Source organism: Paenibacillus sp. 32352, assembly GCF_002042965.1.
In the GTDB taxonomy this organism is placed as follows: Bacteria; Bacillota; Bacilli; order Paenibacillales; family NBRC-103111; genus Paenibacillus_S; species Paenibacillus_S vulneris.
Genome location: NZ_MZNT01000013.1, coordinates 173014 through 230684, shown reverse-complemented (window position 1 = coordinate 230684; position 57671 = coordinate 173014). Strand labels below are relative to the sequence as shown.

The 57671-nt window shown below is 50.3% G+C and carries 47 protein-coding genes (2 of these 47 only partly in view); 30 read left to right on the top strand and 17 right to left on the bottom strand.

Going from position 1 to position 57671, the window contains the following annotated elements:
* Positions 1-1125 carry the 5' portion of a glycoside hydrolase family 15 protein gene (locus B1728_RS27100; RefSeq protein ID WP_179136228.1) on the bottom strand. Its footprint begins 840 nt before the window's first position, so 1125 of the gene's 1965 nt are visible here — the first part of the coding sequence; its start codon is at positions 1123-1125; its stop codon lies beyond the left edge, outside the window.
* Between the two features lie 342 nt (positions 1126-1467).
* Positions 1468-1677 carry a KTSC domain-containing protein gene (locus B1728_RS27095; RefSeq protein ID WP_079913547.1) on the bottom strand — a complete coding sequence of 70 codons (210 nt, stop codon included), beginning with the start codon at positions 1675-1677 and terminating at the stop codon, positions 1468-1470.
* Positions 1678-2127: 450 nt separating this feature from the next.
* On the opposite strand from B1728_RS27095, the gene B1728_RS27090 reads away from it, so the two are divergent.
* From B1728_RS27090 to B1728_RS27075, 4 genes are all read left to right on the top strand, one after another.
* Positions 2128-2556 carry a hypothetical protein gene (locus B1728_RS27090; RefSeq protein WP_079913546.1) on the top strand — a complete coding sequence of 143 codons (429 nt, stop codon included), beginning with the start codon at positions 2128-2130 and terminating at the stop codon, positions 2554-2556.
* A 232-nt stretch (positions 2557-2788) separates the two neighbouring features.
* Entirely contained in the window at positions 2789-3598 is an 810-nt protein-coding gene (gene sigI / locus B1728_RS27085; protein ID WP_079913545.1) for an RNA polymerase sigma factor SigI, read from the top strand.
* The gene (locus tag B1728_RS27080; protein ID WP_079913544.1) at positions 3591-5186 is read left to right on the top strand and encodes an anti-sigma-I factor RsgI family protein; all 1596 of its coding nucleotides are present in this window, start codon (positions 3591-3593) and stop codon (positions 5184-5186) included. The genes sigI and B1728_RS27080 overlap by 8 nt, the downstream gene beginning before the upstream one ends.
* Before the next feature lie 207 nt (positions 5187-5393).
* Positions 5394-6410 (top strand): aldo/keto reductase, encoded by a 1017-nt coding sequence (locus tag B1728_RS27075; protein ID WP_079913543.1) that lies wholly within the window; start codon positions 5394-5396, stop codon positions 6408-6410.
* 127 nt (positions 6411-6537) lie between these two features.
* On the opposite strand, the gene B1728_RS27070 is transcribed toward B1728_RS27075, so the two are convergent.
* Entirely contained in the window at positions 6538-7119 is a 582-nt protein-coding gene (locus B1728_RS27070; RefSeq protein WP_079913542.1) for a hypothetical protein, read from the bottom strand.
* A 217-nt stretch (positions 7120-7336) separates the two neighbouring features.
* Here B1728_RS27070 and B1728_RS27065 point away from each other — a divergent pair, with 217 nt between their 5' ends.
* The 9 genes from B1728_RS27065 (at position 7337) to B1728_RS27025 (ending at position 16522) form a co-directional block, all read left to right on the top strand.
* The gene (locus tag B1728_RS27065; RefSeq protein ID WP_079913541.1) at positions 7337-8284 is read left to right on the top strand and encodes a Gfo/Idh/MocA family protein; all 948 of its coding nucleotides are present in this window, start codon (positions 7337-7339) and stop codon (positions 8282-8284) included.
* Between the two features lie 94 nt (positions 8285-8378).
* The gene (locus B1728_RS27060; RefSeq protein WP_079913540.1) at positions 8379-10562 is read left to right on the top strand and encodes a PAS domain S-box protein; all 2184 of its coding nucleotides are present in this window, start codon (positions 8379-8381) and stop codon (positions 10560-10562) included.
* 57 nt (positions 10563-10619) lie between these two features.
* Positions 10620-11204, top strand: a complete 585-nt coding sequence (locus B1728_RS27055; protein ID WP_079913539.1) for a sulfite oxidase-like oxidoreductase — start codon at positions 10620-10622, stop codon at positions 11202-11204.
* 93 nt (positions 11205-11297) lie between these two features.
* The gene (locus tag B1728_RS27050) at positions 11298-11792 is read left to right on the top strand and encodes a DinB family protein (protein ID WP_079913538.1); all 495 of its coding nucleotides are present in this window, start codon (positions 11298-11300) and stop codon (positions 11790-11792) included.
* Positions 11793-11921: 129 nt separating this feature from the next.
* Positions 11922-12986: an ABC transporter substrate-binding protein gene (locus tag B1728_RS27045; protein WP_079913537.1), complete on the top strand. Its 1065-nt coding sequence runs from the start codon at positions 11922-11924 to the stop codon at positions 12984-12986.
* A 4-nt stretch (positions 12987-12990) separates the two neighbouring features.
* The gene (locus B1728_RS27040; RefSeq protein ID WP_079913536.1) at positions 12991-13767 is read left to right on the top strand and encodes an ABC transporter ATP-binding protein; all 777 of its coding nucleotides are present in this window, start codon (positions 12991-12993) and stop codon (positions 13765-13767) included.
* A gap of 1 nt (position 13768) precedes the next feature.
* Positions 13769-14584 (top strand): ABC transporter permease, encoded by an 816-nt coding sequence (locus tag B1728_RS27035; protein WP_079913535.1) that lies wholly within the window; start codon positions 13769-13771, stop codon positions 14582-14584.
* A 275-nt stretch (positions 14585-14859) separates the two neighbouring features.
* On the top strand, positions 14860-15303 hold the full coding sequence (locus B1728_RS27030) for a MerR family transcriptional regulator (protein ID WP_079913534.1): 444 nt from the start codon (positions 14860-14862) through the stop codon (positions 15301-15303).
* Positions 15304-15325: 22 nt separating this feature from the next.
* The gene (locus tag B1728_RS27025) at positions 15326-16522 is read left to right on the top strand and encodes an MFS transporter (RefSeq protein WP_079913533.1); all 1197 of its coding nucleotides are present in this window, start codon (positions 15326-15328) and stop codon (positions 16520-16522) included.
* A 284-nt stretch (positions 16523-16806) separates the two neighbouring features.
* On the opposite strand, the gene B1728_RS27020 is transcribed toward B1728_RS27025, so the two are convergent.
* Positions 16807-18024: an MFS transporter gene (locus B1728_RS27020; RefSeq protein ID WP_079913532.1), complete on the bottom strand. Its 1218-nt coding sequence runs from the start codon at positions 18022-18024 to the stop codon at positions 16807-16809.
* A gap of 192 nt (positions 18025-18216) precedes the next feature.
* Here B1728_RS27020 and B1728_RS27015 point away from each other — a divergent pair, with 192 nt between their 5' ends.
* Both B1728_RS27015 and B1728_RS27010 read left to right on the top strand, forming a co-directional pair.
* A complete protein-coding gene (locus B1728_RS27015) occupies positions 18217-19299 on the top strand; it encodes a Gfo/Idh/MocA family protein (RefSeq protein WP_079913531.1) in 1083 nt (360 codons plus the stop codon).
* Between the two features lie 117 nt (positions 19300-19416).
* Positions 19417-22092: a YhgE/Pip domain-containing protein gene (locus tag B1728_RS27010; RefSeq protein ID WP_079913530.1), complete on the top strand. Its 2676-nt coding sequence runs from the start codon at positions 19417-19419 to the stop codon at positions 22090-22092.
* Between the two features lie 154 nt (positions 22093-22246).
* Here the strand turns inward: B1728_RS27010 and B1728_RS27005 are convergent, their stop codons facing one another.
* On the bottom strand, positions 22247-22855 hold the full coding sequence (locus B1728_RS27005) for a transglutaminase-like domain-containing protein (RefSeq protein ID WP_079913529.1): 609 nt from the start codon (positions 22853-22855) through the stop codon (positions 22247-22249).
* A 330-nt stretch (positions 22856-23185) separates the two neighbouring features.
* On the opposite strand from B1728_RS27005, the gene speB (B1728_RS27000) reads away from it, so the two are divergent.
* The gene (gene speB, locus B1728_RS27000) at positions 23186-24163 is read left to right on the top strand and encodes an agmatinase (RefSeq protein WP_079913528.1); all 978 of its coding nucleotides are present in this window, start codon (positions 23186-23188) and stop codon (positions 24161-24163) included.
* A 148-nt stretch (positions 24164-24311) separates the two neighbouring features.
* On the opposite strand, the gene B1728_RS26995 is transcribed toward speB (B1728_RS27000), so the two are convergent.
* The gene (locus B1728_RS26995; RefSeq protein WP_079913527.1) at positions 24312-24911 is read right to left on the bottom strand and encodes an ANTAR domain-containing response regulator; all 600 of its coding nucleotides are present in this window, start codon (positions 24909-24911) and stop codon (positions 24312-24314) included.
* 339 nt (positions 24912-25250) lie between these two features.
* Here B1728_RS26995 and speB (B1728_RS26990) point away from each other — a divergent pair, with 339 nt between their 5' ends.
* From speB (B1728_RS26990) to B1728_RS26960, 7 genes are read left to right on the top strand one after another with little or no spacing between them, the layout of a single operon-like run.
* A complete protein-coding gene (gene speB / locus B1728_RS26990; protein ID WP_306293552.1) occupies positions 25251-26231 on the top strand; it encodes an agmatinase in 981 nt (326 codons plus the stop codon).
* Between the two features lie 26 nt (positions 26232-26257).
* Positions 26258-27895 (top strand): ABC transporter substrate-binding protein, encoded by a 1638-nt coding sequence (locus B1728_RS26985; protein ID WP_079913526.1) that lies wholly within the window; start codon positions 26258-26260, stop codon positions 27893-27895.
* A gap of 20 nt (positions 27896-27915) precedes the next feature.
* Complete coding sequence (locus tag B1728_RS26980; protein WP_079913525.1) at positions 27916-28890, top strand: ABC transporter ATP-binding protein; 975 nt, start codon at positions 27916-27918, stop codon at positions 28888-28890.
* Between the two features lie 43 nt (positions 28891-28933).
* On the top strand, positions 28934-29971 hold the full coding sequence (locus tag B1728_RS26975) for an ABC transporter ATP-binding protein (RefSeq protein ID WP_079913524.1): 1038 nt from the start codon (positions 28934-28936) through the stop codon (positions 29969-29971).
* Complete coding sequence (locus B1728_RS26970) at positions 29964-30914, top strand: ABC transporter permease (protein ID WP_079913523.1); 951 nt, start codon at positions 29964-29966, stop codon at positions 30912-30914. The genes B1728_RS26975 and B1728_RS26970 overlap by 8 nt, the downstream gene beginning before the upstream one ends.
* Before the next feature lie 17 nt (positions 30915-30931).
* Positions 30932-31864, top strand: a complete 933-nt coding sequence (opp4C, locus tag B1728_RS26965) for an oligopeptide ABC transporter permease (RefSeq protein WP_079913522.1) — start codon at positions 30932-30934, stop codon at positions 31862-31864.
* A gap of 53 nt (positions 31865-31917) precedes the next feature.
* Complete coding sequence (locus tag B1728_RS26960; RefSeq protein WP_079913521.1) at positions 31918-33213, top strand: MFS transporter; 1296 nt, start codon at positions 31918-31920, stop codon at positions 33211-33213.
* Positions 33214-33530: 317 nt separating this feature from the next.
* Here the strand turns inward: B1728_RS26960 and B1728_RS26955 are convergent, their stop codons facing one another.
* Positions 33531-34925 carry a sugar porter family MFS transporter gene (locus B1728_RS26955; RefSeq protein WP_483310997.1) on the bottom strand — a complete coding sequence of 465 codons (1395 nt, stop codon included), beginning with the start codon at positions 34923-34925 and terminating at the stop codon, positions 33531-33533.
* A 720-nt stretch (positions 34926-35645) separates the two neighbouring features.
* Here B1728_RS26955 and B1728_RS26950 point away from each other — a divergent pair.
* The gene (locus tag B1728_RS26950) at positions 35646-36404 is read left to right on the top strand and encodes a hypothetical protein (RefSeq protein ID WP_079913520.1); all 759 of its coding nucleotides are present in this window, start codon (positions 35646-35648) and stop codon (positions 36402-36404) included.
* Between the two features lie 208 nt (positions 36405-36612).
* Here the strand turns inward: B1728_RS26950 and B1728_RS26945 are convergent, their stop codons facing one another.
* Positions 36613-37185 (bottom strand): permease, encoded by a 573-nt coding sequence (locus B1728_RS26945; RefSeq protein ID WP_079913519.1) that lies wholly within the window; start codon positions 37183-37185, stop codon positions 36613-36615.
* Between the two features lie 108 nt (positions 37186-37293).
* On the bottom strand, positions 37294-37893 hold the full coding sequence (locus B1728_RS26940; protein ID WP_079913518.1) for a TetR/AcrR family transcriptional regulator: 600 nt from the start codon (positions 37891-37893) through the stop codon (positions 37294-37296).
* A 267-nt stretch (positions 37894-38160) separates the two neighbouring features.
* Between B1728_RS26940 and B1728_RS26935 the strand changes: the two genes are divergently transcribed.
* Both B1728_RS26935 and B1728_RS26930 read left to right on the top strand, forming a co-directional pair.
* Positions 38161-38838 (top strand): DNA-3-methyladenine glycosylase family protein, encoded by a 678-nt coding sequence (locus B1728_RS26935; RefSeq protein WP_179136227.1) that lies wholly within the window; start codon positions 38161-38163, stop codon positions 38836-38838.
* Between the two features lie 17 nt (positions 38839-38855).
* Positions 38856-39167, top strand: coding sequence for an MGMT family protein (locus tag B1728_RS26930; protein ID WP_079913516.1), 312 nt, complete (start codon positions 38856-38858; stop codon positions 39165-39167).
* A gap of 130 nt (positions 39168-39297) precedes the next feature.
* Here B1728_RS26930 and B1728_RS26925 read toward each other — a convergent pair whose 3' ends face one another.
* From B1728_RS26925 to B1728_RS26915, 3 genes are read right to left on the bottom strand one after another with little or no spacing between them, the layout of a single operon-like run.
* Positions 39298-40641 (bottom strand): AraC family transcriptional regulator, encoded by a 1344-nt coding sequence (locus B1728_RS26925; RefSeq protein WP_079913515.1) that lies wholly within the window; start codon positions 40639-40641, stop codon positions 39298-39300.
* Positions 40616-42103 (bottom strand): sensor histidine kinase, encoded by a 1488-nt coding sequence (locus B1728_RS26920; RefSeq protein ID WP_079913514.1) that lies wholly within the window; start codon positions 42101-42103, stop codon positions 40616-40618. The genes B1728_RS26925 and B1728_RS26920 overlap by 26 nt, the downstream gene beginning before the upstream one ends.
* The gene (locus B1728_RS26915) at positions 42100-43086 is read right to left on the bottom strand and encodes a substrate-binding domain-containing protein (protein ID WP_079913513.1); all 987 of its coding nucleotides are present in this window, start codon (positions 43084-43086) and stop codon (positions 42100-42102) included. Before B1728_RS26915 ends, B1728_RS26920 begins: the two co-directional genes overlap by 4 nt.
* Before the next feature lie 219 nt (positions 43087-43305).
* Between B1728_RS26915 and B1728_RS26910 the strand changes: the two genes are divergently transcribed.
* The gene (locus B1728_RS26910; protein ID WP_079913512.1) at positions 43306-45342 is read left to right on the top strand and encodes a molybdopterin-containing oxidoreductase family protein; all 2037 of its coding nucleotides are present in this window, start codon (positions 43306-43308) and stop codon (positions 45340-45342) included.
* 150 nt (positions 45343-45492) lie between these two features.
* Here B1728_RS26910 and B1728_RS26905 read toward each other — a convergent pair whose 3' ends face one another.
* Entirely contained in the window at positions 45493-46179 is a 687-nt protein-coding gene (locus B1728_RS26905) for a TetR/AcrR family transcriptional regulator (protein ID WP_079913511.1), read from the bottom strand.
* Positions 46180-46431: 252 nt separating this feature from the next.
* Between B1728_RS26905 and B1728_RS26900 the strand changes: the two genes are divergently transcribed.
* Both B1728_RS26900 and B1728_RS26895 read left to right on the top strand, forming a co-directional pair.
* Positions 46432-47196 carry an SDR family NAD(P)-dependent oxidoreductase gene (locus B1728_RS26900; protein ID WP_079913510.1) on the top strand — a complete coding sequence of 255 codons (765 nt, stop codon included), beginning with the start codon at positions 46432-46434 and terminating at the stop codon, positions 47194-47196.
* 364 nt (positions 47197-47560) lie between these two features.
* A complete protein-coding gene (locus B1728_RS26895; RefSeq protein ID WP_079913509.1) occupies positions 47561-51277 on the top strand; it encodes an immunoglobulin-like domain-containing protein in 3717 nt (1238 codons plus the stop codon).
* Between the two features lie 399 nt (positions 51278-51676).
* Here the strand turns inward: B1728_RS26895 and B1728_RS26890 are convergent, their stop codons facing one another.
* The 4 genes from B1728_RS26890 to B1728_RS26875 form a co-directional block, all read right to left on the bottom strand.
* Positions 51677-52447, bottom strand: coding sequence for a nucleotidyltransferase domain-containing protein (locus tag B1728_RS26890; protein ID WP_079913508.1), 771 nt, complete (start codon positions 52445-52447; stop codon positions 51677-51679).
* A gap of 181 nt (positions 52448-52628) precedes the next feature.
* On the bottom strand, positions 52629-53438 hold the full coding sequence (locus tag B1728_RS26885) for a VOC family protein (protein ID WP_079913507.1): 810 nt from the start codon (positions 53436-53438) through the stop codon (positions 52629-52631).
* Between the two features lie 640 nt (positions 53439-54078).
* Positions 54079-54957: an EamA family transporter RarD gene (gene rarD, locus B1728_RS26880; protein WP_079913506.1), complete on the bottom strand. Its 879-nt coding sequence runs from the start codon at positions 54955-54957 to the stop codon at positions 54079-54081.
* 598 nt (positions 54958-55555) lie between these two features.
* Positions 55556-56767 carry an MFS transporter gene (locus B1728_RS26875; protein ID WP_079913505.1) on the bottom strand — a complete coding sequence of 404 codons (1212 nt, stop codon included), beginning with the start codon at positions 56765-56767 and terminating at the stop codon, positions 55556-55558.
* A 133-nt stretch (positions 56768-56900) separates the two neighbouring features.
* Between B1728_RS26875 and B1728_RS26870 the strand changes: the two genes are divergently transcribed.
* Positions 56901-57671: the 5' portion of a LysR family transcriptional regulator gene (locus B1728_RS26870; RefSeq protein ID WP_179136226.1), read on the top strand. It continues 105 nt past the right edge of the window; the window shows 771 of its 876 coding nt (coding positions 1-771); the start codon lies at positions 56901-56903; its stop codon lies off the right edge, out of view.

Below are 57671 nucleotides of genomic sequence, written 5' to 3'. Positions count from 1 at the left end.
CTGGATCGGAAGCTGTGTCTTGCCTCCATGAATGTAAGGATGCCAGCTGGAGCCGACCGTTCCGTCCGGGTTGTATTTGTGCTGCAAATACCCCTCCGGCGACAGCACGTTGGCACAGAAATGGAAGAAGGGCGTTACCATGCCTTGATAGCCGGCCATGGACATGGCATAGGCGATTAAAGCGCCGTCACGCGGCCACATGTAGCTGTAGTGGTCCCTGTTACTCTGCATAATGTCCGAGTCATTGGCGGCGATGATCGCTCCGTTGACGTCGGTCTGCGTTCTTACGATCAGCAAGCTTTGCTTATAGAGGCGCACGACCTCCGGGCTGAGATCGCCGTAATCGCGCTCGGATTTGTTAACCCAGCGCTGCCAATACACCTTGATGCGGTCGAGCAGCTTGCCGGGATGGCTCTCCTTCACATAGGCGTCGAGCTTTTTGACCTCTTCCAGATTTTTGCCTGCCGTCATCCAGTAATACATAATTTCATCGGCATGAGGGGGCACATGGAGCCGGAAGCTGATGGTACTGTCGACGGAGCCTTGCGCAATAGCGTTGCCCATCAAGTGGCCGTCCTCGGCATCCCGCCAAGTGCCCTCGGCATTGTAAAACCGTTTGACCCCGGTAATGTACTGATAGATGCCTTCCGGACCCGTACTGCCGCTGAACATGAAATATTTATCTTTTTTATAGTGAAATACCGTATTATTGATCGGATAATAAGCGGCTGTATCGCCGACTTCGGTTTCGTTAATAACGAGGTCCTGGTTGAAAAATATACGTACCTCGCGCACTTTATCCCATTGGTTGTGAATTTGTACCCGTTTTAAATAAATGTCCTCCCTCTGATGCACCCCGTCGTTAATCAGCAAAGTAATGCCTAACCGGGCATTCTCGGCAGTGACTTCGGTGATCAGGGAATCCTCGGCATAGGCTAACCGGAATGACCAATCCGGATCATTCAACCAGGTGAAGGCTCCGTCGACCCATAGACCGATTCTGCATTGGTACCCTCCGACGTGGTTTAATTGCCCTACATAGGGATAATATAAATCTCTCATGTACGTTTGACGGTCTAAGTTGATCAAAAACTTGCCGTTTCCGATGACTAAATGTCTTGGCAATCCACCCACATCCTTTATTTATCTGGAGTGTACTTTCATCCATTAGCGTACCTTTTTCTGCCAGCGCGGTCAATCCTCGCCGGTTCCTTTTGTATGGATCCGTACATCCATCTTTTTTTCTCCATGACGGTTTCTCTATTACTCTACTATTTCCTATAATGCGGGAACTATACTTATATAAGGGGCTTAACGGGCAAAAATAAAATCTCCACCCTAAAGCGGAGACCGGAAAACCCCGAGTGAAACCAAGGGTATGTATCCCCATGCCGGATATATAAAGCCTTCGGGTCATCATCACGTACGCGGGCTTTAGCTCCCATGCATGAGATCGGTATGCGGGGATCAGACTTGCTGCGCGGTATGCGGCACCCGGGTTAACCGGACCATGAGGTCATAAGGGTTGTCGGACTGCAGCAGCTGCTGTACCTGCTCCTCGTTAACTCCAGAGCAAACCCGCGTTTGTCCCGTATGGTATTGGATGTGCATTTGCGAGGATTGATCATCGTACTGCACGAAGGCGATTTGTTTGGATCCGATCGGAATGTACTTCATGAGGCTCTCTCCCTTCGGAAATGAGAATGAAAATACCGTTGGCATAGCAACACGGAGCCGTAACAGATTACGTCGACATATTCTTACTATATGCCTTTGGACAGCAGATTAGAATGTGCAGAACCATGCTTTTACCATGACTCGGCCCGAAAAGGGGTATATTGATTGATTTACCCTAATCTATGGAAGATGAAACACAATTTCACGCCATTACAGCATGTGCAAAAGGAGGATCATCCATTCGCAGCCAGGTCCTGCGTAAAATTGGTAATATCCTCAACTGCCTTGTTCACGGAACCCGCCTGCTGTTATAATAGACGATAAGTCGTTTCTGTTTATCATGATCCCCTAAGCGAGTGACCCGTAGATGACGGGCGAATATGCTCGGTATTATTGACTACACCCTGTTCACTATTATGGATGGAAAGGGAATCTATAGGAGGCGTAGAGATGAGCTTTTGTTGTGGCGCCAGTATGATCGGAACGAAAGGAACCTTAAAACATATACGAACACAGATTCATAATGTACCCCTGTTATTTTGTCCGGTATGTCACCGGGTCGAGGTTCATTATTTGGTAGAAAGCGAGTACGATATATTAGCCGAATATGCGCATGGCGACGGAGCTCCGGAAGTAGATTTTCAAGAGTATGTCGACCATCGGAGCCAGGCGGAATTAATTGAAAACTGCGTCAATCATGAGAATGAAGATCCCTTCGAGGTCGTACGCAGTCAAATCGATATGTCTTTGGATCTGTTAATGGTGGCCAAAGCATGGGGCGATGTCGAATGGGAGGAGCAGCTTAAGCACAGGCTGAATATCCTCAGCCAGCGCAAGAGCAGATTAAATAACAAAAAATCGATGCGCGGCTTAACATAATTGGACCCGACAACGTCTCTTTTATTAGGGACGTTTTTTTGTTGCCTTTTAACCCCATGCACGGTTAATTGTTGAACCGTTTTCACCGCTAGTAAGCCAGCGATTGCGACAGCGTTATTCGACAAAGAAAGCTTGGTTCATATTACCTGTGATATAATAAATGCTGAGACACAAAACGACCCCCGTAAACAACCATGACGATAGCGAAAAAATATAGTGTGAGGTGGAACGATTGCTGCTCGTTTTATTTAAGAGATTTCTCGGAAAACGCCAGTCTCACCACCCTGAAACATCGGATTCGCAAACACCTGAGCAACTTGTGATTCGGATTCAAGAGGGTGATTTACGCCTGCGCAATCAATTTATTACGGATTACCAGCCGTATGTTGCGAAGGTAACGAGCCGTTTTTGCAAAAGGTATGTAGATCCGGCAAGAGATGATGAATTTAGTATTGCTTTGGGCGCTTTTAATGAAGCCGTTAACCAATTCTCCCCGCAGGCGGGTCGGTCTTTTCTCGGTTTTGCCGAGCAGGTCATTCGACGCCGCTTAATTGACTATGTCCGTAAGGAGCAGCGCTTCACGCAGCAGATCCCTTACAGCATGTTCGAAGTGGAGGACGAAGAGGACAACGTCGTGAACCCGGTGGAAATCCATCAGGCGATCGAGCAGTATGAGAAGCAAAAAGGAATGGAGGAGCGGCGCAGCGAAATATTGGATTTGAATCGTTGTTTGGCTGATTTTGGTATTCAATTTTCGGATTTGGTGGACGCGTCTCCGAAGCATGACGATTCCAGGCAGGCTCTGTTTGCCATTGGCAGACAGCTCTCCGAGGATTCCGAGTTGATGAGAACCATGCTCTCAAAGCGCATGCTGCCGATTAAGGAATTGCTGGACATGGTCAAGGTGTCCCGAAAAACATTGGAACGCAACCGCAAATTTATCATTGCTGTCGCTTTAATTTATAACGGGCCTTATCCATATCTTCGAGACTATCTACATATTAAAGAGGATGAACAAGAAGGGGGGGTAGCAAATGAATAAAGGCATCGTCATGGAGATGACGGGATCCAACATTATCGTTATGCGCCAGGACGGCAAATTTGATAAGATTCCCCGCAAAAACCGCAGCTGCGAGATTGGCGAGGAAATTATCTATGCCGAACCCGGCTTGAACTGGCGCAGCCCGTCCGTAGCCGGCCGGTCCGCTCTCGTTGCGGCGGTCGTGTTCTGCCTGGTCGTATTCGCCAGCTTTGCCGGCAGAATGGGCAGCTCCGAGGTCGTTGCCTATGTATCGCTGGACATCAACCCGTCCGTAGAGATGGGAATCGATGAAAAGGAACAAGTGCTTGAGCTTAGAGGGCTGAATGATGACGGCACCGAATTGATTCAAGAGGTTAGTTATAAGGGGAAAACGCTTGAGAATGTAACAGCTACCCTGCTGGACAAGGCGGAGCAGAAGGCGCTTGCCAAAGGCGAGGCGGACATTGTTATTGCCAGCTCCGTCGTTCAGGAGAAAAGTACGGTAGACGATACGAAGATTGCCGAGAAGCTCCGTCAGCAGGTTTCCGAGCATATTAAGCAAACCCATCCCGAGCAAGTAAGCTCCTATCAGGTGGAGGCTTTTGCGGCTCCGCAGGAGGTTAGGGAGGAAGCGAAGAAGAACAACGTCTCGATGGGGAAATATTCGGTTTATTTGAACGCCAAAAACAATGGTGTCGATGTGACGCTCGATGATCTGAAGAAGGAGTCGATTCATCAGATCGTAAAGAATAACCCGGATAATAAATCGGCGATCGTTCAGCCTGATAAAATGCCGACCAAGGCCGATATCAAGAAGCTGGTGGAAGAAGAAAAGTCCGGAGAGCTGGATAAGAAGCTGAAAGAGAAGAAAAAAGAACAAACCTCGAAGGATAACAACGGGAAAGGCACTACCGGCAATAACAATAGCAGCAACAAGAACGACAAGAATGACAAGAACGATAAGAATGATAAGAACAGTAAAAATGACAAGAACGACAACAAAAACGACAACAAGGATGACAACAAGAACAGTAACAAGAACGACAAGAATGACAAAAACGACAAGAATGACAAGAATGACAACAAGAACGACAAAAATGATCCGAAAAAGAACGGCTCCGGCGTAACCAACACGAATAACAATAAAAACGATGACCGGAAGGACGATAAACGGCCGGGATCGACGGCTACGCCAAAGCCTTCGTTCAAGCCGACGCCTACACCCCCAATACCGAGTATAAAGCCGGGAACGCGGATTCCCGGTACTTCCGGTTCGGGGAACGACAACAAGAATGACCCGAAAAAAGGCGACAATTCCTCCAAAGATTCGGATTCCAAGAAGGATGATCCTAAGAAGAAGGACGATGACCCGAAGAAGGCCAGCGATCCGAAAAAGGATGATTCCGGCAAGGATGACGATAATAGCAAGCGGGAGGATACAAAACGTCAAGACGATGCCAAGAAGCCTAATGACAAGCAGAGCGACAAGAAATCGGATGACGATCGCAAGAAGGAACAGGACAACAAAAAGACGGATGATAAGAAATCTGACGATTCAAAAAAAGATGATTCAACGAAGAGCGATGAGGGTAAGAATCAAAGAAGATAACATGGCAAAGAAAAGTGGCGTTAACTGCGCCAAGCAAAAGCACAGCCGCCAATGTTGGCCGCTGTGTTTTTTGCGTGAATTTTGTTGGCTCTTATGCCGGAACGACCGGGGTTATGATAAAATAGTAACTTGAATATGATCTACCAGCTTCTTACGGGAAGCTTTGTCTATACTTCTTATTTTTTCGGGATAAAGGGGAGAAAGCAGTTGAGATACAGTCCATTTGGAAAAACCGGTTTTCAGGTATCGGCATTAGGCTTCGGAGCTATGAATTTGCCTGGAGTTTCCTTGCAGCAGGCCGGAGATACGCTTAATTACGCACTGGATCACGGCATCAACTACATCGATACGGCTGCAGGGTACCGGAACAGCGAAGAGATTATCGGGGAAACGATCTCCCATCGCCGTTCGGAGTATTTTCTGGCAACCAAGACGAATAAGCGGGATTATGCCGCCGCCAAGGAAGAGATTGAGCGGAGCCTGGTCAGAATGAAGACCGATGTAATAGACTTGCTGCAAATTCACTATGTCAATTATGTAAGCGAATATAAGCAGGCCATGGAAGAGAACGGAGCCTACAAAGCAGCTTTGGAGATGAAGGAAGCGGGCAAGGTCCGCTTTATCGGCATTACGGGGCATCGGCCGGAGCTTCTGGCCAAGTGGATCAGCAAGGGAGATTTCGATCAAGTCTTGTTCCATTTGAACCTGGCTCAGCCGTTTGCCCTGAATGAGCTGATTCCTATGGCTACGCAGATGGGAATGGGCAAGGTGGCGATGAAACCGCTATCCGGCGGCTTCATACAGCCAGTGGAGAAAGCGATCCGTTATCCTTACAGCCAGAATGTCGATGTCATCATTTCAGGCATGGTTAGCGTGGATGAAGTCAAGCAAAATTTGGCTGCGATGGAGCAAGAGGTGGAAGAGGAGGAGCGCAAGGAGCTGGAGGCGCTGGCGCTTGAGCTGGGAAGCCATAATTGCCGCCGCTGCAACTACTGCTCTTGCCCGATCGGTGTTACGATTCCGGATATTATGATCTCAAGCCAGGTACGGCAAACCTTGGGCTTGCTGCCTAAGGGCAACGGTTTTTATGAGAGGCAGAAGGACAAGATTCTCTCCTGTGCCGATTATGAGCCCTGTAGGGAGAAGCCGCTCTGTGAGGAAAAGTGTCCGTACCATCTGCCGATGCAAAAGGTGGTCCAGGAAGCGGCTTCTTACTACCGTTAACATTGGATTTCATAAGACGTTACCTGCTGTGGTAACGTCCCTTCTTTATCCTTCAGAGCATATCTGATACATACATATCCCTATACAAACAAAAATGCCGCCTGTAGAGGCGGCACATACGCGGCGTTTAAGCGGAGATGCTTTTACTTTTGTTTTTGGAGGAAGATGCGGAGGCCGACATGATCGTCAATGCCGCTTCCTCTAAATCCTTCAATCGAATCACGAGACGATTGATCTCGTCGGTGGTGTAGGACAGATTCGTTGTTCGCTGCTCCAGCTGTGCAAGATCGATGCTAATCCATCCGGTCTTGCGTTTGTGTGCGGACAAATCGAATGACAGCACAGGCAGAGAGGCAACCGTTCCTTCACTTCCTTGGAATACCGAAGCGGCTTTGCTGGAGTCTTCGCTGATATCGTTCAGATGGAAGTACAGTCTCCCGGCTTTCCAGCGTACGAAGCCAGGCTGAAATGCGATGACAACCAGTGTTTCTTCTCCGCTGTCCTGCTTGTAGATCGCGAAGTTCTTGGAATGTTTCCTGCTGCGAATATATTGATGCTTCTTAATATCAGGCAAGAATAAGACGATAAATATAGGTATTGCACTTGCGGCATAAATAAGCATATCGGATTGAAATAACGCGGCCAGACCTAATAAAGCGGCAAAAAGAATGAGAAAAGTCCAAAACCATTTTATGTTTTTTTTCGACAAGTAAGCCATCCCCCAGATGGAAAGCAAAATGTTGAAGCCGATATATTCGCAATATTCCTATTCTACCATATTGTCTATAGCAAGTTAAAGGGATTTGCTATTTTGTCATGTGCCAAAAGAAGGAGTCAGCCGGATAATGAGGAACGAGAATAGGAATCATAGCCGCTTCAACATGACATACGCAGCAGAAGACCGTAAGTTTCGTTAGGAGGCCTTAATGAAAAGGATAGGTATTATTGGTCTAGGAGATATTGCGCAGAAAGTATACCTGCCGCTCCTTGGTTCGAATGAGAACGTTCACATTGTCGGCATAGCCAGCCGGACGCCGGCCACTGTGGAGAAGGTAGCGCGTCAATATCGCATAGAAGGACGCTATGATACGGTGGAGGCCCTGCTCGAAGCAGAGCCAGAGGCCGTATTCGTCCACAGCCCGACGGAAACTCACTATGATGTGGTTATGGCTTGTCTGAAGCGGCGAACGGCCGTGTATGTGGACAAGCCGCTTTCGTACGATTACCGGGAAGCGGAAGCCATGGCGAAGTACGCATTAGATCAAGGTGTACTGCTGGGCGTTGGCTTTAACCGCCGCTACGCTCCTTTATATGTCCAGGCAAAGCAATGGATGGAGGAGACGGGAGGCTTCGAGCTTTGCTCTGTTGCCAAGCACAGGACGAAGCTACAGAAGCACGGCGCCAAATATACGCTTTACGACGATCTGATCCATATGCTTGATTTGCTGCTGTGGATCGGTGGAGAACGGTATGAGGATTTGCAGTACATAGAACAGCAGGATGGTGCTGGGAGGCTGCTGTTCGGAGCGGGCAGTCTTGTGTTCCCCGGACCGGGAGCGGATCGAGCCATGAAACGAGCGGGTCAATTCAGCATGGTACGGCAGGCCGGGGCAGACTTGGAGAAGCTTGAACTGCATGGAAGCGGCCGTTCCGTCGAAGTGAAGAATATGGAATCGGCTGTTTTTTATGAGCAGCATGCTCTCCCCCGTTCGGGTGGCTTTGGCAGCTGGGAGACGATCGCGGCCCGCCGCGGCTTCGCCGGGGCAGTAGACCATTTTCTTCAGCACCTGGATGATAAGGAAGCTTGCGCGATTCGCGCCGATCGTGTCCTCCCGGTTCATCAGCTGATTGAGAGGATGACGTCGCGCTTATAACACGTGCAAGCTGGATATGGATTCGTGGATTCGATTTGTCAATGACCTGAGCAGTTACGAATGAAATGCAAAGGAGGCGTCACTATTGAGTTCAATGCATCTGGAACACCCTTCTTTTTATGAACATGCATTTTTGCTTGCTCCATTAGGTATCGCCGTTCTATCCATGGATGGTGTTTGGAATCGTGTCAACCCGGCCCTCTGCTGCATGCTCGGCTATGAAGAACAGGAATTGATAGAGAGGGATCATCGAAGCTTCATTCATTCCGATGACTGCGCTAAGGAAGAACGAGAGCTGAAGGAATTGCTAAAGGGACATACCGGCTCCGCTCACCTGGATATTCGTTATATCCATAAGACGGGGCAGGTCATATGGGCGGCGGAACAGGTAATGGTTCTTCGAAATCACGACGGGACGCCGGAGAGCCTTCTTGTTTATTTGACGGCTATCTCGGATAGAAAGCTCGAGGACAATATCTCCTCCATCCTGTTCGAGCACTCGCAGGATATTATCGTTTGTAGTACGGCGGACGGGCTATGCCTGAGCGTGTCTCCGGCTGTCCACAGCTTGCTCGGATACGAACCGGACCGGTTAATAGGCAGGCAACTAGTGGAATATTTCCATCCGGACGACGTGGCCCCTATAATGAACCGGCAGTACGGCGAGCATGACAAAATATGTGCGCGTTTTCGTCATGCGGACGGGCATTATGTCTGGATTGAAACGGCTGTTAAATTGATCCTGAATGAGGAGGGCGAAATAGATAAAATTCTCTCCATCGGAAGGGATGTGACGGAACGAATAGAGACGGAGCAGGCTCTCATCCATAGCCAAAGAAGCCTCAAGGAAGCGCAGCGAATTGCGTCTATCGGCAGCTGGGAATGGGATGTGGACAGCAAAGAGATCATATGCTCGGAGGAGCTGCTCCGCATTCATGGCATTAAGGATGGCGGCAGCATCGGAACGTATGAGCGCTTCCTGATGTATGTCCATCCGGACGATCAGCCCATGGTGGTGTCGAAAATAAGGAATGCCCTGGAGGGTCATAGCTTCAGCCTGGAATGCCGGATTCTTTTGCCGGATGAGGATGAAAAGCATGTTCATCTCCAAGGAGTTGCATTGAAGGACGAGCAGGGTCGTTTAATGAAAATCCATGGCACCGTTCAGGATATAACCGAGCATAAGAAAATGCAGCAGCTGCTGGAGGAAACGATCGACCGCTATACTTCGCTGAAGAAATACAATCCCGAGGCCATTATTGCCTTGGACAAAACGGGCTATATCGTCTCGGTCAATCCGGCCGCAGAGCAAATCACGGGTTATTCCGCACAAGAATTGAATGATTTTCATTTTACGGACCTATTCTATTACGAAGATGCCGGCCGGGCCCAGCAGTGGTTCCAACACTTTATGATAGGAGAATCGTTCGATTGCGGGGAGATGCGGCTTGTCAGCAAGGAAGGCTCCCTAGTCTATCTGCTGATAACACCGGCCCCGATCATTATTCGCCAGGCTATGGTTGGCTGCTATGTTATGGTCAAAGACATAACGGAGCAGAAGAGAAAGGATGAGCTTCTGCGCAAATCCGAGAAGCTGTCCGTTGTCGGTCAATTGGCTGCGGGGGTTGCCCACGAGATTCGCAATCCGCTTACCGCGCTGAAGGGCTTTGTGAAGCTGATGATGCATTCCGATGCGCAGTTCCCCAGATATTTGTCCATTATGAAGGAGGAGCTGGATCGCATTGAACTGATCGTAAGCGAGCTGTTGATGCTGTCGAAGCCGCAATCGCTTCAGCTGCGGAGGACCGATCTGAAGGATTTGGTAGAAGAGGTCCAGACGCTGATCGGCACACAGGCCATTATGAAAAACATTGAAATCCAGCTGGCGGCCGGACAAGGTCCCTATGCCGTGCATTGCGATCCGAATCAAATCAAGCAGGTTATCATTAACTTCCTGAAAAATGCGATCGAAGCGATGACCCGCGACGGAATCATTCATATTGTTCTTACCATTGCGGAAGATACCGGTCTTGCCATGCTGCGGATTATCGATCAGGGCTGCGGCATACCGGAGGACAAGCTGCCCCGGCTGGGCGAGCCCTTCTATACGACCAAGGAGGGCGGAACCGGGTTGGGATTGATGATAAGCCAGAAAATTATAGAGCATCATGGCGGGAAGATGTCTATTACGAGCCGGGTCAATCAAGGCACGACGGTAGAGATGAGTTTGCCCTTGTGCGACATTCCTTTGGAAGAACTGGCTTCATTGCGGCTATAATAAAGGGAGGAAGCAGAAGGCTTGCCAGCCTTATAAACCCAGAAGGAGGAAGGGAAGATGAGCGCAAATCAAGAGACGGCCACCCGGGTGCCGCCGGGACAGACGTTGACGCAAGGATTTCCGGTGCTGCATTACGGCAGCGTGCCTTATTACAACGATATGAGCCTTTGGAATTTTCGCTTGTTTGGCCTGGTGGAGGAGGAAGTGACGCTCAGCTACCAGGAGTTTATTGCACTGCCGCGGCAGGAATTCCGTAACGACATCCATTGCGTGACCACCTGGTCCAAGCTGGACAACGTATGGGAGGGGGTAGCGGTCGCCGAGGTAATGAAGCGTGTGAAGCTGAAGCCGGAGGCGAAGTATGTCATGCTGCATGCCGAGCATGGCTGGACGACGAACTTGCCGCTGGAGGACTTTCTCAAGGAGACCTCGTTATTTGCCCTGAAGCATAACGGAGAGCTCTTAACCCCGGATCACGGGTATCCGGTACGGATGGTTGTGCCGCATCTGTATTTCTGGAAAAGCGCCAAATGGCTGCGCGGCATCGAATTTATGGCGAACGATAAGCCGGGCTTTTGGGAGCGGAACGGGTATCATATGTATGGGAATCCCTGGAAAGAGCAGCGCTACGATTTCGATTAATTCTCGCAACGAGGGCCGGTTACGCCGGCTCTTTTTACGTTCGAACAGCCAAGAAAATGTAAAATTATGTAATTCACACAAGGGAGGTGCCGCATGTTCATTGCAATGACTTTAAGTTTGCTTGACCAGGAGCTGGAGAAGATCGAGAAGGCGCTGCATCGGATTTCGGATGCTCAGGTTTGGGAGAAGCGGAAAGAGGGGACTAATAGTATTGGCAATCTGTGTCTTCATCTCGCAGGCAATGAATTCCATAATATTGCAAGCAGTATCGGAGGGCTGCCTTACACCCGGGAGCGCTCCGCGGAATTCAGAGCTGAAGGAGGCTTCTCCTGCAAGGAGCTGTACGGCCGATTGAAGGAAGTTAGGGAGCAGTCGCGAAGCGTGCTCTCGGCTATATCAGAGCAGGATCTGGAACGGGAAGTGACGGTTCATTACCCGGAAGACGCGGGAATCGCTACCTATAACCGCCCCATAGGAAGGCTGCTGTACCATCTTACCGTGCATTACGGGTATCATACGGGGCAAATCGTTTATATGGCACGGCTGCTTCAAGAACAAGATAACAATATTTTGAAATGGAAGCATTAATTTGTATTGAAGGTATATTTTTAAACAATGTTCAATAAAAAAAGTGTTTTAGGCAGGATAATTGCTTTAACGCGTCGAACAGATATAAGGTTTGGCAATTGCGCATAAAAAAAATGGAGGGTAAACAGCATGAGAAAGGCATCACTTTTGGCACTAACGTTAGTAATGGGTATCGGCGCCGCACTAGCTGGCTGTGGAAAAAAAGAAGCCGCCCCAACAACTCCCGGAAGCTCCGCTGCACCGGCTAAGACAGAGACGGTTTCGATGGATATCGGCATGCTCAAGCTGACCAGCTCGGCACCTATTTTTATTGCTATGGAGAAGGGATACTTCAAGGAAGAGGGCATCGATGCGAAGCCCAAATGGTTTGACGCGGCACAACCGATTGCTGTAGCAACAGCGGGCGGAAGCGTGCAGGTTGGAGCGACCGGAATCTCCGCAAGCTTGTACAACATGGTTGCAGGCGGACAGAAGCTTGTGATCGTTGCCGATAAAGGCCGAGAGCAAAAAGGGTACTCTTCGACGGCTTTCATGGTTCCTACGGATTCCGACGTGAAATCCATTGAACAGCTGAAAGGCAAAAAAATCGGGATTACCCAAACAGGCTCCACCTATCATTACATGGTAGGACGTTTGCTTGAAAAGCATGGCTTGACGCTGAAGGACGTCGAACTCGTTCCTCTGAACAGCATTAAAGGCTTGATGGAATCGCTCAAGAGCAAGCAAGTGGATTCCGTTATGCTGAATGAGCCTAACTTGACTACCGTCGCCAAAGAAGGCTACGGCCGCGTCCTGGCACAAGTCGGGGATGAAATTGAATATCAAACCTCCGGCGTATTCTTCTCTCCTAAGCTTGCGGATAACAAAGATTTGTCCGTTCGTTTCCTGAAGGCTTATGCCAAAGCGACTCGTTACTATTATGACGCGGTATTGACTCAGAAGGACGGCAAAGTGGTTCCTGGAGCCAACTATGATGAGGTTGTTAAAATCATTGCCAAATACACGGATCAGCCAGAAGAAAATGTGAAACAGGGCTTGCCTTACATGGATCGTGACGGAAAACTTCTCGCTACCGACATCAAGACCCAAGTAGACTGGTATGCCAAAGAAAAGCTGATCGATAAAGCGATTGATCCTGCGGGTATCGTCAATACGAGCTTGCTGGATGAAGCCCTGAAGCAGCTGGGGAAATAAGGCAATGAGGATCGTAGTAGATAACGTTGAGAAGAAGTTTATCGATTCCAAGAAGCGGGAAGTAACGGCTCTCAAAAGCATTAACTTCGCCATCGAGGAGCAGGAATTTGTTGTCCTGGTCGGACCGAGCGGCTGCGGCAAATCGACGCTGCTTAACATTGTCGGGGGACTCTTGTCTCCTTCCTCAGGTGAGGTCTATTTCGAGGGCTTCGATGCGGCGAAGCCGCCGCGTCTCGGCATTGTCTTCCAGGAGATTGCTCTGTTCCCATGGCGTACCGTTTATGAGAATGTGATCTTCGGTCTGGAAGAGCAAGGGGTAAGCAAGCAGGAGCAGAAGGAAAAAGGACAGCATTATATCGATATGGTAGGGCTGACCGGCTTTGAGTCGGCGTTCCCTAAGCAGCTGTCCGGCGGTATGCGTCAGCGGGCAGGCATCGCAAGGGCGCTTGCGGTGGAGCCGGATCTTCTGTTGATGGACGAGCCGTTCTCTGCGCTGGACGCCCAAACCCGGACACTGATGCAGGAAGAGCTGCTGTCGATCTGGGACCGTACCCGATTGAGCACGCTTTATGTGACGCATAACATTCAAGAGGCCGTCTATTTGGCGGACCGGGTGATCGTATTGTCCCGCCATCCAGGGCAGATTAAAGCGCAAATCCGCATTGATCTGCCCAAAATGGGCCGTGACAAGGAGGAGCACCGCGCGGCCTTTGAGAACTATTCGAATGAAATCTGGGAGCTGATTCGGCATGACGCCCAAGAAGCTTTGAAGGAGGGATAGCATGAGTGCATCATCAAATGAAAAATCAACCGGGCAGCGCCATGTCATCCGCAACCGGGTATCCTTCCTCGAGCTGAAGGTACCGGCGTATGCCTCTGTACTCGGGATTCTGGTCATTCTGCTGCTCTGGGAGCTGGTCTGCCGGATGGGCATTATGCCTCCGTTGTTTTTGCCGGCCCCAACGGCCATTCTTTCGGCAGGCTGGGACATGCTGACGAGCGGAGAGCTGCATGAGAACCTGTGGGCCAGCTTGTACCGTATCCTTGTCGGTTACGCCATTGGCGCCGTATGCGGGATTGTGGTCGGCCTGTTATTAGGATTCTCCAAATGGGCCGATGCTATTGTCAGCCCGATCGTTTACTCGATCTATCCGATTCCTAAGATCGCTTTGCTGCCGCTGATTATTTTGTGGCTTGGGATCGGGGAAACGCCTAAATTTACGATGATTGCGCTCGGCGTATTTTTTCCTGTCGTTATTAATACGTTTTCCGGAGTTAAGAACGTCGATCCGATCTGGATCAAAGCGGCTGTTACCTTTGGTTCCAGCCATTTTAACGTGATCCGGAAGGTCATTCTTCCGGGAGCTTTGCCAATGATTTTCGCAGGGCTCAAGCTGGCTGCAGGGACCTCGCTCCTGCTGCTCGTTTCGGCGGAAATGATCGCGGCTCAGCAAGGCGTAGGATCGATGATACTCCATTACGGGAACCTGATGATTACGACGAAGCTTATGGTCGGCGTTGTCGTCCTGTCGCTGTTAGGCTTGCTATTTAACCGCGGCTTGCAATGGCTTGAAAACAAGCTGCTGCCTTGGAAATAAGCTTGGCTATAATAAGAGACCGTTAGTGAACAGGCTGGAGCTCCAGCCGATTCATTAGCGGTCTTTTTTTATATTGAAACATTTAAAAAAAGCATCGGGGCACCCCCACGCAAAGTACTAAACGATACTTTGTGGCCCCCGCATTACAGGGATATTTGTATAGGTGGTTCAGGTTCGAAGCATATTACAATCGATGTTTTGTTAAAAGTTACAGTTGACGTTAACGTTAACTTTGGAGCATAATAGAATACGACCAAAAGAGAAGGATGATTCGGATGACGGCAAAATTCAAGATCGATGACGTAGCGAAGGAATGCGGCTTGACCAAACGGACGCTTCGATATTATGAGGAGATCGGATTACTTCCTCCCCCTGAACGAAGTGAAGGCGGAATTCGTTTGTACACGCAGGAGCATATTGACCGGCTGAAAAGGCTGATTAATGCCCGTGACGTCCTGGGGTTTTCCTTGCAGGAGCTGCAGCGTTATGTAGCCTTAACAGAAGAGCTGGAATCCCACAGACAAGGATACAGGCAAATTTCCGATGACAAGGAGAAGCTGCCCAAGTTAATAGAGCTTGAGCCTGTGGTGAAGCATCAGCTGGACATTCTCGAAGAGAAGCTGCAGAAAATGACGGAAATGCGCGATGACATTCAGCATTTTCTACAACGAGTTCAGGCTGCCATAGCCAGAATGAGCGGAGAAAATGAGCAAAAATAATAAATAGGAGTTGGTCGTTACTATGGAACCTGCATCAACAGAGAAAACAGGGTTATTGAGTCAACCCAAAGCGGTATGGGCCGTAGGCTTTGCTTGTATCATCGCATTTATGGGGATCGGCCTTGTCGATCCTATTTTGCCCGCCATCGCTGAAAAAATGAATGCAACCCCAAGCCAGGTTACATTGCTTTTCACAAGCTATAACATGGTCATGGCCATTGCCATGCTGATTACAGGCGTCGTGTCGTCCAGATTGGGTACCAAATGGACTTTGCTGCTGGGGATTATCATCATCGCTATATTCGCCGCATTGGGCGGCGCTTCTAACGGCATTTGGACTCTGGTCGGGCTTCGCGGCGGCTGGGGACTCGGGAATGCGCTTTTTGTCGCTACGGCATTATCCGCCATCGTCTCCTTATCCACTGCAGGAACGGCCCAAGCCATCATTCTCTATGAAGCGGCCATTGGTCTAGGGATTTCCGTTGGTCCCTTGCTGGGCGGGGAGCTTGGCTCCATCTCCTGGCGCGGCCCGTTCTTCGGCGTTAGCGTGCTGATGGTGGTCGCTTTTGTTTTCCTTCTCATCATGATGCCAAAAACGAAGAAGCTAACGAAGGCTAAAAGCTCCTTGATGGACCCGTTCCGGGCATTGAAATACCGTGCGCTGCTGACGCTCGGACTGACTGCATTTTTGTATAACTTCGGATTTTTCACCTTGCTGGCTTATTCGCCATTCGTTATGCATCTGAAAGAACGGGGCCTGGGGTACGTCTTCCTCGGCTGGGGACTTCTTCTTGCAGCCACATCCGTATTCATGGCGCCTAAGCTTGAAAGACGATACGGCACCATCTCCTCCATGTGCATCATGCTGACCTTGTTTGCTTTAACCTTGTTTGCGATGGGGATTTGGACGTCGAGCAAAGCGATCGTCATTATCGCGGTTATCATCGCGGGCGCTTTCTTGGGGAACAACAATACGCTGATCACGACGGCGGTGATGCAGGCCGCTCCGGTCGAGCGTCCAACCGCTTCGGCGGCATACAGCTTCCTGCGTTTCCTTGGAGGAGCGATCGCTCCGTGGTTTGCAGGCAAGCTGGCCGAGTGGTATAACCCTCATGTGCCGTTCATCGTAGGCGGCTGCTTCGTGCTTATCTCTGTTCTGCTCGTATTGAGCAGCCGGAAGCATTTGTTGCATATTGATCGGGCAGAATCGTCACACTAACATAAAAAGCCGGCCTTGTTGAGGCCGGCTTTATTAATGAGAAGCCTGGTTCACTTGAAATGTTGCTACTATATTCCAGTGGGATATGCCCCTCCAGCCGCTGTTGAAACCCGTGAATCTTTGATTAAAATTAATGGTATGTTCACGGGTTTCAAAGGCGGACGTAAACTCCTTCGAGGCATACCCCACTTCCTTATATAGCAAATTTCACGAAGCTAAAGGCTTCTCATTCGCCGACCTCAAAAAAAGGTCGGCTTTTTATGTTTTACAGGGTAGGAGGAAAGCTACTTGGAAGTTTCCTTCAAAGAGGCAGGGCTGGTATGGAACGAAAATCTCGGGATTTTCAATAAGACCGCAACGAGAAGAAGCATACACCCATTGATAGCGAACACGATAGGGATCGAGGTTTGAGATGCCAGGAAGCCGCCGATCAGAGGGCCAAGCAGCAGTCCCATCTGGTTCGCCGACTGGTTCAAGCTGAACGCGCGGCTGCGGAAGCCCGGGTCTGTCATCTGCGCGATGAAGGCGTTCAAGGCAGGATAGACGGCTGCGAAGAACAGACCGTACACAAAGCGCAGCGATCCGAAGCCGATCAGATTGTGGAAGGCAATTTGCAGCAGGTTGCCTATGCCGCCGCCGAGCAGGCCGATGAACAGCACCTTCTCATACCCGAGTTTGGTTCCGAGCTTCCCCCAACGCGGTGCGGCGATCAATGTCGCGATGCCGACGGCGGAGAAAATAATGCCTGCATTCAGCGATGCAGAGGATTGGCTGGAGCCGAGCTTCAATACATAGATCGTTAATAACGGCTCCAGAATCATGATGGATGTAGACGTAATGAACACTATGAGCAGGGCCGACATTAACGGTTTGTTCGAAGCGGCCACTTTCAGATCGTTTGCAATGGAGGAACGCTTGGCATCGGTCTTGTTAAAGGAAGGCTCCTTCACCCACAGGATGGCGATGACGAACGCGATAAGCACCATCACGCCCGCGACGAAGAACGTATCGCGCGGTCCGATCAGATGACTGACGACGCCTCCGAGCAAAGGCCCCAGTATGGATGCCGTCGCGCTTGAGGTGGAAATGATGCCGAGCGCGTAACCGATATGTTTTTCCGGCGTATTGGTCGCTACCAAAGCGATGGCGGATGGAATGTAGCCGGCAAGCAGGCCTTCCATGATCCGGACAAGGATCAATTCATAAGGATTTTGCACGATATAATACAAGAAATAAGCGATGGCCAAGCAGATGCCCGCTCTCAGCATCATTGGCTTTCGGCCGTACTTGTCGGCGAGCGACCCCCAGAAGGGCGCAATCAGCGAGCTGGCTAAAAAGGTGGAGGCAAAAATGACGCCGGTCCATGCCTCGAGATGGTTGTGGACGCCCAGGTCCTCTTGCAAAAAAATGGACATGAAGGGGATGGATACCGAGTAAGCCATACTCACCAGAAAGGTGCCGATCCACAATACGAAAAGATTGCGTTTCCAGGAAAAATTCACTAAGAAGCACTCCCTCTTCACTTTTTTGTTCATCATACCATTAATAAGCGGCGGTTCCCGATAAAATCTTTTTTTTGAACGATAGAATGTAATGGGAGGCTCGTTCTGCTGAATTTACGAAAATCAGTTTCATTAAATGGAAATATGAGTTATTTTAGATGGAGATGATTGGCACAACAGGAGGGATTGATCATGGAGAAACCGGTGTCGTTCAGTATTATAGGCGGCGGAGGCTTCCGAGCGCAGTTTTATCTTCGAATTGCCCAAGCGCTTCCGGAGCGGTTCCGCGTTAGCGGTCTGGTCGTCAGGGACCCTGACAAGGGACGCAGGCTTGAGCAAGAATGGAACGTTCCTGCTTATCCGACGCTGGAGCAGCTGCTCAATAAGGAAAAGCCGGATTTTGTCGTGGTATCTGTCAGCCGGTCTGCCTGTAAGGAGTATTTGCTCCAATTGGCGGAGCTTGGCATTCCTGCGCTGTCGGAGACGCCGCCGGCTCCGGATCTCGAAGGCTTGCTCGAGCTTCATGACAAGCTCACCTTAAAGGGAGCTCGGGTTCAGGTGGCGGAGCAGTATCATTACCAGCCGGCGCATGCGGCGCGATTGGCTTTTATTCGCTCAGGGAGACTAGGGCGGGTAACGGAAGCGACCGTATCCATCTCGCATTTGTATCATGGGGTCAGCCTGATCAGGAAAATGCTGGGCGCGGGCTTTGAAGATGTAACGATTCAGGCCAAAAGGTTCGAATCCGATTGGGTGGCGGGACCGACCCGCAGCGGCCCTCCGACGGAGGAGCGATTGATTCCGCTGCAGCGCGACCTTGCTTGGCTTGATTTCGGCGGGAAGCTCGGGATCTATGATTTTACGAAGGATCAGCATCGCTCCTGGACCCGCTCGAATCATCTGTCCGTAAGGGGGCAGCGAGGGGAGATCTTCGATCACCGGATTCGCGTGCTGGCTGATTATGAGACGCCTCTGTATATGGATTTCAAACGGATTAACCGGGGAGAAGAAGAGAATCTGGAAGGCTATTTCCTGAAAGGGATTATAGCGGGAGAGCAGTGGGTTTATGACAATCCGTTTGCACCCGCAAGGCTGTACGATGACGAAATTGCTATCGCCACGTGCTTGATGCATATGGCCGATTACGCGGCGGGCGGGCCGGATTTCTACAGCTTAAGGGAAGCGTCCCAGGATCACTATTTGGGCTTAATGATCGAGCAAGCGATAGCAACAGGGCAGAGCGTAGTGGCCGAACGTCAGCCGTGGGCTCTGTAAACAGATTTGATAAAAGCCTTGCCTCCGATAAGCTTCGCTGTCCTAAGAACGGAGTATGGAATATGGCAGGTAAGGAGAAATTAAACAACAAATGACGCTCTTTTAGGTGGATGGCGAATGAAACGAATATTTCAAATATACAAGACGGATTTATGGAATGTTGCCAAAGTACCTACGGGTCTGCTGCTGATGATAGCTCTTGCGATTCTGCCCTCCGTCTATGCCTGGGTTAACCTGAAAGCGATGTGGGACCCTTACGCGAACACATCCGGCATCAAAATTGCGGTTACCAGCAAGGACGAGGGGGCGACCGTGCAGGATAAGCAGTTCAATATCGGCAACGAGGTCATCGAAAGCTTGAAGGACAATCATAAGCTGGGATGGATCTTCGTGGATGAGGAGGAGGCGATCCGCGGCGTGGAGAGGGGGACGTACTACGCCAGTCTGCTTATTCCGGCCGACTTCTCCAGGAAGATTGCGAAGGTGCTGGAAGGACAAGTGCAGAAGCCCGAGATCCAATATACGGTTAACGAAAAGATTAATGCGGTCGCCCCGAAAATTACGGAAAAAGGAGCGACCAGCGTCACCTCGCAAATCAGCGAAAATTTTATTAAAACGGTGAGCGAGACCGTTCTGACAAGAATGCAGGAGCTTGGCCTTCGATTCGAGCAGCAGCTGCCGACCATCCGTAAGATTGAGGAGCGCATCTTCGAGCTGGAAACGCGTCTTCCTGAGATTGAGGATATGGGCAACAGGGTGCTGGATATTGAACAGAAGCTGCCCGATTTTCGCGAGAAGGGGGACAAGATCGTCGAGCTGGAGCAGAAAATTCCGGAGATCGATAAAGCCGGAGCTGCGCTGCTCAGGGTGGAGGAGCAATGGCCCAAGGTCAATGAGGTGGCCAATGATGTGCTGCTCATTCAAGAGAAGCTGCCGGAGATCCAGAGGGCGGCCGACCGACTCGTCGAGCTGGACCAGAACTTTTACAAGGTCGAGGATGCGATGAATACGGCCATTAATGACGCCCGCAAGGCGGATGAGATTGTCGGCGCGGCGCTCGAATCACTGCCTAAGCTGGAAGCTATAGCGACGAATGGCGGAGCCTTCGCCGATCTGGTGAATGATTTCCTGCAAAAAAATGATGCCGCTTTTCAAGCGCTTGTACCTGTTATTAAGCAGGACTTGATCCTGCTCCAGCAAACGGCGGATGCTGTGACGCAAATCACCGGCCAGCTGCAGGATGCCAATATCGACCCTAAACCGCTGCTCGGCGTATTAAGCTTCCTGGCCGATCGGCTGAGTACGGCGGTCAAGGTACTGGATCATCAAATAGATCTGTTCACAAGGCTGAACAGCTACTTGCCGGGAGGCCCTCTCAGTAATGTCATTGATAGGCTGACGACCGTAAGGACGAATTTCAGCCAGCAGGTAGAGCTGATTAATGCCATCGTCACTTCGATTCAAAAAGGCGAGCGGCCAGCTAAAGAAATCGTCGATAATTTGAACAAGCTATCCAAGGATGCGAGCGCCGCGCTGGGAGACATTCTATCCCGGTACGATTCGGAGATTGTGCCGAATATAACGAAGGCGTTGAAGCAGCTCCAATCCGTTGCCGTCAATGCGTCGGATGTGCTGCAGACATTGAAGTCCAAGCTGCCAGATATTCAGGCGATTTTGCAGGATGCCCAAGCGGGAATCCGCTTCGCCCAGACCGAGCTGGATGCGCTGCAAAAGGATCTGCCGCAGATTCGCGCACGAATCCATGAAGCTGCGGGCACGATTCAGAGTAAAATGAATGATTTTACAGCCGCGCTTAATGAAGCGGTGCCGTTCATCCATAACGATTTGCCGAAGATCGAGCAAAAGGTTCATCAGGCGGCTGATTTTGTGAGAAATGACCTGCCTGCCCTGGAGGATGAGCTGCGCAAGCTCTCGAATTTATACCAGACGAGGTTCTCCGAGCTGGAGAGCGCGGTTCATCAAGTCGCAGGGCTCGTCAGAAACAATCTTCCGGAATTCGAAGACGCCGTCCGCAAAACGGCGGATCAAATTCGAAGGCTGGAGAGCGGCAGCAGCATCAGCGAGCTGCTCCGGTTTTTGCAAAACGATATTCAGAAGGAAAGTGATTTTCTTGCCAATCCGATTCTGATTAAGGAAGACAAGAAATATCCGATCCCGAATTACGGCTCGGCGATGTCTCCTTTTTACACGACGCTTTCCCTCTGGGTAGGCGCTATGCTGTTAGTCTCGTTAATGAGAGTGGATGTGGAAGGATCCGAAGGGGTGTACAAGAGCTATGAGGTTTATTTCGGCCGCTTGTGCATATTCCTTACGATTGGTCTGGCTCAAGCCTTGATCGTATCGCTCGGCGATTTCTTCCTGCTTGGGACTTACGTAGTGCATAAGCTATGGTTCGTCCTGTTTGCCTTCCTGATCAGCAATGTCTTTATCACCATTACCTATACGCTGGTGTCCGTATTCGGCAATATCGGCAAAGGGCTGGCGATCATCTTCCTTGTTCTGCAATTTTCAAGCTCGGGAGGGACGTTCCCTGTGAGCACGGCGGCGCCGTTTTTCCAAAGCTTGAATCCGTTCATGCCGTTTACTTATGCGGTCGGGCTTATGCGGGAGGCGGTCGGAGGCATTCTTTGGGAGGTAGCGCTTAAGGACATTTTCTTCCTGATCGTGTTCATTATCTTGTGCTACGTAGTCGCCTTGGCGTTGAAAAAGCCCTTAAGCGGCTACACCAAACGGGTTGCGGAGAAAGCGAGACAGACGAAGCTCATTCCTTAACAGCTGCAAGGAGGGCCCCCAAGGCGGAATGGTACCGAGGGGGCTCTTGGTCGTGTACTCGCCAGCAAGGAAGCTTAACCTTACTAAAGATTAACGAGATAAAAAGAAAGCTGCCAGGGAACTACCCACCCGCAGAATGCTTCGCTCTGCTCTATCACAAGTCAGTGGGGAGACGGTGAAGATACATCGTCAATACGTCGGTATGGCTGGCGAGGGTCTCCATCGTTTTGGCATTGGGTTGAGCGTAAATGACAGGATAGTCGATTTCCTCATAATGCGTGCGTATTGGGAAAGCGAGCTTTTCCTCGGTTGTAGAGAACTCCGCCTGTACGCCTTCCTTGTTACCGCGGGCGTCAATGCGTATCCAACGCTGCAGCGAATCGAGGTAGACTGCGTTCAGGGCATGAATGCAATAGCCGGTGTCCGGGGTATCGCCTAGCGTCAGCTTCTGGTAGCAGAACCCTGTCGGGATGCCCTGGCTGCGGAGGATCGCGGCCAGCAGATTGGACTTGGCATAGCAGATGCCCTGGCGATGCTCAAGCACTTCCGAGGCCCTTCTAGTGACAATGGAGCCTTGAATATCCCAGGAATGATCGATCTCATCCCGCACAAACTCGAATGCGGCTTTGACCCATGCCTGCTCGTCGGCCGCGTCCTTGCGGATCCGCTGAGCGACGGCCTGTATAGCCGGATGGCTGAAATCGACGACTTCCGACTCAGATAAATAATCTGTTAAGTGATCAGATTCGCATACAAGATTCATAGAGCTGCAACGCCTCCTGATTGGTTTTGTACTCCATTCAATGTCATCTATGTGTTACTTAGTATAAAACACTATGGGTTTTGATCGGGATTTTGTCAATGGCTTTGAGGAAAAAAATTAATTTTTTAAAAAACAAGTTGACTATATGGGATATAAATGTTAACTTAAATAACATAAACCGCACAATTACATAGTTCAAGCTTAACGGCATCGTCAGGCTTGATTCGGCAACAGAGCCGCTTTCTTTTCGATAAAGAGGGCGGCTTTTTGCGTGTGGTGGCGCAGTAAGGTGTTAGGAAGGAAACTATTTTGATGCGGAGGTGCTGTTGGATGTATCGTCCATTATTTGAAAAAGGGAAGCCGGGTTTTGCGGGAATTCGCACATTTATGCATTTACCGCATGTGCGGACGCTGGACCATGTGGATTATGCGGTCATAGGGAATACGTTCGATACCGGTGCCGGCTTTGCTGTAGGGACTCGGTTCGGCCCCTCGGCCATTCGGGAAATGTCTCAACGGATTCGGCCGACGAATCCTGCACAGGGGATCGATTCCAGCGAGTATTTATCGGGGATTGATTATGGGGACTTGATGGTGTACCCCGGTTATATCGAGCAGAGCTACGAGGCGATCAAGGAACAGCTGCAGCCTATTTTTGACAAGGGAATCATACCGGTTATTTTGGGCGGCGACCATTCGATCTCCTACCCGCATGTTCAGGCTGCCGCCAAGACATACGGTCCGATCAGTCTGGTCCATTTTGACTCCCATTCGGATGCTTGGAAGCCTGTGGATGACAATCGCCCATTTTCTCACGGCAGCATGTTCTGGCATGGGGCTCAGGAAGGCTGGATCGATACGTCGAGCTCTATCCAAATGGGAATGAGGGGGTGCTCGAGCCTTACGCATTACGAGGAAACCAGAGAGCTTGGCTATGATTTGCTGACGACGGATCAGGTGAAACAGCTTGGCCCTGAAGCTTTATGCAGCCGAATTAAGCAGAGGGTGGGTCAAAGGCCGGTTTTCCTGACGTTCGATATCGACTTCCTGGATCCGGTATTTGCTCCGGGGACGGGGACTCCCGAGGTCGGAGGCTTTAGCACCTACGAGGCCATTCAGATGCTCCGCGGGCTGAAGGGGCTGAATATCATTGGCTTCGACCTTGTTGAAGTGCTGCCGGACCGCGATCCGGCCAGAGTGACGGCGCTGAATGCCGCTCATATCGTATATGAGGTCATTACGCTGCTGGCCTTGAATAAACGGGATGCAATGGGAGAGAAGGTGCCGGAGGCAGTGGCGGGCTCGTAATTCTTTGCTTTTGCTGATCATGAACAAAACATTCGCGCTTATCCTGTTTGGGTAAGCGCGATTTTTTTAACGTTATACAATGTATGAATTTCGGGCTTCACGCAAAATGTGGCTTCGAAGGCAAAGTCTCATCTTTGTGAGGCTATTTTTATGGAGTGATATCGTAATGTTTGTGCTGAGGTGTAGATTTGTTTTTGGTGATGAGACTGTTCGTTCTCAGTACGGCTTGAGCGACTTCGACTAATTTCTTTCTTTCATTCATGGCTTGGGTGCGCATCATTTCGTAAGCTTTGGTTTCGCTGACGTCCTTGAGCTTGCTGAGCATGATCTTGGCATCGTCCACCAGCTTTTTTTCTTCGAATTTGGTGGCGAGAAAGCTGTACTCTCTCTCCAGATGCAATCTCCGCTGAAAGCCTTTGATGCCGAGCAGGAGGGACCACTGCAGTTCGTTGTCGTTCATTCCGCAGCAGAGAATGCCATCTACCTTGTCGTGGGGAGCCGCGGTAGCAGGCTTGCGCTCTTCGCACCACCAGAACAATGGGAGGGTGAAACGGGCATTCGCCTCATGAAGCCAATGCTTGAGCCTGCAGGCAGGGACGTCCAGAACGATGATGTCCGCTTTGCGCTGAACAGAGTCGAGATTGCCGGCTTCAATCGAAGTGACCCAGTAGTCTAGCTCCTTCAATCTTGCATCCACTCGGCATTTGGTTGTTGGGATGTCATGAACGTGCAAAATCCGGGTCTTCATGCATAATCACCTCGATATAAGAGTATGGAGTTGAAAAAGACATGGGGTTGAAAGTGAGGTATAGGTTAATTATCAAAGAAAACAATTTAAAATGTCAATAATAATGTTATATTTATGTTATATAATATAACAATTAATATGAGGAAAATGAAGTTTTGGTGATTTTGCGTTAATATAGTTGACATAAATGTGATGCTCATCTATAATAAAGCCATAACAACTGCATAGTACACAATCATCCAGGCGATGATTTGTATAGGCAAAGAGGCCGTTGAATTCTATCAACCGGCCTCTTTGTGCTGTTTTCAAACCAAAAGGAAAAAAAGGGAGAGTGGAGCTATGATGTACCGTCCGCAAATTGAAATGGGTAAGCCTTTATTTTCAGGAATTCACACGTTTATGCATCTGCCGCATGTCCAAACACTGGATCAGGTTGATTTCGCCGTTATCGGAGTTCCGTTTGATACCGGGGTGAGCTATGCAGTCGGGGCCAGATTCGGCCCTTCGGCTATTCGCACGATGTCACAGCGCATTCGACCGATATCCCCGGTCCACGACATCGATATTTCGGAGTATTTGTCCGGCATCGATTATGGCGACCTTACCGTGCATCCGGGTTATATCGAGCAGTCGTACCGGGCGATTGAAGAGCAGCTGACACCGGTCTTCGAAGCGGGGATTGTGCCGATTATGCTGGGCGGCGACCATTCGATCTCTCTTCCCCACCTTAGGGCTGCAGCGAAGAAGCATGGTCCGGTATGCCTCGTCCATTTTGACTCCCATTCCGATACCGGGCGTTCCAAGCATCCGGAGCGGATGTGGTCTCATGGAGCGGTGTTCAGCTATGCTGTCGATGAAGGGCTCATCGATGCGGAGCATTCCATCCAGATGGGGATGAGGGGGAGTGCTTTTAAGCCGAACAACCTGGCGGACGCCAGGGAAATGGGCTTCGAGGTTCTCACCACGGATGACGTCCGGGAGCTGACCATTCCGGAGCTGTGCGCCAAAATTAAAGCGAGGGTTGGAGACCGGCCGGTATTCCTGACCTTCGATATCGACTTCCTTGATCCGGTCTATGCACCGGGAACAGGAACCCCGGAGGTGGGAGGCTTTACAACGTACGAGGCGCAAAAAATGCTTCGCGGACTGGCCGGACTCAACTTCATCGGCTTTGATCTCGTGGAGGTGCTGCCGGATCGGGATGCCAATCAGATTACGGCACTGAACGCAGCGAATATTGCCTTCGAGTTTGTCTGCCTGTTGGCCGTCAAACGTCGAATGGATAGCGTGACTGCCGAAGATACGGTCACTGTAGGCTAGAAGAGACAAATAAGGGGGATGAGTCGATGAAGAAGACATACAAGACATGGGGCCTTATATCTCTCGCTTTGCTGATGCTGGCCGGCTGCAGCAAGCCTGCCGCAACGGATAAGGGTCCGGCGGCTGCGGCCGGAAGCACGGCAGGCGCCGCAGGAAACCAATTAACCGTCGGCATTACGAATCCGCCTTTAATGTTTAATCCGATTGATTCCGACGGAAGCGGGTCGAGCGGGGCCGTATTCATCTACCGGTACTTTTTCGACTCCTTGGTGAAGACGGTAGGCCCGTTGGATTTTAAAATGGCGTTGGCGGAATCCTTCACTACCGAGGATAACCAAACCTATAAGATAGCGATCCGCAATAATGCGAATTGGACGGATGGCAAGCCGGTCACCGCGCAGGATGTGGAATTTACGATCAATCTGATCGTCAATCCGAAGACTATTACCACGCAGCGCTCTGCGATCTTCGCTTTGTCCGGCTTGAACGAGAAGGGCATGCTTCAGGCCGGACAGGATAAGCTGTCATCGGTCAAAGTTATTGACGACAAGCATCTGGAGCTTAAGACCTCCAAGCCGGTAGACCCTAACCTGCTGTACGAACGGTTTAGCGATCTGCTCATAGTCCCCAAGCATGTGCTGGAGGGAGCCGATCCGGCGGCGTTGAACCAGAACCCGTTCTGGAGAAATCCTAACGTGACGTCAGGTCCATACAAGTTCGTGAAATACGAGAATAAAGCCTATGTCGAGCTGGAGGCTAACGAGAATTATTATCGCGGAGCCCCCAAAATTGCCAAGGTCTTCGTTAAAATTATGCCGGCCTCCAACATGGTCGCCCAGCTGCAATCCGGCGAGCTCGACATGAATGCCGCCCAAGGCTCCGGCAATATCCCGGCCTCCGAGTGGAAGACCGTGAAGACCTTCGCGAATCTGCGAACCGAGGAGCAGCAGACAAGACGCTACAACTCCGTTGAAATTAACATGGAGCGCTTCCCGGATAAGAAGGTGCGGCAAGCTCTGGCTTATGCGATTGACCGCCAGATGATTGTCGACCAGTTGATGCCGGGAGCGGGGGAGCTTCAGGACGGCCCGTATTCAAACTCGCATCCGTATCACGATAAAAATGTGAAATCCTACGGCTTCGATCCCGAGAAAGCGAAGCAGCTGCTGAAGGAAGCGGGCTTCGATATGAACAAGACCATCGAATTGATCGTTCCGACGGGAGATAAGACGAGGGAAATGGCAGGCAATATCATTCAGCAAAACTTCCAGTCGATCGGACTTAAGGTTAAGCAGGTGAACTTTGATTTCCCTACGACGGTGTCACGGCTTGTCAAAGGAGATTTCGACCTGGCGCTCAGCAGCTTCGGCAGCTTGATGGACCCTGACGGTCCGGCTACGGTATATCGTTCCACAGCGGCATTGAACGATATGAGGTACAAGAGCAAAGCCGTTGATGACCTGTTCAACCGGGGAATGAACGAGACGGATAAGGACAAACGATTCCAGATTTATAAAGAGCTGCAGAATACGATTCAGGAGGATGTTCCTCTCATTACGGTCTATTCCGAATACAACCTGATCGCCCTGTCCAAATCGGTCGAAGGCAAGGGCGGCGTAACGGATGGTATGCATTACAGTGTGAACGAATGGTACCGCAAATAAAAAAACAATGAGGTGAGCACATGGAGGAGCTTTTGGAAGTCCGCCAGCTTCGTACAGCGTTTCGAACCGAAGCGGGAGAGGTGACCTCGGTTGACGATGTCAGCTTTACGCTGATGCAGGGAGAGACATTAGGCATTGTAGGGGAATCCGGCTGCGGGAAAAGCGTGACCTCCCTGTCTATCCTGAAGCTGCTCGGACGAAACGGCAGCATCAAGAGCGGCTCGATTTTGTTCCAGGGCCAAGATCTCGTCACTATGCCGGATAATGAGCTCGGTTCTCTTCGGGGCAAAGAGATCGCTATGATCTTTCAGGATCCGATGTCCTCGCTCAATCCGGTATTCACGATCGGCAGCCAGCTGACCGAATCGATCCGGATTCATCTGAAGCTCCGAAGCAGGGAGGCTTGGCAGTATGCCGTCGGGTTGCTGAAGGCGGTCGGATTCCCGAGGGCCGAGGAAGTGATGCACCAGTATCCTCATACCATCTCGGGAGGTATGAAGCAGCGTGTCATGATCGCCATGGCGCTGGCCTGTAAGCCGAAGCTGCTCATAGCCGATGAGCCGACCACAGCGCTGGACGTCACGATTCAGGCGCAAATTCTGGAGCTGATGAAGCGAATCCGCTCCGAATCGAACACCTCGATCATACTTATCTCTCATGATCTGGGCGTCGTAGCCGAAATGGCGGACCGCATTATCGTCATGTACGCGGGGCAGGTGGTCGAGGAAGCGGAAGTATTCGAGCTGTTCGAGCGCCCTATGCATCCTTATACCATCGGATTGATGAGGTCCATTCCGCATTTGGAGCTGGAGGACGAAGAGCTGCAGTCCATTCCGGGGGCAGTCCCCTCTCTGCTCGATATGCCGGAGGGCTGCCGTTACCAGGCCCGATGTACGATGGCTGCGGAGATATGCAAGAAGGCCCCGCCGCTGGTCGAGGTGGCCGAGGGCCATAAGGTAAGGTGCTGGTTGGCCGGGAGCGAGGCCGTGCAGTAACACCATGAATGATATCAAATCCCAATGATGGAGGGGAACGACGATGCTGACAACCGGAAGAAGCGCAACAGTGCCTCAGGAGCCTCTATTGCAGCTGAAAGGGGTTAAGAAATATTATCCGATCAAACGCGGGGTGTTCTCCCGCACGATCGGCCATATCAAGGCGGTGGACGGGATCGACTTGGACGTCTACCCCGGCGAAACGGTAGGACTGGTAGGGGAATCCGGCTGCGGCAAATCGACGCTCGGCCGCAGCATTATCAAGCTGGAGGAGATAACGGAGGGAAGTATTCTGTTCCAGGGCCAGGATCTTGCTCCGATGGGCTTATCCAGGATGAGATCTCTCCGTTCGGATTTGCAGATGATTTTCCAAGATCCTTATTCCTCGCTCAACCCGCGCAAGCGAATTGTTGAACTTATGACAGAGCCGCTAAGGACATTAACCGGCGTGAGCGAGGCGGAGGCGCTCCGGCAGGCGGCAGAGCTGATGGAGCTTGTAGGCTTATCCCCGCAAAGCTTGGGCAAATATCCGCATGAATTTTCCGGAGGGCAGCGCCAGCGTATCGGCATTGCCCGTGCGGTGGGGCTTCGTCCCAGGCTGATCGTCTGCGACGAGCCGGTATCGGCGCTGGACGTATCGATTCAGGCTCAAGTCTTGAACCTGCTGAAGGAGCTTCAGCAGCAGTTCCGATTAACCTATCTGTTCATCGGTCATGGGCTCGGGGCGGTCAAATATGTGAGCGACCGGATCGCCGTCATGTATTTGGGCAAAATCGTAGAGATAGCCCCCAAGAAACGAATCTTCTCTGCCCCGAGGCATCCTTATACGAAAGCGCTGCTGGATGCTTATCCGGCACCCAACCCGAGTATGAGAAGCGCGCAGCGGATCGTACTGGAGGGCGATGTGCCGAGTCCGGCTTCGCCTCCTTCAGGGTGCCGCTTCCACACCCGCTGCCCGATAGCGCAGCCGGTTTGCCGAGAGAGGGAGCCGGGCTTATCCGCAGGAGAGCATAGAGTCGCCTGCCATTTTCCTCTCGAAGGGGCGGAAGCGTCCGGAGCGGAGGAGCGTGCCTATGCTTAACTATGTCATCCGCCGGTTATTGATTGCCATTCCCGTACTGCTCGGCGTCACCTTTCTGAATTTTATCATCATTAATCTGGCTCCCGGCGATCCCGTGGATATGTATGTCAATCCCGACGTCTCTGAAGCGGATAAAGCCATTCGCCGCGAGGCGTTAGGCTTGAACGACCCGTTCCTGCTTCGTTACCTGAAGTGGCTGCTGAATCTGGCCCATGGAGATTTGGGGCATTCGTTCAGCTCCTTTCAGCCGGTCGTTAACCTCATCTCCGAGCGTATCGGTCCTACATTGCTCCTGATGGGAACCTCCATCCTGTTCGGTTATTTGATCTCCATTCCTATCGGCGTCTACTGCGCCGTCAAAGCCAATTCCAAGTTCGACTATTTCATGTCGGCGAATTCTTTTCTATGGGTATCGATCCCCAGCTTTTTCCTAGGTCTCGGCTTGATCTATGTGTTTGGCGTACTGCTCGGCGTTCTTCCGACGGGAGGCATGAGCACGATGGGCGGAAGCGGGGGCGTGTGGGACACCGTACTGCATCTGATTTTGCCTACGATAACTCTCGGGACCTCGATAGCGGGCGGGATGGTGCGGTATGTACGCTCCAGTGTGATGGAGGTATTGGGCCAGGACTATTTGCGAACGGCCAGAGCCAAGGGGGTTAAGGAGTTTTTCGTTGTCAACAAGCACGCGCTTAAAAACGCGCTCATTCCCGTCATAACGATCGCAGGGCTCGACATCCCGATTCTGATCGGGGGAGCGGTTATTACGGAAAGTATTTTTCAATGGAACGGTATGGGCCAGCTCACCATTCAAGCGATTCTTTCCCGGGATTTTCCTCTGTTGATGGGAATTAACATGCTGGCCGCTCTCACGGTGCTGTGCGCTAACTTATGGTCCGATTTGATGTATGCCGTTGTTGATCCCCGGATTAAGTACAATTAGGATGGAGGGAGAACCTTATGTCTTCGATGGATATGCAAAAAGAACTGTCCGCAGCAGAAGCGCTGCCTTCAATTCTTCAAAGCCGATCCCCCGAGTTTGTGTCCGACAGCTATGCCAAGATCATCCTCAGGCGGTTTATGAAGCATAAAATGGCGGTAGCCGGCTTGGCCGCGCTTGCGCTTTTGATCCTCATCGGCATCTTTGCTCCGATGCTCGCACCCTATGACCCGAACGCGATAGGAAAGGCCTTCTCTGCCGCTCCTTCTGCCGAGCATTGGCTCGGAACGGACCAGGTGGGGCGCGATGTGCTGAGCCGTCTTATCTATGCGACCCGCGTTTCCTTGGCGGTAGGTGTAGTTACCGTAGCTCTTTATGTTATGATAGGTACGGTCATCGGAGCCATTGCCGGCTACATGGGCGGCTGGGTCGATATGGTGATCAATCGGGTGATTGATGTGGTCATGTCCTTCCCGAGCTTGATGGTTATATTGGTGCTTGTCACTGTACTTGGCACCGGGTTATCGAATATTATAATCGTATTGGCTTTGCTCGGCTGGCCTTCTGTGGCCAGGCTCGTCCGAGGGAGTGTGATGTCCTTGCGGCAAACGGAGTTTGTCAAAGCAGGCATAGCCCTTGGGTTGAGTACACCCAGACTGTTGTTCGGCCATATTCTCCCCAATGCCCTGGGACCGATTCTTGTGAATGCAACCTTCGGCGCAGCGGCGGCCATTTTATCCGAATCCTCGCTAAGCTTTCTCGGGATGGGGGTTCAGCCTCCGACGGCCAGCTGGGGCAATATGTTAAACGCTGCGCAATCGATTACGGCGCTGACGAGTCAGCCATGGCTGTGGATTCCCCCGGGGCTCATTATCATCGTCTCCGTATTATCGATTAATTTTATTGGAGACGGTGTGAGGGATGCTATGGACCCTAAGAAAATTAACGCTTAATGGGGAGGATTCCGGGCTGGCGGCGACTTTACAATGATAGTGGTGAGAAAAAAATGAACGTAAAACAAGCTTCGTCTGCAGTCGGGTCCGTTCTGCAATCTTTTCCAAGAGATGCTCTGTTCTTCTTAACGGCCAGCTTTGTGAATTCGACGGGCAAAGCGGTCATGTGGCCTTTGACCACCCTATATGTTCACAATGTGATGGGAAAATCGTACGGGGAAGCCGGGCTGATCGTTCTGTATCAGGCATTGTTCAGCGTGCTCGGAGAATTCGCAGGCGGCAATCTGTACTATCGGATCGGCCCCAAGGCGATGATCTCCGGCTCTTTTACTCTTTCCTCCTTGGCGTTATTCTCCATTGCGTTTACGGATAGCTGGCCGATCTACATTATGCTGGTCTGTCTGCTCGGGTTTACGAACGGCATCTCCATGCCGTCGATGAATGCGTATGTCGGCTTCCGCTGGAAGGAGCATCGGCGCAAGCTGTACAACGTGATGTATGTATGCAACAACTTCGGCTTGTCTATTGGGGCGATGGTAGGAGGACTTATTGCATCTATTTCGTTTAAGTTAACTTATGTGCTGACGGGAAGCACAACCCTGCTGTTCGCCGTTTTCCTGTATTTCTTTATGAAGGAAAGCTCTGTCCAGACGGCTGAAGATGCATCGGTGCAGGGACAAGAGGAAGGGAAGGGTGCTTCCTCCGTAAGAAAAGAAATCGTTCAGCTAAACCGCGGCCAGCTGCTGCGAAACGTGAAGCTGTATTTGTTCCTTTCGATCGGCTCCATGTTCTTCTGGCTGTCTTTCACCCAATGGTCCACAGGAGTGGCGCCTTATATTGAAGAGCAGGGAATGGACTTGAAGTTCTACAGCTTACTATGGACGGTTAACGGAATCGTTATTCTTGTGGGGCAGCCCTTTACGAGCTGGATTAAAAGAAGGTTCGCGCAAAATATCGTCCGGCAAATGCTGATCAGTGCACTATTCTCCGTATCGGCGTTCTCCTTCATCCTATTCTTCCATGAGCTGTACCTGTACTTGATCATTGGAATGATTCTGGCTACGCTGGGCGAAATGATGCTGCTGCCGGCCATACCGACCTTCTTCTCGGAACGCTCCGGAATCCATGCCCCGTTCTATATGGGGCTGGCAGGAGGCTTCGCTAATGTCGGAAGAATGATCGGACCGCTCATGTTCGGGCATGCGTTCGATTTATGGGGAATCGGCGCCGTGTTCTTCCTGGGTACACTCTCATCTCTGGCGGCTTTGGTCATGTTCTTCATTCATTCCAATATGAACAAGGATCCCGATCCGGTGACGGAAGTGAAGCTGCGTACGTTGCCTCATTAATATTGAAGCTGAATAGGCTTTCCACCTGCACGCTGCATAAAGAAAAACAGACCGCCAATTTGGGCGGTCTTGTTTTGTTTGAGAAGCATGTAGTGAATATGCCGTAAAGCAGGTGGAGTATGTCTCGGAAGAGCGGTAGCGTCCACCTTTGTTATCAGGAAATATCCGCTAATACAATGAGAATTAAAATTTTCCTGAGAACAACAGTGGCTGGAGGGACATACTCCACCGTAGCATCGAAGCATAGTTCATGTTTTGGCTTCTTCAGCAAAAAGACCGCCTCTTTCGATATCGAGGCGATCTTTTTTCAATGCAGCTTATGCTTTTTCAGCCGACCATAGAGATTCAATTTCCTCCAGTGACTTGCCTTTGGTCTCAGGAACTACACGCCAGGTGAACAGTACCGTGATCAAGGACATGATCCCGAAGATCCAGAAGGTCATTGCAGGTCCAGCCGAATTAAGCATGGGCGGGAACGACTGCGAAACGACGTAATCGGCTGCCCAAAGCGCCATAGAAGCTATGGCTGTAGCTCTGCCGCGAATCCGGTTAGGGAAAATTTCGGCTAACAGGACCCAAACGACAGGGCCGAGCGAAACGGCAAAGGCTGCGACATAGAGCAGGATGAAGATCAGCACAAGCGGTCCGGAGGTATGTCCCGTATGAAACGCGATGCCAATGACGGCCAGACAAAGCGTCATAACGGAAGAACCGACGAGCAGCAAAGCTTTGCGGCCTACTTTATCAATCAGCCATAGTGCCAGAATAGTAAACAAGAAATTAATAAATCCTACTAATATCGTCTGCACCAGCGATGCGTTCGTACCTGCGCCGGTTTGCTTAAAGATCTCCGGAGCGTAATACATGATGGCGTTAATACCGGTAATTTGCTGAAGAACCGCTAACGCTACGCCGATGATAAGAGCAATTCTTAGACCCGGACGGAACAATTGACGGATAGACGCTCCTTTTTCCTGCTTGAAGCTTTCTTTAATATCCAATACCTCTTGACGGGCCAGCTCCTCCCCGTGAACCTTCAACAGGATCGGCAGCGCTTCAACCGGTCTGCCTTGCTTGATCAGCCATCTAGGGCTCTCAGGTACAAAGAAGAGCAGTACCAGGAAAATAACCCCCGGAATAGCGCCGACTCCAAACATCCAACGCCATGCGGTAGAGATGTTCCAGGCTTCATCCCCAGCCCCGGCAATGCCGGAGTTGACAAAGTACACAAGGAAAATCCCGGTAACGGTTGCAAGCTGATTCAAAGCAACAAGACGTCCACGGTATTTCGCGGGCGCGATTTCGGCATTGTACAACGGGCACAAGGTAGATGTAATCCCGATCCCAAGACCCCCGATCATGCGGGCGATGATATAGCCGGTGAATGTATCCGGAATGGCCGAACCGATCGATCCTATAACAAAAAGAATGGCGGCGGCGATCAGCACCTTTTTCCGGCCGAACCTGTCACTTAGAACCCCGGAGCTTGCAGCCCCGATAATACAACCGATAATAAGGCTGGATACGGCCCAGCCGACCTGCAATTCATTCAAGTCGAAGCGGGCTTGCATAAAGCCGATGGCTCCCGAAACGACGGCTGTATCAAATCCAAATAATAAACCGCCTAACGCGGCCACTATGGAAACGAGCGTAACGAACTTCATGCTTCCTTGTTCTGTCTGCTCGTCCGTTTTTGTCATGGTCATATCCATAGGAATGCTCCCCTTTCTGTCTTGCCTCTGTTGCGAACGAGTTCATTATAGCACGCGTAAGAACGGGGATGGCGGCCGATCGTCTTCACTTATTTGTGTTGTTCCTGCATTTAATTTGCCCTGATTTTTTAAAGGGATTCAAAACGGGAAGGGTAGCACATATTTGTTGCTTGGTAGCAAAAAAGTGCTTGGGGGTCGGTAAAAAAGGATGACGCGATTTTGATGTGATCTACTTAGGGGGAAGTTATATTTTTTGGCAGGGAAGGCTGATATCAGTTGAAAAGGTAAAATAGGATATTTTTAAATTATTATGAAGTGGGAAGCGTATCTGGTCGATAAAAAGTAGAAGCTCATTGTGATTGAAAAGGGGCACCTTTAATCGAAACTATTGTTGGATCTCCAGCTCTTAGTTTTAAATATATCAAATTGATACTGGGAGATGTGACTTATGCAAAGGAATTTCGCTTCCGATAGAAGCTTTGCTGCCCCAAAAAATAATAAAGATAGCGATTTTTTATTTTGGCTTAATATGTTAGAAAAAAAGATAAAAAAGCAATAAAGAAAAATTAGCAATTGTTCAACGTCTAGTAAACGACTGGAATAACCGGGATGTAGAACACCTAAAATGGAGAATCCTATATGTTGATGAAGATATGCAAGTTACCGAGGAGACATTCTCGTACATAGATAGGGGAAAGCATTAAAATTGAAGGACGTGTTATGTTGCAAACAAAAAGAATTGGAATGATTTCATTACTTACTGGGACAGTGCTACTGATTTTATCAGTCTACCCCCTCTTTTCCATATTTCGAGAGAGTTGGTTGAGTTCCAATGTGAATTCAAGATATGAAATAAAACCGGCCATTGATATATTCAATAAGCATGATGTTGCTAAAGAGCTAAAGTCGAAAAATATATTGGCCTCTCCGTTCGAATGGGAAGGTAACGTAATAGAGGTAATAACAAAAGATACTGGTAAGGATTCACCAAAGTCCAATGTTAAATTTAGAAAAGAAAAACACATAATGTTAGTAACAATTAAAATCAATGGAAAAGAAGTAACTGAACCAACACAAGCTTGGCTACCTCCTAAAATTGAGGAGGATAGTGATTATTTATCTATGCTAAATGTTGTTATAGTTTCTGATAAGAAAACCAGTAAACAAAAATTAATTATTGTCCAAAACTTGGTGGAAGATTGGAACGGATGGCAAATTGAATCGCAAAAGTGGCGACTAATGTATGTGAATAAGGATAAGACAATAGAGGAAGAGACATTTTCTTATCCAGAACGTTCGGAACATTTGCTGGGTGTGAAGTTAGTACAGATTTCTTCACAAGCATCAACATTTATTGGGTATACTACTAATTACTACTTACCCAATATTTTCTATCCGCTCCTCTACCCTCTATTCACTTCTTTGTTAGGCTTCATACTACTTATAGTTGGGGCGATTTGGTACAAAAAAGTAACTTGACGCTTTGTGTTTGTTATGGATGATGGGGTGAGATAGATTCGTTCAGTTCGATGTTTTCTTACTTTATCAAAAGTAAGGCGAAGTCACTTGAATGAGCCTTTTTCTACCTAGAATCCACGGAATAAGAAGTTTTGGAAATAAGTTACAAACAACAGAAAAAGTATGAATGACTATCCCTAGCCGAACTCTAGGGATAGTGCATCCCCTCTCACCCTACCCCCAACACATCTGTAACTAACGCCAACACAAGCAGCAAACCCATAACCCCGCTGGCCGCGAAGGCCCAAGCTTTTCTTTTACCAGCGCTACCGGATAATAAAGAACGTGCATACATAATAAACCCAATGACAAGCAGCAAAAGCTCCAACACTACGCTGACGGCTGGAAACTGCCATAACCCGAACCCAAGGAGAGGAAGGTTGCCCAAGTTGCCAGGGAGCAAGGGGAGGTCCACCCGATGCACTAGCAGGTCGAGCAGCCAATGGCTGAAGACAACGGAGCCGATGACGAGTCCGCTGCGTTTTCCCCAGAAGGATCGGGCTAGCAGGCCGGCAAGGAAAGAGAGTATGAGTGCCCCTGCTAAGGAATGGGTATAATCGGCATGGATAATATTGGATCCATATCCGGTTCCATTAACAGGCTCCATCGTTTCTACACCTGACAAGAAAAGCGGAACAAACACAACGTCCAGCAGCTGCGTGCTCAGCATGAGTGCCCACAATGGCACTTCCGGAGCCTTAGCTTTCACCGCGGCAGCCAGACCAAAATGTCCTGCGAACATGTTACATCCCTTCCTTTCGTTGAGTGGAGCGGTCTCTAGAGTCCAGCCACCCGCATCCTGCGCTAAAAAGAATAACGAACAATAAAAAACTCATAGCCTTCCACTCCTTTAGGTTTCCGGTTTAGCGATGGTTTCCAGGTTCTGTTTCATAGCTTCAATACCCGCAAGGAAGGTATCGATCAGCAGACGGAAGCTGACATCGAGATCAAGCGGCAGTCCAAAGCCGCCCCGCTGTTCCAATGAAGCAAAACCATGCAGCAGGCTGCGTAATCCCCGCACGGCATGTATGGCAGCATCACCCTGCAGATCGTAAGCGTGCAGGACACGTACGGCGAGGTCGACGATGTTCCCTCCGACCTTTTGGATCTCCATGTCCGCCGGTTCAGGGGCGCGGAGAGTTGCATCATACAAACCCGGATGGGAGCGGGCAAATGAAATATATGCTTCGCTTATTGCGTGGACGGCGGCAGCACCGGACCGGCCTACGGCCGCGTGCGTCATGCAATCGAGCAGCTGCTCCAGCCCGTAAACGGCGAGCTTTTTGCGAAGACCGGGCAATCCGTTGACATGGTTGTATAGGGAGGGGGATTTGATATCCAGCCTTTGAGCCAGGGATGCCAGCGTAATCTCATCCAGCCCTTGAGAGTCGGCCATTTCTGCTGCCGCTTGCAAAATCGTGGACAAATCAAGTCCGATTCGTGGTGACATGGGTAAGCTCCTTTTCGAATAAAACTAATAACCTTAGTTTTATAATAACTAATGGTATTAGTTTTGACAATAGGATAATTCCATAAAATGAAAAAAATATAAGCTTATGTGGTGTTAAGCGAGAGGGAATTGCTTGAAGTACGTTTAGGTCGGCAATTATAATAAGTAGAAAGTATGTTCGATTATGGACCTGGCTCTCAGGAAGACATTTTAGAAAATGCATGAGTGATTTGATACTAAAAAAGATCCTTGGAAATGAGGAATTCCATGACATCCTTATTCGAATTACATGCGGACGAGCCTAGACTTCGTCAATTATGCCTTCAAGACACCAGATTGGCTATGCTGGTCAGAGCGGTGGGTCCGTTAAACGTGCCGAAGAGAACGGACGGTTTTGAATATTTGGCCAAGTCGCTCATTAACCAGCAGCTTTCGGTCAAAGCGGCAGCGACGATCTGTCAGCGCGTGGAGCAGCAGTGCGGCGGGATCACACCGGATTCCATGCTCAATGCATCGGAGGACATCCTGCGCGCCGCGGGCGTTTCCAGGCCCAAGATCGGATACATCCAAGGGCTGGCTCAACTGGTCAAGCAGGGAGAAATCGACTTTGCCGCATGGGAAGGGATGAGCGATGAGGATGCTATCGAGGCATTGACGAAGATCAAAGGAATTGGCCGATGGACGGCGGAAATGTTTCTGATTTTTTTCATGGGCCGGGACAATGTACTGTCGATGGGGGATGCCGGGCTTCGCCGTGCAGCGTTGTGGCTCTATGAAGGGGAAAAAGGAAACGGAGCCGCTGTGTTGGAGCAGCAAAGTGTGGCCTGGGAGCCTTACCGTTCGATTGCCTCTTTGTATTTATGGGAAGCTATCAACCAGGGTCATGTCGTTGAGGGGCCGTATAGCAAATTTTGCGAGAAGCTCGCAGAGCAGCAGCGTGAATAGGGGAGCGGGTGAAGGGAATGACGCCTTTTACTAGGCAGGTGATCGAGATTATTAAAGCCATACCGGAAGGGCATGTCATGACTTACGGGCAAATCGCGGAATTGGCCGGAAGCCGAAGAGCGGCGAGACAGGTCGTGAGAATTCTTCATTCATCCAGTAAAAAATACAATCTCCCGTGGTACCGGGTCGTCAATGCCAAAGGCGAGATAGGGCTCCAGGGAGACGAAGCCCGTTTCCTGCAAATCATGCACCTGCAAAATGAAGGGGTCGCCGTGGACGACGAGGGCAAAATGGATTTGACCCGCTGGCAGTACCACCCGGAAGAATGAAGGGAATAAAGTTAGCGGTTTATTAACGATCTGACTTATATACCTTGTAAACCATTAAGGGCATGTAGAAATTACCTAAGCTTGAGCTGGGTGAATACAGGCCTTTTTTAGCTTTTATATAGCCAAAAGCTTAGTTCTCCTGCCCGCGATAATCAGTCGGAGTCATTCCGGTCACTTTTTTAAACACCCGGCTGAAATAGTTGGGGTCCTTGTAGCCTACCTCGAAGCAAACCTCTTTGAGACTTAATTCATTGGAAGCCATCAGCTCTTTGGCTCTCTCAATTCTTAGCCGGGTGAGAAAGTCGATAAAGGTTTCCCCTATGTGCTGCTTGAACACTTTGCTGAAATAGTGGGGATTGAGGTGCACGACGTCAGCGACCTCCTCAAGCGAAATATCTTCGGTGAATTTGCTCTCGATGTAGCTTTTGGCTTTATCCAGGACGTGGATCGTCTGTTCCTCGCGCTCCTCGCGAATGCGCTGCAAGGCAGACAGCACGTAGGACCGGTGCTCGGCGGATTCCCTGTGATCGCTTGCACGGGCAAGGGCAGAGCCGCCGCCTTGCTTGGTTACCTCTTCAAACAGGCAGACTTTGCCGCCCTCCTCAAAATATGTCGAAGCAAAGACGGCTTCGAAATACGATTTGCGCAGTCCCTCGACATTCGAATGAGTCGAACCGATGCCGATGGAGGCTGTAAGAGAGAGCTGGCGTTCCGTCAGAGCGCATATCTTCTCTCCGTACTGCCGCAGGGTCGATTGCCAGTCCGAGCCCTGCACGGCGGCAGCTTTGCTCAGAAAGACCGCCATATGCCGGTCGATGAAGGAGCTGACGAGAGAAGGTCCGGCAAAATGAGATTTGGCGAAGCTGCGGACCGTATCGTAGATTTTGGTTTTATCCTGCGAGTAGACATGATCGGAGAAGGCGATCACGATCGAGCAGCCTTGCTCCAGCGGGAAGCTCAGCCATTCGGACAGCAAGGGAGCGCTGGCTCCCGTCACCTGGTCTACCATGAACATGAGGGCCAGCTCATTCTCTACGAGCGGCTGCAGCTGAGAGACCTTGTCCCTAAGCTGAAGGTCCTCCGCCCGTTTCAGGCGCTCCCGTTCCAGCTCATCGATAAGCTGCTGCAGGATCTGAACGACTTGCTCCCGCCGCGCCGGCTTCACGATATATTCCTTTACGCCGAGGGTCAGCGCTTCTTTGGCATAGGAGAAATAGTCGTATGCGGTGACGAGCACCATCTTGGTCTCGGGCAGCAGTCTTTTAATCTCCCGAAGCGCATCCAGACCTTGAATGCCGGGCATATTGACATCCATCAGAACGATCTGCGGGCGGTGCTCTTCCGCCCGTTCAATGGCCATCCGGCCGTTCTCGGCATGAATGACTTCGAACTGGCCGGGCAGCATGTTCTGAACGATCCATTCGAGCCCTTCGCGCTCCAAAGCCTCATCATCGGCTATCAACAGACGATACATCGGTCGGTTCACTCTCCTTTCTATCAGGGATACGGATCAGAATACGGGTCCCTTCCCCAGGCTTGCTTTCAATGTGGATCAGATCATTCCGTCCGTACAACAATTGCAGACGCTTAAATACATTCGCCGTCCCCAGTCCCGTGGACGGTTTCTTCGCTTGCTCCGACGCTTCTCCGACAGCGGGGCGTACGTTCCCCTCCTGACGGAGGAGCCTTTGCCGGACGTCCTCACTCATTCCGGCACCGTTATCCTCGACGGCCAGACAGACACCTTCGGTATCCCGCCGGACGGCGATGCGGATCATGGCGCCTTGCTCCATGCGCTCAATGCCGTGCAAAAAGGCGTTCTCCACCAACGGCTGGATGGTAAGGGCGGGAATGGGTGCCGATAGAGCGGAAGCATCGATATCCATTTCGAAACGTACCCGGTCGCGAAAGCGGGCCTGCTGAATCGCGATATATTCTTTCAAATGATCGAGCTCATCCTTCACTGTTACCGGCTGGTCCAGCTTGCTTAAGTTATAGCGCAGCAGATTGGACATGGACACGATAAGGTCGCTCGTTTGCTCCGCTCCTTCAATCAACGCCAGCTTGGAAAGCACGTTGAGCGTATTGAACAGAAAATGGGGCTGGATCTGGCTTTGCAGCGCCTTAAGCTCCAATTCCTTCACGAGACGGTCCTTCTCGAGGCTTTCCTTATCCTTTTCAATCAGGACGGATAAATCCGCCATCATTTGCTGGAAGGTATCAGATAAAATCCCCAGCTCATCCTCCGAACGAGGGGGAGCGGCTTCGCTGGCTGACTCCAGCTGGCCTTTGGATACACGCTGGGCTATCCGGACAAGGCGGCGAACCGGTCCGGTAATGCTCCCGGATATCCATAAGGCGAGCCCAATCCCGAGCAGCGTGTTGACGATAAACACGGCGGCTCCCAGCCGGTTCAACCGGTTGTTCTCCACTTGAAGCTGCTGGTAGGCAGGCTGGTACGAGCTCAGCTCCAGATCGACGAGGGCTTGTCCGGCCTCCCGGATAAACCCGAGTGTGGATTCCGCTTCTTCATAATGGCTTAACGCCATGGAAGGAGAGTGCTCCAGGGAGGAGGAGAGAGAGGCCTGCTCCTGCTCCTTCAGCGTATCGAGCATATGAACGTAGCTTGTCAGCTCCGAAGGGTGAAGGGAGGATGGGAGCTGTGCCGAGAGCTCCTCGCGAATGGCGGCCAGTTCTGCTTGTCCCCGTTCGAGCTCGGTTGTATCAGTTCCTTCCGGATTCAGCAAATAGCCGTACAGTGACTTTAACGTTTGCTCGGCCGTTTGAGCGGACTGCTTGTACTGCAGCATCCGGTGCATCATGCGGTCATAGCTGGTCTGGACGATCTTCTCGCTCTGAAAGACGAAGAAGGTCACGGCATTAGCCAGCAGCACCAGCAACGGGATAAACAGCAGCAGCTTGGTGCGGATCGTCATCGGCAAGCGCCTCCTGCCGCGCCGTCCAGCGCAGCTTTGTCAAGAAGCGTGACGGCAATGAAATGCTCCTTCTCCGGAGCTTGACCGCTCCAATATTGCTCCAGCAGCTTAACCGCATCGAAGCCCATCCGGTAAGGCTGCTGCACGATGGAGGAAGCGATTTTGCACTGGCGGATGCCCTCTATCGTCTCCGGAAGGTCGTCGAAGGCATAAATTTGCAGATCGCTCCGCTTAGCCCGTTCCGCCGCTTTCATAATGCCTATGCCGTCCAAGGCGCTGAATCCGACCATGATCTGCATTTGCGGATGGTCCTTCAGCATATCGGCCGCTTGCTGCTCCGCCTGCAGCCGGGAAATATTGGACGTTCGCACTTCCGTAATCGCAAGGGCCGGATTATGGCCGATGGCCTTACGGAACCCCTCCAGCCTGAGCTGCTGGCTCTGAGCGGAGCTTCCAACAAGGACTCCGATGCTGCCTGCGCCCCCGGCCTTTTGGATGACAAGCTCGCCCATCTGCTTGCCTGCTGCTTCGTTGTCCGTGCCGACGTAGGACAGCCTGCTGCTGGCCGGCTCGTCCGTATCCACGGCAATGACGGCGATGCCTTGGGCAATCGCTTTATCGATCCACTGCCGATACTGCGGATCGCCAAGGCCTTGTACCAGAATGGCATCGGCCTTGGCCGCAATCGCCTTCTCCAGCAACTTCGCTTGCTCGGCCGGATTGATGCGGAAGGAGCCGGTATACTCCAGCTCCCATCCGTTCTGCTTCACAGCGTCGCGCGCTCCCTGCTCGACGGATCTCCAGAATGGGTTATCCAGCTCCTGCGAGATGAGTACAATGTGGCGCGGAGCCGGTTCCGATACGGCCGCCGGCGGCTTCACAAGCTCACGAATCCGCAAGGTCGAGAACAAAAATTGCAGCAGCAGGCCGATGAAGACTATGGTAAGAACTAGAAGGCTTATGGACCATTTTCGATTCGACATGCTTGCCTCCGTGCTGCTATGATAAGACGCCGCTAGACGTTTTTCTTCTTATCTAATTATACAAAACTGGCGGCGGAATCCCAAACGGACGAAGCAGCAGAGCAAGCCCGGAAGGCAAGTCTTTACTAATCCGGGGCTTTTTCATAAACTGATACTAGAGTAAAGAGTCTGTGTGACCGGCTATCGGCCAAATCTAAACAGGACGGAAGGAGCTGCAGCATGAGTTCTGCGATACATCAACAAACAGGAGTGTTTCCATCCGTATGTTCTTTGGATTGCCCGGATCAATGCGGTTTATTGGTGCATAAGGAAAACGGAAAAATTGTGAAAATCGAAGGAGACCCTTCGCATCCGGTTACCCAAGGGGCTATCTGCAACAAGGTCCGCAATATGGGCGAGCGGATTTATGACGCCAAGCGTCTCCAATATCCAATGAAACGTACGGGGAAAAAGGGAAGCGGGCAGTTCGAGCGCATCACGTGGGAGGAAGCCATCGAAACGATCACCTCTCATTGGAAAAAGACGATTGCAGAGTACGGCTCGGAAGCGATTATGCCTTACAGCTTCTACGGGAACATGGGATTGATCGGAACGGAAGGGATGGACCGGCGGTTCTTTCACCGTCTCGGTGCAACCCGGTTAAAATACTCGATTTGCTCTGCGGCCGGCTCGGAAGGCTACAGCTATACGATGGGCGCCGGTGTCGGGACCGACCCGGAGGAAACGGTTCATACGAAGCTGTTCATCATGTGGGGGATCAATACGGTCAGCACCAACATGCATCAGGTGGTCCTGGCCGAAAAGGCGAGAAAGAACGGAGCGCAGGTCGTCGTGATCGACGTTCACAAAAACCAGACCGGACGCTGGGCCGACTGGTTCATTCCGATCAAGCCGGGTACGGATGCAGCGTTGGCGCTTGGTCTGATGCATATTTTGTTCGACGAGAAGATGACGGACGATGCATTTTTGCAGGAATATACGGTAGGCCATGAAGAGCTGCGCCAGCATGTGCGGCAGTATGATCCTGTCACAGTATCGGGGATCACCGGTGTGCCTGTAGAGGACATTTATAAGCTGGCCCGGATGTACGGGCAAACCTCGCCTTCGTTCATTCGAATCGGCAACGGCCCTCAGCATCACGATAACGGGGGCATGTGTATCCGCACGATCTCGTGTCTGCCTGCCCTGACAGGACAGTGGCTTGTGCGGGGCGGGGGCGCGATCAAGGGCAACGGCTCGGTATTGGTGCATAATGAGTTCGCTCTGATGCGTCCGGACCTGCTGCCGGGCAAGGTCCGCCAGGTCAATATGAACCAGCTGGGAAGCGCGCTGCTGGAGCTGGACCCTCCTATCCGCTCGATGTACGTCTACAATTCGAACCCGGCCGTCGTAGCTCCTGAGTCGAATAAAGTAAGGAAGGGGCTGGAGCGGGAAGACTTGTTCACCGTCGTCCATGATCTGTTCCTGACAGAAACGGCGAAGTATGCGGACATCGTGCTGCCGGCGACATCGGCGTTTGAGAATACGGACTTTTATGCTTCTTATTGGCATCATTACATTCAAATTCAACAGCCGGTGATCGAGCCTTACGGCGAGAGCAAGTCGAATGTCGATGTATTCCGCCTGCTGGCGCAGGCTATGGGCTTTGAGGATCAGGCGCTGCGGGATACGGACGAGGAGCTGATTCGCCAGGCGTTGGATAACCCCGCGAATCCGGCGATAGCGGGAATTACCTACGAGGCCCTTGTGGAACGGCAGTATGTCAAAGCAGATGTGAAGTCGCTGTTTCCAGGCAAGCTGCAAACGCCGAGCGGCAAGATTGAGCTGTATTCCCAAGCGATGGAGAAAAAAGGATACCCTCCATTGCCGACCTATACGCCGCTGTGTGAAGATGAGGACCTGCCGTTCCTGTTCATTCCGGGACCAAATCATAACTTCCTGAACTCGACATTTTCTAATAACGAGAAGCATGTCCGCATGGAAAAGACGCAGAAGCTGCATATGAATGCGAAGGATGCTGAGGCTCGCGGCATTCAGAACGGAGAGCTCGTGCGTGTATGGAACAGCCGCGGAGAATGTGAGCTGACCGCCTCGGTAGGGGAAGATGTGCTGCCTGGCGTTGTGGTGAGCCAAGGGCTTTGGGCGGACGCGCCGGGCGGGAAGAGAAACGTCAACGCCCTGACCCCGGACCGCATAGCGGATATGGGAGGAGGCGCGACCTTCTTCTCGGGCCGCGTGCAGGTAGATAAACTATAGCCAGTTCAAGTTAGCGTTCAGTTGAGCACTTATCAATAGATACAAATAGACCGTACCAGCGTAGGGATAAGCTCCCCTTAGAGCAGCAGGCTTTTATTATGTCGCCTGTCTACTTGAAGGGGAGCTTATCTTTTATACAGCAGGTACGGTCTATTTTTGGGATTGTGGCGTATTAGCGGCGCCGGCCGGCCCCCGCAAATAGTCCAAAAAGATTTGTTTCATCACCAGCAGCTGGGTTTCCGGCTCCATGTCGGATTCCAGCATTGCGATGTTTTTTTGCAGGGACAGCTTCTGCGCGAAAATACCGAATGCATTGGCCATCGTCGATAACGTATCCGGAATGGAGATATCCGAACGAATCGAGCCATCGTGTATTCCTTCTTCCATGATGCGGTGATAGATCGCCGAGATCTGATGATATACGGCGTTGAATTTATCGATATCCTCCAGCGGCTCCGGCGATTGGGCGGCATAGCTCTGGAAGGCTTCAAGAAGCCTGGTCCGCTCCCCGCGAGTTTCGCGGCTGAAGGACGTGAAATGATCAAACACTCGCTCCAGCTTGCTGAGGCAGCTCTCCTGCCTTGCGGCTATTTCCTCGAATACAGGCGCTTGAGACTCCATAAGGCGGGTGGCCACGGCGACGATCAATTTATCTTTCTTGGGAAAGTACCGAAACAAGGTGGCAATGCCCACATTATCTTCTTTGGCGATGTCCTGCATGGTAGCCTTTTCGAAGCCTTTTCTCAGAAATACACGTTCTGCAGACGCGATAATGCTGCTGAGTCGCTGCTGCTTGCCTTGAAGCCGCTCCTGTTCCCATCTGCTCTTAGGGTCCATTAACGTTCAACTCCTCAACCATGTCATGTCATAATTGATAGCCATGCTATCAAAATGACCAATCGTTGTCAACTTCACCTGCTTTTTCTTGCATGGAAAGAAGGGGGACGGATTGAAAAGAATAATGGCTAGTGATATAATCAATATTGTAATGATAGTAACACTATCATATAGGTAGTAATACTATCATTATCCCGATTTTCCCTATCCGCTAAGGATAGAACACCCATACTGCTAAGGAGATGGAACAACATGACAACTGCAGTTACGAACCCCATTGCTGTAATTACCGGTGCAGGAAGCGGTATAGGAAGAGCCAGCAGCTTGAAGCTCGCTCAGAACGGAGCCAAGGTGGTATTGGTCGATTACAACAAGGAAGCCGGAGAAGAGACGTTAAAGCTTGTGCAGGAGCAAGGCGGAGAAGGGATCTTCGTTCAGGCCAACGTAGCGAAGAGTGAGGATGTACAATATTATGTGAATGAAGCCGTCAAGACCTACGGCCGGATTGATATATTTTTCAATAATGCAGGAATCATTCAAAAGTTCTCGATGCTTTCGGACACCGACGAGGCTGAATTCGACCGTATCCTGGCGGTCAACGTCAAAGGAGTCTTCCTCGGGCTGAAATATGTTCTGAAAGTGATGGAGAGCCAAGGCAGCGGAACCATCATCAATACGGCCTCCACGGCAGGAATTCGCAGTGAGCACAGCGCGGGCGTCTATTCCGCCAGCAAGCATGCGGTGATCGGGTTGACGAAATCGGCCGCTTTGGAATACGTGAAGAAAGGAATCCGTGTGAACGCGATTTGTCCGGGAGGAGTGAAAACCGCTCTGACGGATAGTGTGCCTGTGACGATGCAGCAGACCGGCTATGTGCCTGAGGAAGTCTCGAATATGAGAATGGGCCGCTTCGCACAGCCGGAAGAGATCGCGGGCATGGTAGCCTTCCTGGCTTCTCCCGAATCGAGCTACATGACAGGCTCTATCGTGCTGGTAGACGGCGGCTTGACGCTGTAAAAAAGTGAACCTGGGAAACAAACGCAATCTGCGATGACGCGGGTTGCGTTTTTTTTGTACATAGATCGGAAGGGAACATGCATGGCTTGGTTGCAGCTAAGGCGAATTTGAGACGGGATTGTAAAGGTTTTGTATTTTTTGCTCGTACCTAATATACAGCACCCCCTAGTTGTGTTACTTTATACGTGTTGATTGCAACCCATGAGGCATAGACAGAGAAAGCGGCCGATGTTTGCGGGATACGACGCGGCATAGCGGTTATTTGTGCTGAACGTTTGCATTAGTGCTGTGCAGCTTTTAAGTGATGCAGTAATGGTTTGTGATTTTTTCTCAGTAATCTTACTATTTGGGAGGCTAGACTTCATTGAAATCGAGAAAATCAATTCGAAACCTATCGCTGCTGACACTTACGGTTTCCCTTTTGAGTCAAAGCATGCCTGCAGCAGCCGTATACGGGGCCGCTCCGGATGTGGGTCAGACGGATGCGGGCGGCGGAAGATGGATGGCAGGAGAATATCACGTTCACACGTATGAATCCGATGATGCCCAGCGATCGCTGCAAACGGTGCTGGATAATGCCTTTGAACAGTATGGGATGGACTGGATTGCGCTTGCCGATCACTTGAGAATGTCAGGCCGGGACGATGAAGGCAATCCGGTTCCGGGAGGACCGATTCCTTTTTCCAAGGGCATGGCTTTGTATCAGGTGCCGAAAATCAAGCAGCTGCAGGACGCGAATAAATATAAAGATAAAATTATTTTCTCCGGGTTTGAGTGGGACATGCCTACCTATGATCATATCGGGATAGGCATTTTGGCGGACAGCCCCGATCAATCATTAAAAGCGGCAAGCGAGTTCGAATATTTGTTCACGAACCGTGACGAAAGCCTGTTTGATCCGGCCGATGTTGCCGTCTGGAAGGCGACCTACAGCAGAGCCTATACGACAAGCCAGGATGCAAGAACGGGCTTGAGCTGGATTAAGGGGAATTTTCCGAAAAACAGCTACGCTTTATTGAATCACCCTTCACGGAAAACAAATTCCGGAGGGACGGTATATAAAATATCGGATATCCGCGACTTCAACAATATAGCACCGGAGACCTTCTTCGGGATGGAAGGAATGCCCGGAAACCAGATGGAGCCTGACCGGGGAGGACTTAACCTGACGACTCCCAAAAACCGGACCTACGGCGGAGCGGATTATATGATTGCCAAGGTCGGCGGAGTATGGGACGCGCTACTTGGGGAAGGAAGGAGATTCTGGAATTTTTCGAACTCCGATTATCATTTCGATATCAGTGACGACAATAAATACTCCAGCGGTTACAAGCCCGGGGAATATTCTAAAAACTATACGTGGGTAAACGGCAGTGATATGCAGGCGGTGCTGGAAGGCATGCGCTCAGGAAAATCGTTCTCCGCATTCGGCGATTTGATTAACGCGCTGGATTATCATATCGATGCCAACGGGACCAAGAAAGAAATGGGCGAGGAGCTTTCTGTGAAGGAAGGGGACCCTCTCATGCTGACCATTCGTTTCAAAAGCCCGGACAAAAATAACAACGGGGACCCTGTGCAGGTGGACCATGTGGATCTGATTGCAGGCGATGTAACGGGCTATGCCGCACCTGGAACTCCGGAATATGCCAAGGATACGAATGAATCGACCCAAGTGCTCCAGCGCTTTACGAGCAGCGATTGGACGAAGGATGCCGAGGGCTACAACGTCATTACTTATAACCTCGGAGCTGCCGGCAAAAATCAATACTTCAGGCTGCGCGGCACGAATCTGGGCGTTGATGTGGCGGGAGAAACGAGCAACGGGGAGCCGCTGATCGATCCGAAGACCGACATAGCCGATAATGCGACCCGCTTTGCGGAAATCAATAAACGGAATTATAGTGATTTATGGTTTTATTCTAATCCGATTTTCGTGAACGTAGAGCCGTATACGGATCAGCAGGCCGTTAATGATACGGTATCAGCTCTGGATTTGGGCGATATGAGCGGCGTAACGGCGGATATCGGGCTGCCCGCGCAAGGCCAGCATGGTGCCACGGTTCAATGGGAAAGCTTGAATCCTGCTGTCATATCTATTGCTAACGATAAAGGAATCGTTACCCGTCCCGCTGCAGGTAAGCCTGATGCGAAGGTAACATTGAAGGCCACGGTATCCCGCGGCACAACTAGCGAGATCAAAACATTCGAAGTTACCGTTAAGGCATTGGCGTATACCGATGCGGAAGCGGTCGCTCTGGCGAAAAACGCTCTGACTCTGGGGGACACCAGTGCCGTAGAGAATGATTTGAAGCTGCCGGCCGCAGGGGAGCAGGGAACCGTGATTACCTGGAAAAGCTCTAATCCGGTCTATATGGACGATAACGGGAAGATGGTGTTCCATCCCAATAAGGATACGGATCTTACGTTAACGGCAACGATCAAACGGGGAAATGCCGTGGATGTGAAAGCCTTCTCCGTTACATTGAAGGGAGATGCCAGCATTACTCCGCTGCAGCTGAGCTGGACGATGAAGACGTCTGACGGCAGCCCTTATGCGAACGGAGCCTGGACGAATCAAAACGTAACGGCCAGCGTCTACGCGAATGTGTATGTTCCGGGCTCGACGGTTTCATTAGAGCTATCTACAGATGGTGGCGCGTATCTGGCTTACAACAGCCAAAGCAAAGTGGAGGTTTCCGGTGAAGGAGAGCATACACTGCAATTCCGGGCGAAGGATTCGTTAGGCCATACGGCCGAGTTACCGCTTGCTGTGAGCATTGATCGTACGGCTCCTGTGATTACTCTAAAAGGAAGCCCGAGCATGACTATGCTTATCGGTACGCCATACAACGAGCAAGGAGCTGAAGCAGCGGATCATGCAGGCATAGCGGGCGAGGTTGCGATAACCGGAACCGTGGACACCAAGACGATTGGGACTTATACGCTGCATTATAACGCAACCGATCTGGCCGGGAATGCGGCCGCAGAAGTGACGAGAACGGTGAACGTCGTGGCACCGCATGGAAACAGCAGCCATCATGGTTCCGGCGGCGGAAGCTCGACTCTGACCGATACTTCGAACAACTCAACGAACGGGAATAATACGAACCAAGGAACGGAGGCTTCCTCTTCCCAAGTGGCTGTCACCGCGGCTCGAGGGGCGGAAGGCGGCATCAAGGATGTGCTTCAATTTAAGATACCATCCGGTGCCGTGAAGGAAGACGGCAAAATTCAGGCTGTACTGCTTCCTACCGCTCAAATTCCGTCTTTCGGTTCGTTGAAGGCGGTAAGCCAAGCGGTCGAGCTGACGAGTACGACAGGCCATACCTTTACGAAGCCTGTGGAAATCAAGATGTTCTATAAGGCGGATTCTATCGCACCTGGAAGCAAGCCGGCTGTGTATTACTACAACGAGACGCAGAAGCGCTGGATTTATCTTGGAGGGATCGTCAATCCGGACGGCAGTATAACGGTCAATGTCAAGCATTTCACGAAGTTTGCCGTGCTGGAGTACAAGCCTGCAGTGTTCCCGGACCTGTCCGGACATTGGGCCGCTCCTTATACGGAACGGTTGACTGGAATGAATGTCATTCAAGGCTTTGAGGACGGGAAGTTCCGTCCAGAGCAGACGGTGACGCGGGCTCAATTCGCCAAAATGATCGCCGAAGCCATGGGGCTTCAGATGACGGCGGCTTCCACTTCCTTCGCGGATGATAACCAAATCCCATCCTGGGCCAAGGGAAGCATCGCGGCCGCAGTTCAAGTGGGCCTTATCAACGGTTATGAAGAGAACGGCCGCCTGCTGTTCAAGGCGGACCAAACCATTACCCGGGCGGAAATGGCGGTTATGATGTCCAGAGCGCTTAGCGCAAACGGATACCAAGGCGGCGAGGCCAATGCCATTTCCTTTAAAGACGCCTCCATTATCCCGGATTGGGCGCAAGCCTCCGTGAAGGCTTCTGCGGTATCCGGTATTCTGAACGGGTACGAGGACCAAACCTTCCGCCCAAGCGCTGGCGCTACAAGAGCGGAATCCACTGCTATGATCTATAAGCTGTTAGAAGCATTGAACATTTAGGTTATAAAGGAAAGAAGAGACACGCGGTGCTCCGTGTGTCTCTTTAGGTTGTTGAGCAACCTGCAGGTAATTGGAAAAATAGCATCGGTCCCCGATGGGGTAGGTATTCCCCTCCGGCCGCTGTTGTTTTCGGGAAATTTGGATTAGAATTCGCTTCTAGCGGGGATTTCCCGAAAACAAAGGCGAACGCTTAAGAGTTTTCCAAAGGAAAACTTACTTCGTAAGCAAGGGGACACCTCATCTCCCATACCCGTTAGTTCAATAGTCTTATGTTTTAATTAGAGTCGCTGCTTATAGTTGTGAGGCTTGCCGAACACCTAATCAGTGACGTCCCGACGGGCTTAGGGGGCTGGATGAGGTCACTCGCTTCTCAGAGTGACCCGAAGCGTCAATATGTTGTTAGTCGAAGGAAGTTCTGGAAGCAGCCATTGCATTTAAGGCGTTCTCAAAATAGCTATATACTTCATCTGCAATTCCCAGAAACTCTTCAACAAGTACATTATTACTATCCAAGTAACAAGCATACAGATAATCAACTAAAGCGGAGTCAATCTCACAATAGTTTAATATGGCATTCTTCATCATAATAATGTCATCTTGCCATACACCTGTATCTTCTAAAACCAAAGAGTATAATGCACGAATTAATCTCTTAGAGTAACCTTTAATATATCTATTTTTCATTGTGTTATCACTAGCATTAGAAAGTAAACTATGTCTACGATCTACTTCCTTCTTGGTCTCTGTATTTAAGTCTAAAATGAACTCTGGAGAAATAATTATCGGTGGTACTTTTTCACCAACGTCATGACCATATATGCAAACACAAATTATCTTTACCCAAAAACCCCACTCATTTGGTTTACTTAATACATCGTCAATCGAGCAAATTGTCGTATCAATCTTAGTTACTAATGGATATTCTTCCAAAAGACTGTCTTTAATATTTGACAATCTTTCGTAATCAATATCTTTGGGATTTACACATACAATAGTAAAGTCTGCATCTGACTTAAAAGGTTTAGCAGTTCCTTTTGGAATCGAGCCACACATATAAATGCTATGAATCTTACCTTTAAATTCGGTAAGTATATTATCTATATACTTATCAACAAAATCCTTATATTCACTTTGTATTACAATTCTATTTATAACTTTTTCTAATATCATATAGACTCCTCCTAAACTAAGAACTTCTTTCGGCTAACGTCTTTTTTGCGAACTTCGTAAATTCGTCATGACTTAAGTTATTCGCGAAATCATTCAACTATCCTGGCCGTTAGTTCAATGAAGCAAAATCGAGCCATTTTAAAGGCGACTACTACGTACCGTCTCCTTTAGTTAAGTAACTTTAAAATTGTAATCTTGAATAAGGTAGATTTAAAAGCGTAGGTGCTTCTTTAGGAAAGTTAGTAAATCTTAAATAAAAGCTGTACTCATTTATTCTGAAATGAAGTCGACCATCTTCATTATTTTCATCAAAATGTATGCCTTTTGCAGATAGGTTTGTTTTGACCTTATCAATAAATTCTGAACTACCTACCCCAAATACTACATTCATTGTCGGTGGTAAAGCAGTCATTGCAATTGGAATCCACTTTCGCTTTTTCGAAGGAATAACCGCATGTGATGTTCCGCCAATAGCAAAAGTAAAGTTGTCAGATACCTTATCAAGTTTAAAATTTAAAATATTAACTAACAACTCCCTGAAATCAATTACGCTATCAACCGGAAATCCAATTTCCCTAAGATACAATATTTTTAACTCGCCACAAGGAGGAAGTATTCCTTCTTTGATGTAATAATGAGTAATAATTTCTAATAAATTGCCATCTCCATCTCGGAAGTAAACATTCATTCCAGTTTCGAAATCGTCAATAATTCTACCATCCGACCATTTTAAAAGGGTAATACCCCCTGCACTTTGGAGCCAATTCACCACGTTTTCAAATTCAGAATAAGGAACTTCGAAAGCAAAATGAACTGGAGCTAGAGGTTCTACGCCTTCTTTAAAAGACAATGTAAAGTATTCAGTCGGCTGGAAACATATTTCATTATCTGATTCGAAAAGAATAGGAAAGCGTAATTGATCATGATAGAATTGTTTAACACCTTGCACTGAAACTGTATTTAACTGAAGCTCTGAGAAGTGAGTTATCATGGCATTCTACCCCCCTTTCTGGAATTACAATTATTAATTGATGAAATTATATCCAATAAAAGGATGTTGAACCAATATATATTTTTTACTCTAGTTATAGGCAATAACTATAGAGCATTTAATCCTCACCGGCATTGTTATCTTGATACACTACTGTCACTTGATCTGATATTGAAACTGAGGTGATCATCCCACCGTTCGGTACTTTTACAGATACTGATCCAACCGCATCTACAATTCTAAGGGTCTTTCCGTATTTTGTTTTCATGACCAGTTCACTCGGGCCACCACCCATTGAAATAAACTGATCATTAGCTGTTTTCTGTAGTCGGAGGACCACCTATATTTATTTCAATTGAATCAATATCGTCCGCTATTGGAAAAGCAGATACATTTGCGTACCTTGACTGTTTATCATGATATAGAGCACCAACTAATATTCCTATAAAAAGTATTATCAGAAGAATTTTTTTCATCGATAGTTCTCCAAAGCTTTAGATTTTTTAATATAGTTCGAAGTGTGTTGCTTTTTTGTACTAACGTACCCGTTAGCTTAACTCCATACAGAAAACAGCCATCTCCTCCCTAGCGGACGGAAATGGCTGTTATGACGGTACCGGGTGGCTGGACGTGTTTGTCGTCAGCGCGCCTTCGTGAGTTTCGTGCCGCGAACTGATGCCGCAGCGTATACGACAAGCGCTGTCCAGATGAGCGCGAAGCCGATGAGAAGAACCGGCGAGACCGATTCTTTGAACACGAATACGCTCAGTAACAGCATGATCGTCGGCCCGATGTATTGTACGAAGCCGAGCGTGGACAGCGCCATCCGGGCGGCCGCTCGCGCAAAGAAAAGCAGCGGTAGTGCTGTTACCACGCCGGAAAGAAGCAGTTCTACAAACGTGGATACAGGTAGCGTCCATGCCGTCGTCTTTCCCACGGTGGCCAAATAGATCCAGTAGCCGAGCGAAACAGGCAGGACTACAGCCGTCTCCGACAGCAAGCCTACAGAAGCGTCTTGTCCGATCTTCTTCTTCACGAGGCCGTACAAGCCAAACGTCGCGGCCAGTGAGATTGAGATCCATGGGAACCGTCCGTAGTCGATGGCGATGATGAGCACCGCGGCGCTAGCGATGGCAATCGCGAGCCATTGGCCACGGTTTGGCTTCTCACGAAGGAAGACAACCGCAAGCAGCACGTTCAGCAACGGGTTCAAATAATAACCGAGACTTGTCTCGACGACATGGTCGTTGTTGACAGCCCAGATGAAGATGAGCCAATTAGCAGCGACCAGCAGTCCGCTAGCGGTGAGCGACAGCAGGAGCGAGCGGCTAGCCGCAATCCGCTTCATGTCACCCCAGCGACGCTGGACGGTGACGAGAATACCCATGAAGACGAACGACCAGACAACCCGATGTGACAGAATCTCGCCTGCCGGCACATCGTTAAACAACCTCCAATAAAGTGGGAGAACCCCCCACATGATATACGCGATAATAGCATTGACCAACCCGTTGTTCATAATCAATTTCCCTCTTCTCACTCCGATGTCTTAACGGATTATACGCCTCGATCATCGTTTAAGTAAAGGGAATAATATTTTGGCCCAAATAATATGTTACGGTATTGCATCACTTATTATAGGAAGGATGGCATCCCGTGAATTTTGCTTCTGTACGCATCATTATTGTCTCGTCGAGTTCTATGAGATAATCTTAGGTATTTCGGCGGAACGCCTAAAAGACGGTTTGTTGAGTTATCGTGTCCCGTTAGCTTAACGACGATAGCCGTTTTTTTAAACAACTTTATTATCAAATTTAAAAGACTTTATTATAAATTCAACAACTTTATTATCAGACAACACATTTTTCGGTATGATAGGGAATTCCACAACCTGGAGCCACACGGATATTCCGCGCGGCTCTTCTTTTTTACGTGTGGGAATCGCACGTCGAAAGGGCATAATACTCGTGTTAGATTGGGAGGACTCGTATCGAAAAGAGTGCAGGACCCGCGGCCGGCGAATGGAATGGAATTGAATCCTGGAACGGCTCCACGGCAAATTGAACGTCTTGAATGCCGATAGATCAAAGACAGCATTCCGTCAGGGCGTTAAGATGCTATTTTCCCATTCGAGCCCCTTGTGGAGCCACAGGACGCCGAATAAGCTGCAGGACCAAGACAGCTGTAAGAACAAGCAGCGCGCAGATGAAGGCGATGACTCCGCCCCAATGGAAGGAGGCGAGGAAGAAGCCGCCGGACCAGCCGACGAGGCTGGAGCCTGTGTAATAGAACAACAGGTACAACGAAGAGGCGTAGGCCTTGCTGGGTGCTGGAGCTATTCTTCCGATCCATCCGCTGGCTACCGTATGCCCGGCAAAAAATCCGAACGCGAACAAGATCAGACCCGCGATCATAAGTACAAGGCTGCCGTACAGCGTCAGCAGCGCCCCGATAACCGACAAGGCGATGCCTAGACCGATCAGCCCTGCACGGGAATGCTTGTCGGCCAGCTTGCCGAACAGGAAGGAACTCCAGGAGCCGACCAGCTGGAAGATGAATAGAAATCCAATGACGGTTTGGCTCAAATCATAAGGAGCCTGGGATAGTGGATAGCCTAAATAATTGAATAGGGTAACGTAGGCCCCCAAAAGCAGGAAACCGACCAGGTACAGCACGAGCAGCTTTTTATCGGCTAAGCCGCTTTTGAAGCCATGAATTGCATGCTTGAAGGAGATGCTGACCGGCTGAAAATGCTGCGATTTCGGCAGGTACATCCAGAAGCAGACGCTGCATAGGAGACTGAAAATCCCGAGTGCCAATAGCGCCGTATGCCAGGAGAACAAGTCTGTCAAGGCGCTGACGATAATCCGTCCTGCAAAGCCTCCGACTGCCGTACCCCCGACATAGACTCCCATGACTCTGCCGATGCTTCCCGGCGAAATTTCTTCGTTCAAATAAGTCATGGCAATAGCCGGAAAGCCCGCAAGGCTGATGCCTTCGAGAAGCCGCAGCGCCAGCAGCCAATGAAAGCTGTGGGTGAAGGAGGAAATAATGGCAAGCACGGACGTGGCGAATAAAGAGACGCCCATCACTCCTTTTCTCCCCCAGGCATTGGAGCATACCGAGACGAACAGCATGGCGACCGCAAGAGTAACCGTCGAAAAAGAGATTACGAAGCTGGCCGTGGAAGGCGATACATGAAATTCCTCTGCGAAGGTGCCGATCAAGGTTTGCGGGCTGTACAATATCGCGAAAGTAACCAGGCTTCCCAACAGCATGCTAAATAAGGTGCGCCGGTAGGCGCCGCTTCCGATTTCTATATATGGCATCATTCTCTCCCCTTTATACCGTCTGACTGTTATTGATGATTACTAAGTCTACTCCTTGTCAGCTGATAACGTCCAATTTATTATTGATATAGAAATAATGCATTTTTGTTATGAAAGGACAGTGGTGCGCGGGATGGAGTGGCAGCAGCTAGAATACTTTCGCGTTGTAGCGAAGACGGAGCATTTTACCAAAGCGGCGGAGCAGCTGGCTATCTCGCAGCCTGCCCTTAGCCGATCGATCACTCACCTTGAGGAGGAGCTTGGCGTCGCTTTGTTCGACCGTATCGGCCGATCCGTTCAGCTGAACTCCTACGGCAAGCAGTTTCTAAGACGGGTTGACCGCGCTCTGCAGGAAATCCAGGATGGGGTTCAGGAGCTGCACCAGATGAAGGACCCCTATACCGGCTCCGTTTCCTTATCGTTCGTAATGACGTTCGGATTGAGCATTTTGCCGGAGCTGATCAGCCGATTCAATCGGGTGTATCCGCAAGTGGAATTTTTGCTGCATCAGAGCCCTACCACCATCATTCATAAGCAATTGATGCATAGCGAGGTAGATCTCAGCATAGTAGGTCTGCTGGACAATGATAAAGGGCTTATTTGGCATAAATTGATCGAGGAAGAACTGTTCGTCTACGTTCCTTCGAATCACCGGCTTGCTTCTCGAACCTCGCTCCGTCTAGAGGAGCTTGCCGGGGAGCCCTTCATAACGTTCAAAAGAGGCTACGGGATGCGTACGTTAACCGACCGGCTGTGCAGCTTGGCGGGCTTTGCTCCCAAGATCAAGTTCGAGGGGGACGATGTGGCGACAGTCTCGGTGCTGGTCTCATCCGGTCTTGGCATTACCTTGATTCCTTTCTTTACCGGGATCGATTCGAGCAAAATCAAACGGCTGCATGTGACC

Excerpts from the sequence above, each read along its gene's own strand:
- B1728_RS26980 (WP_079913525.1), top strand. The coding sequence starts at position 27,916 with ATGGAGGAGCTTTTGGAAGTCCGCCAGCTTCGTACAGCGTTTCGAACC.
- B1728_RS26875 (WP_079913505.1), bottom strand. The coding sequence starts at position 56,767 with ATGCCATATATAGAAATCGGAAGCGGCGCCTACCGGCGCACCTTATTT.
- B1728_RS26930 (WP_079913516.1), top strand. The coding sequence starts at position 38,856 with ATGACGCCTTTTACTAGGCAGGTGATCGAGATTATTAAAGCCATACCG.
- B1728_RS27060 (WP_079913540.1), top strand. The coding sequence starts at position 8,379 with ATGCATCTGGAACACCCTTCTTTTTATGAACATGCATTTTTGCTTGCT.
- B1728_RS26995 (WP_079913527.1), bottom strand. The coding sequence starts at position 24,911 with ATGAAGACCCGGATTTTGCACGTTCATGACATCCCAACAACCAAATGC.
- B1728_RS27030 (WP_079913534.1), top strand. The coding sequence starts at position 14,860 with ATGACGGCAAAATTCAAGATCGATGACGTAGCGAAGGAATGCGGCTTG.
- B1728_RS26960 (WP_079913521.1), top strand. The coding sequence starts at position 31,918 with ATGAACGTAAAACAAGCTTCGTCTGCAGTCGGGTCCGTTCTGCAATCT.
- B1728_RS26945 (WP_079913519.1), bottom strand. The coding sequence starts at position 37,185 with ATGTTCGCAGGACATTTTGGTCTGGCTGCCGCGGTGAAAGCTAAGGCT.
- B1728_RS27010 (WP_079913530.1), top strand. The coding sequence starts at position 19,417 with ATGAAACGAATATTTCAAATATACAAGACGGATTTATGGAATGTTGCC.
- B1728_RS27015 (WP_079913531.1), top strand. The coding sequence starts at position 18,217 with ATGGAGAAACCGGTGTCGTTCAGTATTATAGGCGGCGGAGGCTTCCGA.
- B1728_RS26890 (WP_079913508.1), bottom strand. The coding sequence starts at position 52,447 with ATGATATTAGAAAAAGTTATAAATAGAATTGTAATACAAAGTGAATAT.
- B1728_RS27055 (WP_079913539.1), top strand. The coding sequence starts at position 10,620 with ATGAGCGCAAATCAAGAGACGGCCACCCGGGTGCCGCCGGGACAGACG.
- B1728_RS27050 (WP_079913538.1), top strand. The coding sequence starts at position 11,298 with ATGTTCATTGCAATGACTTTAAGTTTGCTTGACCAGGAGCTGGAGAAG.
- B1728_RS26935 (WP_179136227.1), top strand. The coding sequence starts at position 38,161 with ATGACATCCTTATTCGAATTACATGCGGACGAGCCTAGACTTCGTCAA.
- opp4C (WP_079913522.1), top strand. The coding sequence starts at position 30,932 with ATGTCTTCGATGGATATGCAAAAAGAACTGTCCGCAGCAGAAGCGCTG.
- B1728_RS26920 (WP_079913514.1), bottom strand. The coding sequence starts at position 42,103 with ATGACGATCCGCACCAAGCTGCTGCTGTTTATCCCGTTGCTGGTGCTG.
- B1728_RS27080 (WP_079913544.1), top strand. The coding sequence starts at position 3,591 with ATGAATAAAGGCATCGTCATGGAGATGACGGGATCCAACATTATCGTT.
- B1728_RS26940 (WP_079913518.1), bottom strand. The coding sequence starts at position 37,893 with ATGTCACCACGAATCGGACTTGATTTGTCCACGATTTTGCAAGCGGCA.
- B1728_RS26905 (WP_079913511.1), bottom strand. The coding sequence starts at position 46,179 with ATGGACCCTAAGAGCAGATGGGAACAGGAGCGGCTTCAAGGCAAGCAG.
- B1728_RS26970 (WP_079913523.1), top strand. The coding sequence starts at position 29,964 with ATGCTTAACTATGTCATCCGCCGGTTATTGATTGCCATTCCCGTACTG.
- rarD (WP_079913506.1), bottom strand. The coding sequence starts at position 54,957 with ATGAACAACGGGTTGGTCAATGCTATTATCGCGTATATCATGTGGGGG.
- speB (WP_306293552.1), top strand. The coding sequence starts at position 25,251 with ATGATGTACCGTCCGCAAATTGAAATGGGTAAGCCTTTATTTTCAGGA.
- B1728_RS26985 (WP_079913526.1), top strand. The coding sequence starts at position 26,258 with ATGAAGAAGACATACAAGACATGGGGCCTTATATCTCTCGCTTTGCTG.
- B1728_RS26900 (WP_079913510.1), top strand. The coding sequence starts at position 46,432 with ATGACAACTGCAGTTACGAACCCCATTGCTGTAATTACCGGTGCAGGA.
- B1728_RS26915 (WP_079913513.1), bottom strand. The coding sequence starts at position 43,086 with ATGTCGAATCGAAAATGGTCCATAAGCCTTCTAGTTCTTACCATAGTC.
- B1728_RS27035 (WP_079913535.1), top strand. The coding sequence starts at position 13,769 with ATGAGTGCATCATCAAATGAAAAATCAACCGGGCAGCGCCATGTCATC.
- B1728_RS27090 (WP_079913546.1), top strand. The coding sequence starts at position 2,128 with ATGAGCTTTTGTTGTGGCGCCAGTATGATCGGAACGAAAGGAACCTTA.
- speB (WP_079913528.1), top strand. The coding sequence starts at position 23,186 with ATGTATCGTCCATTATTTGAAAAAGGGAAGCCGGGTTTTGCGGGAATT.
- B1728_RS27005 (WP_079913529.1), bottom strand. The coding sequence starts at position 22,855 with ATGAATCTTGTATGCGAATCTGATCACTTAACAGATTATTTATCTGAG.
- B1728_RS26975 (WP_079913524.1), top strand. The coding sequence starts at position 28,934 with ATGCTGACAACCGGAAGAAGCGCAACAGTGCCTCAGGAGCCTCTATTG.
- B1728_RS26910 (WP_079913512.1), top strand. The coding sequence starts at position 43,306 with ATGAGTTCTGCGATACATCAACAAACAGGAGTGTTTCCATCCGTATGT.
- B1728_RS27065 (WP_079913541.1), top strand. The coding sequence starts at position 7,337 with ATGAAAAGGATAGGTATTATTGGTCTAGGAGATATTGCGCAGAAAGTA.
- B1728_RS27095 (WP_079913547.1), bottom strand. The coding sequence starts at position 1,677 with ATGAAGTACATTCCGATCGGATCCAAACAAATCGCCTTCGTGCAGTAC.
- B1728_RS27025 (WP_079913533.1), top strand. The coding sequence starts at position 15,326 with ATGGAACCTGCATCAACAGAGAAAACAGGGTTATTGAGTCAACCCAAA.
- B1728_RS26925 (WP_079913515.1), bottom strand. The coding sequence starts at position 40,641 with ATGTATCGTCTGTTGATAGCCGATGATGAGGCTTTGGAGCGCGAAGGG.
- B1728_RS26885 (WP_079913507.1), bottom strand. The coding sequence starts at position 53,438 with ATGATAACTCACTTCTCAGAGCTTCAGTTAAATACAGTTTCAGTGCAA.
- B1728_RS26950 (WP_079913520.1), top strand. The coding sequence starts at position 35,646 with ATGTTGCAAACAAAAAGAATTGGAATGATTTCATTACTTACTGGGACA.
- B1728_RS27040 (WP_079913536.1), top strand. The coding sequence starts at position 12,991 with ATGAGGATCGTAGTAGATAACGTTGAGAAGAAGTTTATCGATTCCAAG.
- B1728_RS26955 (WP_483310997.1), bottom strand. The coding sequence starts at position 34,925 with ATGGATATGACCATGACAAAAACGGACGAGCAGACAGAACAAGGAAGC.
- B1728_RS27045 (WP_079913537.1), top strand. The coding sequence starts at position 11,922 with ATGAGAAAGGCATCACTTTTGGCACTAACGTTAGTAATGGGTATCGGC.